The following is a 57671-nucleotide window of genomic DNA, read 5'->3' as shown; positions in this document are numbered from 1 at the left end:
AAGATGGGAAATTCACGAAGCGTACTGAATTAAAGAAAATCCCACGTTTAGGTGCAAAAACATATGAACAATGTATCGGGTTTTTACGTATATTAGAAGGAGCGAATCCGTTAGATCGCACAGGGATTCATCCAGAACAATATAAAAATGTTGAATTGCTATTGAAGAGCTTAGGGTTATCAAAGAATGATGTGGGGAAACCAAACTTGCAAAAGAGTTTCGAAGGAGTAGATATTTCTAAATTATCTCAAGAGACGGAGATTGGTGAGCCGACATTAGTTGATATTATGGATGCTTTAATTAGCCCGGAGCGAGATATGAGGGATGAGTTGCCAAAGCCACTTTTGAAAAAGGGGATTTTAAAATTAGAAGATTTAAAGCGTGGTATGGAATTAGAGGGAACGATCCGCAATGTTGTTGATTTCGGTGCCTTTGTTGATATTGGTGTGAAGCAAGATGGTTTAGTACATATTTCTAAACTAAGCAAACAATTTGTAAAGCATCCATTAGATATTGTATCCGTGGGACAAATTGTAAAGATATGGGTAGATGATATTGATACGAAAAAAGGTCGTGTTGCATTATCAATGTTACCGATTGAATAGTAAGAAAAGAGAGCAGATGAAACTGCTCTCTTTTTATGAACTGGAAAGTTTAATTGATTATGAGCTTTGATGTATTTTACTATAATAAAACCAGCATTCATTTAGTAACTTGATTTGATACCGGTTTTTCTCGAAATATGCACGTTGCATTTGTTTCTTTAGCCACGTGGGCATAGGAATCCCTCCTTGTTTAATCCTGCTCTCAAAAAAAGTAGCTCCTTTTAGTTAAAGTAACTTTGATGAGAGGTTGGTGAGTGGATTTCTAGCAATGCTGCATTTTTAGAAATCACGCTTCTTGAATGAGGATGGGTATATGTACTATTTACTATATGTATAAGAAGGGAGAAAAGTGTGGAAATATTTTTTAGTTTAGGAGGAATGAGAATGGATGAGCAAGAAATTCAGCGGTTAGTGGAAGAGGTATCGTTACAATGCTTTGGAATGCCGTTTTTACATAAAGCGATGTTTAATAGTAGGTTACGTACAACTGGTGGGCGCTATCTATTGAAGAATCATAATATAGAATTGAATTATCGATATTACGAAGTATATGGAAAAGAAGAGTTAGTCGGGATTGTTAAACATGAACTTTGTCATTATCACTTACATATCACAGGAAAAGGGTATAAGCATCGAGATAGAGATTTTCGGGAGTTATTAAAGAAAGTAGGTGCACCACGTTTTTGTAAACGAATGATTAGTGAGGAGGAAACAAGAGTTTCTATGTATGAATGTATGGGGTGTTCTTTTCAATATGTAAGAAGACGTCAAATAAATACACAAAGATATGTATGTGGAAAGTGTAAAGGACAACTAAAACTGGTAGTGAAAACATCTTGACAGTGAAAACGCAATCCAGTATATTATAAACATGTCACGTTTGCGCAAGATGTTGTGAAAAAACTTCTTGACTTACGATGAGAAGTTTTATAAGATACAAATTGTCTTCATTATTCCGCAGTAGCTCAGTGGTAGAGCTATCGGCTGTTAACCGATCGGTCGTAGGTTCGAGTCCTACCTGCGGAGCCATACAGAGAAGTACCCAAGTGGCTCAAGGGGCTCCCCTGCTAAGGGAGTAGATCGCTAACGCGGTGCGAGGGTTCGAATCCCTTCTTCTCTGCCATACATATTGGCCCGTTGGTCAAGTGGTTAAGACACCGCCCTTTCACGGCGGTAACACGGGTTCGAATCCCGTACGGGTCACCACTTCGGAGGATTAGCTCAGCTGGGAGAGCACCTGCCTTACAAGCAGGGGGTCGGCGGTTCGATCCCGTCATCCTCCACCATATAAATTATATAAATAATATTATCGCGGGGTGGAGCAGTACGGTAGCTCGTCGGGCTCATAACCCGAAGGTCGCAGGTTCAAATCCTGTCCCCGCAACCAAATGGTCCCGTGGTGTAGTGGTTAACATGCCTGCCTGTCACGCAGGAGATCGCCGGTTCGACCCCGGTCGGGACCGCCATTTTAACTTCTGCTATATAGCAGTTGTTTTTTATTGGACATTATGGTAAAATAACATTTGTCTTTGAAAAGAAGATAACTATTTCGGTGGGCTATAGCCAAGCGGTAAGGCAACGGACTTTGACTCCGTCATGCGCTGGTTCGAATCCAGCTAGCCCAGCCATTTACGAGCCATTAGCTCAGTTGGTAGAGCATCTGACTTTTAATCAGAGGGTCGAAGGTTCGAATCCTTCATGGCTCACTTTTGTTTTTTCCGCGCGGTCGTGGCGGAACGGCAGACGCGCTAGGTTGAGGGCCTAGTGGGGGAAACCCCGTGGAGGTTCAAGTCCTCTCGGCCGCATCAAAAAATCTTTTAAAAAGTACTTGCATTTGAAAATGTAGTATGGTAAGATAATTGAGTCGCCAAAATACAACGACGAAAAAACATCATGAATAAGCGCCCGTAGCTCAATTGGATAGAGCGTTTGACTACGGATCAAGAGGTTAGGGGTTCGACTCCTCTCGGGCGCGCCATAACGGGAAGTGGCTCAGCTTGGTAGAGCACCTGGTTTGGGACCAGGGGGTCGCAGGTTCAAATCCTGTCTTCCCGACCACGCGGGTGTAGTTTAGTGGTAAAACAAGAGCCTTCCAAGCTCTGGTCGAGAGTTCGATTCTCTTCACCCGCTTTTAGTTCTTTGAAAACTGAACGAAACAAACAACGTGAACGTCAATTTTTATTTTTAGATGCTAGACAAACTAACTTTATTGGAGAGTTTGATCCTGGCTCAGGATGAACGCTGGCGGCGTGCCTAATACATGCAAGTCGAGCGAATGGATTAAGAGCTTGCTCTTATGAAGTTAGCGGCGGACGGGTGAGTAACACGTGGGTAACCTACCCATAAGACTGGGATAACTCCGGGAAACCGGGGCTAATACCGGATAATATTTTGAACTGCATAGTTCAAAATTGAAAGGCGGCTTCGGCTGTCACTTATGGATGGACCCGCGTCGCATTAGCTAGTTGGTGAGGTAACGGCTCACCAAGGCGACGATGCGTAGCCGACCTGAGAGGGTGATCGGCCACACTGGGACTGAGACACGGCCCAGACTCCTACGGGAGGCAGCAGTAGGGAATCTTCCGCAATGGACGAAAGTCTGACGGAGCAACGCCGCGTGAGTGATGAAGGCTTTCGGGTCGTAAAACTCTGTTGTTAGGGAAGAACAAGTGCTAGTTGAATAAGCTGGCACCTTGACGGTACCTAACCAGAAAGCCACGGCTAACTACGTGCCAGCAGCCGCGGTAATACGTAGGTGGCAAGCGTTATCCGGAATTATTGGGCGTAAAGCGCGCGCAGGTGGTTTCTTAAGTCTGATGTGAAAGCCCACGGCTCAACCGTGGAGGGTCATTGGAAACTGGGAGACTTGAGTGCAGAAGAGGAAAGTGGAATTCCATGTGTAGCGGTGAAATGCGTAGAGATATGGAGGAACACCAGTGGCGAAGGCGACTTTCTGGTCTGTAACTGACACTGAGGCGCGAAAGCGTGGGGAGCAAACAGGATTAGATACCCTGGTAGTCCACGCCGTAAACGATGAGTGCTAAGTGTTAGAGGGTTTCCGCCCTTTAGTGCTGAAGTTAACGCATTAAGCACTCCGCCTGGGGAGTACGGCCGCAAGGCTGAAACTCAAAGGAATTGACGGGGGCCCGCACAAGCGGTGGAGCATGTGGTTTAATTCGAAGCAACGCGAAGAACCTTACCAGGTCTTGACATCCTCTGAAAACTCTAGAGATAGAGCTTCTCCTTCGGGAGCAGAGTGACAGGTGGTGCATGGTTGTCGTCAGCTCGTGTCGTGAGATGTTGGGTTAAGTCCCGCAACGAGCGCAACCCTTGATCTTAGTTGCCATCATTAAGTTGGGCACTCTAAGGTGACTGCCGGTGACAAACCGGAGGAAGGTGGGGATGACGTCAAATCATCATGCCCCTTATGACCTGGGCTACACACGTGCTACAATGGACGGTACAAAGAGCTGCAAGACCGCGAGGTGGAGCTAATCTCATAAAACCGTTCTCAGTTCGGATTGTAGGCTGCAACTCGCCTACATGAAGTCGGAATCGCTAGTAATCGCGGATCAGCATGCCGCGGTGAATACGTTCCCGGGCCTTGTACACACCGCCCGTCACACCACGAGAGTTTGTAACACCCGAAGTCGGTGGGGTAACCTTTATGGAGCCGACCGCCTAAGGTGGGACAGATGATTGGGGTGAAGTCGTAACAAGGTAGCCGTATCGGAAGGTGCGGTCGGATCACCTCCTTTCTATGGAGAATTGATGAACGCAGTTCATCAATAAACGTTGACTTGTTTTGTTTCGTTCAGTTTTGAGAGAACTATCTCTCAAGTTTAAATGTATGTTCTTTGAAAACTAGATAACAGTGTAGCTCATATTTTTTTAATTTTAGTTTGGTTAAGTTAGAAAGGGCGCACGGTGGATGCCTTGACACTAGGAGTCGATGAAGGACGGGACTAACGCCGATATGCTTCGGGGAGCTGTAAGTAAGCTTTGATCCGAAGATTTCCGAATGGGGAAACCCACTATACGTAATGGTATGGTATCCTTACCTGAATACATAGGGTATGGAAGACAGACCCAGGGAACTGAAACATCTAAGTACCTGGAGGAAGAGAAAGCAAATGCGATTTCCTGAGTAGCGGCGAGCGAAACGGAATCTAGCCCAAACCAAGAGGCTTGCCTCTTGGGGTTGTAGGACATTCTATACGGAGTTACAAAGGAACGAGGTAGACGAAGCGACCTGGAAAGGTCCGTCACAGAGGGTAATAACCCCGTAGTCGAAACTTCGTTCTCTCTTGAATGTATCCTGAGTACGGCGGAACACGTGAAATTCCGTCGGAATCTGGGAGGACCATCTCCCAAGGCTAAATACTCCCTAGTGATCGATAGTGAACCAGTACCGTGAGGGAAAGGTGAAAAGCACCCCGGAAGGGGAGTGAAAGAGATCCTGAAACCGTGTGCCTACAAATAGTCAGAGCCCGTTAATGGGTGATGGCGTGCCTTTTGTAGAATGAACCGGCGAGTTACGATCCCGTGCAAGGTTAAGCTGAAGAGGCGGAGCCGCAGCGAAAGCGAGTCTGAATAGGGCGTTTAGTACGTGGTCGTAGACCCGAAACCAGGTGATCTACCCATGTCCAGGGTGAAGTTCAGGTAACACTGAATGGAGGCCCGAACCCACGCACGTTGAAAAGTGCGGGGATGAGGTGTGGGTAGCGGAGAAATTCCAATCGAACCTGGAGATAGTCGGTTCTCCCCGAAATAGCTTTAGGGCTAGCCTTAAGTGTAAGAGTCTTGGAGGTAGAGCACTGATTGAACTAGGGGTCCTCATCGGATTACCGAATTCAGTCAAACTCCGAATGCCAATGACTTATCCTTAGGAGTCAGACTGCGAGTGATAAGATCCGTAGTCAAGAGGGAAACAGCCCAGATCGCCAGCTAAGGTCCCAAAGTGTGTATTAAGTGGAAAAGGATGTGGAGTTGCTTAGACAACTAGGATGTTGGCTCAGAAGCAGCCACCATTTAAAGAGTGCGTAATAGCTCACTAGTCGAGTGACTCTGCGCCGAAAATGTACCGGGGCTAAATACACCACCGAAGCTGCGAATTGATACCAATGGTATCAGTGGTAGGGGAGCGTTCTAAGTGCAGTGAAGTCAGACCGGAAGGACTGGTGGAGCGCTTAGAAGTGAGAATGCCGGTATGAGTAGCGAAAGACGGGTGAGAATCCCGTCCACCGAATGCCTAAGGTTTCCTGAGGAAGGCTCGTCCGCTCAGGGTTAGTCAGGACCTAAGCCGAGGCCGACAGGCGTAGGCGATGGACAACAGGTTGATATTCCTGTACCACCTCTTTATCGTTTGAGCAATGGAGGGACGCAGAAGGATAGAAGAAGCGTGCGATTGGTTGTGCACGTCCAAGCAGTTAGGCTGATAAGTAGGCAAATCCGCTTATCGTGAAGGCTGAGCTGTGATGGGGAAGCTCCTTATGGAGCGAAGTCTTTGATTCCCCGCTGCCAAGAAAAGCTTCTAGCGAGATAAAAGGTGCCTGTACCGCAAACCGACACAGGTAGGCGAGGAGAGAATCCTAAGGTGTGCGAGAGAACTCTGGTTAAGGAACTCGGCAAAATGACCCCGTAACTTCGGGAGAAGGGGTGCTTTCTTAACGGAAAGCCGCAGTGAATAGGCCCAAGCGACTGTTTAGCAAAAACACAGGTCTCTGCGAAGCCGTAAGGCGAAGTATAGGGGCTGACACCTGCCCGGTGCTGGAAGGTTAAGGAGAGGGGTTAGCGTAAGCGAAGCTCTGAACTGAAGCCCCAGTAAACGGCGGCCGTAACTATAACGGTCCTAAGGTAGCGAAATTCCTTGTCGGGTAAGTTCCGACCCGCACGAAAGGTGTAACGATTTGGGCACTGTCTCAACCAGAGACTCGGTGAAATTATAGTACCTGTGAAGATGCAGGTTACCCGCGACAGGACGGAAAGACCCCGTGGAGCTTTACTGTAGCCTGATATTGAATTTTGGTACAGTTTGTACAGGATAGGCGGGAGCCATTGAAACCGGAGCGCTAGCTTCGGTGGAGGCGCTGGTGGGATACCGCCCTGACTGTATTGAAATTCTAACCTACGGGTCTTATCGACCCGGGAGACAGTGTCAGGTGGGCAGTTTGACTGGGGCGGTCGCCTCCTAAAGTGTAACGGAGGCGCCCAAAGGTTCCCTCAGAATGGTTGGAAATCATTCGTAGAGTGCAAAGGCATAAGGGAGCTTGACTGCGAGACCTACAAGTCGAGCAGGGACGAAAGTCGGGCTTAGTGATCCGGTGGTTCCGCATGGAAGGGCCATCGCTCAACGGATAAAAGCTACCCCGGGGATAACAGGCTTATCTCCCCCAAGAGTCCACATCGACGGGGAGGTTTGGCACCTCGATGTCGGCTCATCGCATCCTGGGGCTGTAGTCGGTCCCAAGGGTTGGGCTGTTCGCCCATTAAAGCGGTACGCGAGCTGGGTTCAGAACGTCGTGAGACAGTTCGGTCCCTATCCGTCGTGGGCGCAGGAAATTTGAGAGGAGCTGTCCTTAGTACGAGAGGACCGGGATGGACGCACCGCTGGTGTACCAGTTGTTCTGCCAAGGGCATAGCCGGGTAGCTATGTGCGGAAGGGATAAGTGCTGAAAGCATCTAAGCATGAAGCCCCCTCAAGATGAGATTTCCCATAGCGTAAGCTAGTAAGATCCCTGAAAGATGATCAGGTTGATAGGTTCGAGGTGGAAGCATGGTGACATGTGGAGCTGACGAATACTAATAGATCGAGGACTTAACCATATAATATGAAGCAATGTTATCTAGTTTTGAAAGAATATAAAAAACTTGTTGACTTTCAAAAGTTAATGAGTTATAATAATTCTTGTCTTAAATGAATATAGTCTGGTAATGATGGCAGAGAGGCCACACCCGTTCCCATACCGAACACGGAAGTTAAGCTCTCTAGCGCCGATGGTAGTTGGGACCTTGTCCCTGTGAGAGTAGGACGTTGCCAGGCTATTTATATCATCGCGGGGTGGAGCAGTACGGTAGCTCGTCGGGCTCATAACCCGAAGGTCGCAGGTTCAAATCCTGTCCCCGCAACCAAATGGTCCCGTGGTGTAGTGGTTAACATGCCTGCCTGTCACGCAGGAGATCGCCGGTTCGACCCCGGTCGGGACCGCCATTTTATATAAAGAAAAGAACGAAACAAGTTGTTTCGTATTTTTTTATTTGTTTTAACAAAAAACTAATAAAGACAGTCAAACTATCCTTAGGAAAACTCCTAAGGACTTTTTTATATATTTAAAACCTGTATAATAAAGAGCAGAGAACATTGTGAGTAAAGTAGGTGAAGTCTGTGAGTAAATATGAAATAACAACAAAATCTTCCGAAGAAACCCAGCGATTATCAGAAAAATTAGGGAGACTTGTAAAGGAAAAAGATGTAATTATTTTAGAGGGTGATCTTGGAGCTGGCAAGACGACTTTTACAAAAGGACTAGCAAAAGGTCTTGGAGTGAAAAGAGTCGTAAATAGTCCTACCTTCAATATTATTAAAGAATATAAAGGAAGATTACCGCTATATCATATGGATGTGTATCGTTTAGCGGAAAGTGAAGAAGATTTAGGATTTGATGAGTATTTCTATGGTGAAGGGATTACAGTAGTAGAATGGGCTCATTTAATAGAAGCATATTTACCGAATGAGAAGTTGCAAATTAGTTTATTCCATGCTGGAGATGATACAAGAAAAATTGTACTCGAGCCAATTGGAGATCGCTATATTAGATTATGTGAGGAGCTATTACAAGATGAAAGTACTAGCAATTGATACTTCAAATTACGTAATGGGTGTATCCCTTATTGAGGAAGGGAACGTGATTGGGGAAATCATTACAAATTTAACAAAAAACCATTCTGTACGTCTTATGCCAGCTGTAGAGAAACTGTTAAAAGAATGCGGTGTAAAACCGAAAGAATTGACTAAAATTGTTGTAGCAGCTGGACCGGGATCATATACAGGTGTTCGTATAGGTGTGACAGCGGCAAAAACATTAGCTTGGTCACTTCAAATACCAATTGTAGGTGTATCAAGTTTGGAAGTGGTGGCTGCAAATGGTACTAATTTTAATGGACTAATTTGTCCTTTATTTGATGGCCGACGTGGTCAAATTTACACGGGGTTATATACATATGAAGGAGAGCGTATAACTTCAATAGAAGAAGACCGAATTATTCTTATTGTTGACTGGTTGCAAATGTTAAAAGATAAAGAACAGCCTGTTTTATTTATTGGTAACGATGTTAAATTGCATAAAGAAACAATTGTAGAATATTTAGGTGATCAAGCTGTATTTGCTCCGTTCACTAAGAATAACCCGAGACCAAGTGAATTAGCATGTTTAGGATTACAAAAAGAAGAACAAGACGTGCATACGTTTGTTCCTAGCTATCTTCGTTTAGCTGAAGCTGAAACAAAATGGTTAGAAAGTCAAAAACAATAGGGGCCTACAGAAGATGGATATGATATTTAGAAAGATGGCACTCGATGATATTGCTCAAATTGTAGCTATTGAAGAAGCATCTTTTTCAACCCCATGGACTGCAGATGCCTTTCACCGTGAATTAGAGGTGAATGAACATGCACATTATGTCGTGCTAGAAAAAGATGGTCTCGTAATTGGATATTGTGGATTGTGGATAATTATTGATGAATCACATGTAACAAATATAGCTATCCTGCCGGAATACAGAGGTCAAAAGCTAGGGGATGCCTTATTAAAAGAAGTCATTTCCGAAGCGAAAGGTTTAGGAGTAAAAACAATGACACTTGAAGTACGCATGTCAAATGAAGTAGCAAAGCAGTTATACAGAAAATACGGATTTCAAAATGGTGGGATTCGTAAACGATACTATGCAGACAATCAGGAAGATGGTCTTGTAATGTGGGTGAATATATAATGGAAAAAAATACGATTATACTTGGTATTGAAACAAGCTGTGATGAAACAGCTGTAGCAGTTGTTAAAAATGGAACGGAAATCATTGCGAATGTCGTTGCATCGCAAATTGAAAGTCATAAGCGTTTTGGCGGAGTAGTACCAGAGATTGCATCCCGTCATCATGTAGAAGAAATCACAGTTGTGTTAGAAGAAGCTTTAAAAGAAGCGAATATCACTTTTGAGGATATTGATGCAATTGCTGTAACAGAAGGCCCAGGTTTAGTCGGAGCACTTTTAATAGGTGTAAATGCAGCGAAAGCTGTGGCTTTTGCTCATGATATCCCTCTAGTTGGTGTTCATCATATTGCTGGTCATATTTATGCGAATCGTTTAGTAAAAGAAGTACAATTCCCGTTACTATCGCTTGTTGTATCCGGTGGACATACGGAGCTTGTTTATATGAAAGAACATGGTTCATTTGAAGTGATTGGTGAAACGCGAGATGATGCGGCAGGAGAAGCTTACGATAAAGTAGCTCGTACATTATCAATGCCTTATCCAGGTGGTCCTCATATTGATCGCCTTGCGCATGAAGGAAAACCAACAATTGATTTGCCTCGTGCGTGGCTAGAACCTGATTCGTATGATTTCAGCTTTAGTGGATTGAAATCAGCAGTTATCAACACTGTGCATAACGCAAAACAGCGCGGTATAGAAATTGCACCAGAAGATTTAGCAGCAAGTTTCCAAGAAAGTGTAATAGATGTACTTGTAACGAAAGCGTCTCGTGCAGCAGATGCTTATAATGTAAAACAAGTGCTTCTTGCTGGTGGAGTAGCTGCTAATAAAGGGCTTCGTGCACGTTTAGCAGCAGAATTTGCACAAAAAGAAAATATAGAGCTAATTATTCCTCCTCTATCTTTATGCACAGATAATGCAGCGATGATTGCGGCTGCAGGTACAATTGCATACGAACAAGGAAAACGCGCTACATTAGCTTTAAATGCAAATCCAGGATTAGATATTGAAGCATAGTTATACACAAAATTAACCACAGCTTGTGGATAAAACCCAAATTATCTGTTGATAATTTGGGTTTTTTTGTGTACATAAAATGTGTATAACTTTTTATCTAGTTGTGGATAATGTGGAAAAGTTATTTGGAAGTTTATATTATAAAGGTGGATATGTGTATAACCTTGTGGATAACATAGAGGAAGTCTGACCTTTGAAGAAATTCTTTTTTGGGAAATAAAAAACAAAGAGATGTCCAAAAAACATTTTGAAACATCCTCCTCTTATTATATAAGGTGCTACTATTGTCAATCTTTGTCGAATGGTTTGTATAATTTCATTTATTAGGGTATTGATTCCAAAAAAGAAAATAAAAAGGAGGTCATCTCGTCAAAAAGCCCGACTTATGAGACATCCTCCTCTTTTAAATTCTCTTATATATGCAGTTCTTCCCATTCTGCCATACAAGCTTCAAGCTGTTCTTGCAGTGTTTGTTTTTTAGTTGTAATTTCACTAGCCTTTTCATAATCTGCATATATTTCTGGTAAGCAAAGTTGGTCTTCTAACGTAGCAATTTCTTCTTCTAAGCCTACGATATTTTGTTCCAGTTCTTCAATTTTTCGAGTACGTTGACGCTCTAACTGTTTACGTTCTTTTTCTTCGAGATAATTTAATTTTTCTTGTGCCACCACTTTTTGAACAGGTACTTCATCTTCTTGCTCTAGTTCCGCACGTTCAATCATTTCATTTTTCTTTTCAACGTAATAATCGTAATCACCTAAATATTCTTGTGCACCTTCTGTTGATAACTCAACAACGGTTGTCGTTACGCGATTAATAAAGTAGCGGTCATGAGAGACGAATAGAAGAGTACCTGGGTAATCAATTAAAGCATTCTCCAAAATCTCTTTACTATTTAAATCAAGATGGTTTGTTGGCTCATCGAGAATTAATAAATTGGATTTTTGCATCATAAGTTTTGCAAGAGCTAGTCGAGCCTTTTGTCCACCACTAAGAGAAGATACTGGTTTGAGTACATCATCCCCTGTGAATAAAAAGTTGCCTAGTATAGTGCGAATTTCTTTTTCAGGTTGCAGGGGATATTCATCCCATAATTCATTTAAAACTCGCTTCGAAGATGTTAAGTTGGCTTGTTCTTGATCATAATAACCAACAGATACACTTGAGCCGAAAGCAACGTTTCCATGTAATAGCTGTAACTTATTCACAATGGATTTTAATAATGTAGATTTTCCAATTCCGTTTGGCCCAACTAAGGCAACACTGTCACCGCGAGTTAAGCGCATATTTACATGTTCAATAATCGGTTCCTGATAATAGCCAATAGTTGCATCTTTCACTTGTAAAACATCATTTCCACTTTGTTTTTCAATATCGAAGTGGAAGGAAGCTGATTTAGAATCGCCTAATGGTCTAGTTAATACTTCCATTCTGTCTAATTGTTTACGGCGACTTTGAGCGCGTTTTGTCGTAGATGCACGAGCTATATTTTTTTGTACAAAGTCTTCCAGTTTAGAAATTTCATCTTGTTGTTTTTCATAACGCTTCATTTCTTGCTCGTATAGAGCTGATTTTGAGTCTAAATATTTACTGTAGTTACCAACAAATCGTCGGCTTTCCTTATTAGAAATTTCGTATACTTGTGTAACAAGTTTATCTAAGAAATAACGGTCATGGGAAACGATTAAAATCGCGCCAGGATAGCCTTGTAAATATTGTTCAAGCCATGTTAGTGTCTCAATATCCAAATGGTTTGTAGGTTCGTCTAAAATAAGTAAGTCTGGTCTAGTTAATAATAATTTCCCGAGAGCTAATCGAGTCTTTTGTCCACCACTTAATGTGGAAATTTTCGTCTGATGCGTTTCAACTGGGAAGCCAAGACCGCTTAAAATTGAGCGTATATCCGCTTCGTACTGATAGCCGCCTTGATCTTTATAATCTAATTGTAATTGGTCATAATCAGCTAATAATTTCTCATATATAGCCGCATTTGAAAAGTTTTCTTCTTTTCCCATCTCTTGCTCTAGTCTTCGAAGTTTTGTCTCCATCTGCTGCAAGTGTGTAAAGACGGTTAACATTTCATCCCAAATTGTTAAAGACGTTTCGAGTCCAGTATTTTGAGCTAAATACCCCATTGAGACATCTTTCGGTTTTATAATTTCACCACCATCATGAGATAACTCGCCAGCTATTATTTTTAATAATGTAGATTTTCCAGCTCCATTTCGTCCGACTAATGCGATACGATCTTTTGTTTGTACTTCCAATTTTATGTTTGCAAGAATCGTTTCTGCACCGTATAATTTCGAAAGCCCATTCACTTGTAATAATATCAATGTTTTCACCTCAAATAATTTCTTAACTTTGCCATGTTTATATTTCTCAATCATACTAAAAATAGTGTATAGTTTAAAATAAAGAGAGAATACTTCTTCTCTTTATTATACAAGGAAATTCATGAGTACTAAACTTCTGTATTTGATTCAAGTATAAGAATAAAGATAGGAAGAGAGGAGAGGTTATATGGATCAGCAAAAAATTCCACAGGCCACTGCCAAACGATTGCCTCTATACTATCGATTTATCCAAAACTTATCTCTTTCTGGTAAGCAACGTGTTTCATCAGCCGAATTGAGTGAAGCGGTAAAGGTTGATTCCGCAACTATTCGAAGAGATTTTTCATATTTTGGAGCGTTAGGGAAAAAAGGATATGGATATAACGTAAATTATTTATTATCATTTTTCCGTGAAACACTCGACCAAGATGATATAACACGCGTGGCACTTATTGGAGTAGGTAATTTAGGGACCGCTTTCTTACATTATAATTTCACGAAAAACAATAATACAAAAATTGAAATGGCGTTTGATGTTAGTGAAGAGAAAGTTGGAACAGAAATCGGAGGCATTCCTGTATATCATTTGGATGAATTAGAAGAACGTTTATCAACTGATATACAAGTGGCAATATTAACGGTACCCGCTACAGTAGCGCAATCTGTGGCAGATAGATTGGCAGAAACGAACGTGCATGGTATTTTAAATTTCACACCAGCACGCTTAAATGTGTCAGAGAATATAAGAATTCATCACATTGATTTAGCTGTAGAGTTACAAACGCTTGTTTACTTTTTGAAGAATTATCCACAATAAAACGCAGAGGAGATGACCTCTGCGTTTTATTATTGTTTTTTCTTTGTGAATTTAACTAAGATAAGGCGAAGTGCCAAATTAAAATCAATTGTTGCCATAACTGCAAATAGTATTGTCCACATATTCCAGATTGTATCTGTTACGTTCGTAATGGCGAAGCGTGTAAAGATACATCCAAGAAGAAAGTACAATGCAGCCATGAACAATGGTGAGTTTCTCATACTAAAAATCCTCCGATAAAGCCTTGCATTTTTTCAGCTTCTTTAATCATTTCTTGAATTTGCTCATTGCTTACTACAACTTGAGCAACTGCAACTAATGTATTCATTGCAACATGAGCTGCAATAGGAACTATAATTCGTTTCGTTTTTACGTATAAAAAGGCGAATACGAGCCCCATAGAAGTGTATACCAATAAGTGAGTAAAATCAAAATGAATCGCCGCGAATACAAGTGAACTAATAATAGCGGCAATAAAGAAGTTAAACTTCTTATAAAGTGTACCGAATAAAATTTTTCTAAATACGATTTCTTCCAAAATAGGTCCTATTATAGATATGACAATAAGGAACCAAGGTGTCGTTCTTGCGATGTCCATAAGTCTTGCTGTATTTTCAGATCCCGGTGTAATCCCTAATAAACGCATTTCGATCATACCGGCAATGCTTTGTGAGAACAGCGCTAAGAAGAAACCAATAAAAATCCACCCAATTGTAGCTGGAACAGTAGAGCGCATTTTATCTAAATGCCTGTCGCGAATGTCTGTTCTGAGTAACCAAAGTACAACGCATAATGCAATGAAAAAGCTAATGATAGCCCAATGACCAGTTATGAGCTGAAGTTTTTCATCTCTAGTAAATCCCCTATTATCGTATAGTCCAGTTTTCAGGAGAAGCGGTAACCCGGCAATGCCTGATAACTGCATTAAAATGTATGTAACGATAATCCACCAATATTGTTTCTTCAAATGGTTTAACCATCCTTTCTAACGCTAGTGTATGAGATAAGGTAGGATAACATGTAAATATGCTACCTACGATATAAACTTTCATTTGAATTATATTTTTTTTGTAAATAAGTATTTGAAAATAAAATAGGAGACAGGAAAAAGTTGTACGTTTAGCGAAAACAACTTAGGGTGTCTTTCATATTGTAACATACAAGAAGTGGGAACAACGATTCATATAGTAAAGGCAGTAGAAGAAGTAATGATATCTAGGAAAGTGCATAAAGTAATTTGCGAAAAAATTATGATTTTTTTACTTGCAAAAGAAATTGAGATTATTTATTATTATAAGTGTGTTAGCACTCGTGTGACTTGAGTGCTAATAAATAAAATTTACATAACAAAATGAGGAGGTTATTGTTCATGCTAAAGCCATTAGGTGATCGCGTTGTAATTGAACTTGTTCAAGCAGAAGAAAAAACAGCAAGTGGTATTGTATTACCAGAAACTGCAAAAGAAAAACCACAAGAGGGTAAAGTTATTGCAGTAGGTACAGGCCGAGTGCTTGAAAATGGTGAGCGTGTTGCTTTAGAGGTAGCAGCAGGTGATCTTATCATCTTCTCAAAATATGCAGGTACTGAAGTGAAATACGAAGGTACAGACTACTTGATTTTACGTGAAAGTGACATTTTAGCAATTATCGGTTAATTATATACATTTTAAAAATCCAAGGGGGTCAATTATTATGGCAAAAGATATTAAATTTAGTGAAGAAGCACGTCGTTCGATGCTTCGCGGTGTCGACACTCTTGCAAACGCAGTAAAAGTAACGCTTGGACCAAAAGGTCGTAACGTTGTACTTGAGAAAAAATTCGGTTCACCACTTATTACAAATGATGGTGTAACAATCGCAAAAGAAATCGAATTAGAAGATGCATTCGAAAACATGGGTGCGAAATTAGTAGCAGAAGTTGCTAGCAAAACAAACGATGTAGCTGGTGACGGAACGACAACTGCAACTGTATTAGCGCAAGCTATGATTCGTGAAGGTCTTAAAAACGTAACAGCTGGTGCAAACCCAATGGGTCTTCGTAAAGGTATCGAAAAAGCTGTTACTGCTGCAATTGAAGAATTAAAAGCAATTTCTAAACCAATCGAAGGTAAATCTTCTATCGCACAAGTAGCTGCTATTTCTTCGGCTGACGAAGAAGTAGGTCAATTAATCGCTGAAGCAATGGAGCGCGTTGGTAACGACGGCGTTATTACTTTAGAAGAATCTAAAGGATTCACAACAGAATTAGACGTAGTAGAAGGTATGCAATTTGATCGTGGATATGCATCTCCTTACATGATTACTGATTCTGACAAAATGGAAGCAGTTCTTGATAACCCATACATTTTAATTACTGACAAAAAGATTTCTAACATTCAAGAAATCTTACCAGTATTAGAGCAAGTGGTACAACAAGGTAAACCACTTCTTATCATTGCTGAAGATGTAGAAGGCGAAGCGTTAGCTACATTAGTAGTGAACAAACTTCGTGGTACATTCAATGTAGTTGCTGTTAAAGCTCCTGGATTTGGTGACCGTCGTAAAGCAATGCTAGAAGATATCGCAATCTTAACTGGTGGCGAAGTAATCACTGAAGAATTAGGACGTGACTTAAAATCTGCTACAGTTGAATCTTTAGGACGTGCTGGTAAAATTGTTGTAACGAAAGAAAACACAACTGTAGTTGAAGGTATTGGAAATTCACAACAAATCGAAGCTCGCATCGGTCAAATCCGCGCGCAATTAGAAGAAACTACTTCTGAATTCGATCGTGAAAAATTACAAGAGCGTCTTGCTAAACTTGCGGGCGGTGTAGCAGTAATTAAAGTAGGTGCAGCAACTGAAACTGAGTTAAAAGAGCGCAAACTTCGCATTGAAGATGCACTTAACTCAACTCGTGCAGCAGTAGAAGAAGGTATCGTTGCAGGTGGTGGTACTTCACTTATGAACGTATACACAAAAGTAGCTTCTATCGTAGCTGAAGGCGACGAAGCAACAGGTATCAACATCGTACTTCGTGCACTAGAAGAGCCAGTTCGTCAAATCGCAATCAACGCTGGTCTAGAAGGATCTGTAGTTGTAGAGCGTCTAAAAGGCGAAAAAGTAGGCGTTGGTTTCAACGCAGCTACTGGCGAATGGGTTAACATGCTTGAGTCTGGTATCGTAGATCCAGCTAAAGTAACTCGTTCTGCACTTCAAAACGCAGCATCTGTTGCAGCTATGTTCTTAACAACTGAAGCTGTAGTTGCTGACAAGCCAGAACCAAATGCACCAGCAATGCCTGACATGGGCGGCATGGGCATGGGTGGTATGGGCGGAATGATGTAATTCCGTTCTCCCGAAAAACATCCACTTCTATATAGAAGTGGATGTTTTTTTATGTTTTTGAGCGCAGGAAAATAATTTCTGTAGAATTTTGTCGCTTTCTCTCTTGACCATACCGATACTTCATTGTTAGAATCTAGGAAGATAATATAAAACAATCCTTCATATATCCTCGATGATATGGTTTGAGAGTCTCTACCGGGTTACCGTAAACAACCTGACTATGAAGGCAGTGCGTCTTATATTTATAAAGAGCGGAAGACTATCTTTCTTTATAAAGCCAGACCCCTGCCTTTTCTTTGTCATGAGACTAGAGGCGGAGGACTGGCTTTTTTTATTATATTAGTAATGCTTTTCGCCAAATTGGTGAAAATATTTATATACGAGAACTAACGTTGGGGTGATTATTTTGAAGAAGCAGCATGATACAATTATCGTTTTAGATTTTGGGAGTCAGTACAATCAGTTAATAGCACGTCGAATTCGTGAGTTCGGTGTATACAGTGAACTTCATCCACATACAATTACTGCAGAAGAAATTAAAGCAATGAATCCAAAAGGGATTATTTTCTCTGGTGGACCAAATAGTGTATACGGTGAAGGCGCATTACATTGTGATGAAAAAATCTTTGAACTAGGATTACCGATCTTCGGTATTTGTTACGGTATGCAGCTTATGACACAACACTTCGGTGGTAAAGTAGAACGTGCCAACCACCGTGAGTATGGAAAAGCTGTTCTTAAAGTAGAGAACGAATCAAAATTATATGCGAACCTTCCAGAAGAGCAAGTTGTATGGATGAGCCATGGTGACTTAGTAACTGGTTTACCTGAAGGATTCGTAGTAGATGCAACAAGTGAGTCTTGTCCAATTGCTGGTATGAGCAATGAAGCGGAAAACTTATACGGTGTACAATTCCACCCAGAAGTACGTCACTCTGAGCACGGTAACGATTTAATTAAAAACTTCGTATTCGGCGTATGTGGTTGTTCTGAAGGATGGAACATGGAGAACTTTATTGAAGTAGAATTAGAGAAGATCCGTGAAACTGTTGGAGACAAAAAAGTATTATGCGCACTTAGTGGCGGTGTAGACTCTTCTGTTGTAGCAGTATTAATTCATAAAGCGATTGGTGACCAATTAACATGTATTTTCGTGGACCACGGTTTACTTCGTAAAGATGAAGCAGAAGGTGTTATGAAAACATTTAGCGAAGGCTTCCATATGAACGTTATTAAAGTGGATGCACAAGAGCGCTTCATGAACAAGTTAAAAGGTGTAGAAGATCCAGAGCAAAAACGTAAAATCATCGGTAATGAATTCATTTACGTATTTGATGATGAAGCTTCTAAATTACAAGGAATGGACTTCCTAGCGCAAGGTACACTTTACACGGACATCGTTGAAAGTGGTACAGCAACTGCACAAACAATTAAATCTCACCATAACGTTGGTGGACTTCCAGAAGACATGCAGTTCAAATTAATTGAGCCTTTAAACACTTTATTTAAAGACGAAGTACGTGTATTAGGATCAGAACTAGGAATTCCTGATGAAATCGTATGGCGTCAACCGTTCCCAGGTCCAGGACTTGGTATTCGTGTATTAGGTGAAATTACAGAAGAGAAATTAGAAATCGTTCGTGAATCTGATGCGATTTTACGTGAAGAAATTATTAAAGCAGGCTTAGACCGCGAAGTTTGGCAATACTTCACTGCGCTTCCTGGTATGCGTAGTGTAGGTGTTATGGGTGACGAGCGTACTTACGATTACACAGTAGGTATCCGCGCAGTAACATCTATCGACGGTATGACAGCTGACTGGGCACGTATCCCTTGGGACGTATTAGAGAAAATCTCTGTACGTATCGTAAACGAAGTAAAACACGTTAACCGTATCGTGTATGATATAACGAGTAAGCCACCAGCAACTATTGAGTGGGAATAGTATTGTAATAAAAAAGATCCATCTATCGTTCATGTATAGATGGATCTTTTTGTTTTTACCCTTAATACGAACGAAAATATAAAAGTTTATAAAAATGTTCGTTTTTAAATTGACAAAACCACCTCATCGAGTTAATATGAGTATGTAATTCAAACGAAAAGTGAATATTATGCCGTCGTATAATATCGGGGATATGGCCCGAAAGTTTCTACCTAGCTACCGTAAATGGCTTGACTACGAGGCGTTTTGATAAAGATGAGGGGAAACTTGTCTTTATTCATAGAACGCTTCCATGTATATGCAATGGAAGCCTTTTTTATTTTTATAAATAAAAGAGGGCTAGGGGAAATACGGCGAGTAATCATATAACGGGGGAAACGTAAGATGAAACGCTATTTTCAGTTTGATGAACTCGGCACAAATTATAAAACAGAGTTCATAGCAGGTTTAACGACATTTCTATCTATGGCTTACGTACTATTTGTCAATCCTGCTACGCTGTCGCTTGGAAATGTTAAAGGATTACCGGTAGGTACAGGAATGGATCCAGGTGCAGTGTTCGTTGCTACAGCATTAGCAGCGGCGATTGGTTCGTTAATTATGGGGATATTTGCGAAGTATCCGATTGCTTTAGCGCCAGGTATGGGAATAAACGCGTTCTTTGCTTATACAGCGGTGTTAACGATGGGAATTCCGTGGCAAACGGCGATTGCTGGAACATTAATGTCAGGTATTATCTTTATTATTCTTACTGCTTCAGGTATTCGTGAAAAAATTATTAATGCAATTCCAGTAGAGTTAAAGTTTGCAGTAGCGGCGGGTATTGGATTATTCATTGCCTTCCTTGGATTCCAAAACGCTGGAATTATCGTAAAGAATGATGCTGTTCTTGTTGGGTTGGGGGACTTAACAAAGGGCACAACGTTACTAGCAATCTTCGGAGTTGTTACTACAATCATTTTCATGATTAAAAAAATAAATGGTGCAGTTTTCTACGGTATGATCCTTACGGCGATCTTAGGAGTAGCGACTGGATTAATTGATACACCAAAAGCTGTAGTGGGAGCAATACCGAGTCTAGAACCAACGTTCGGGGTAGCATTAACTCACTTTGGAGACATTTTCACTGTTGAAATGGCGATTGTTATTATAACGTTCTTCTTTATCGATTTCTTTGATACAGCAGGTACGCTTGTAGCGGTTGCGAATCAAGCGGGATTAATGAAGAACAATAAATTACCACGTGCAGGTAAAGCGTTATTTGCAGATGCGATTGCAACTGTAATTGGTGCAATTCTAGGTACATCAACAACAACGTCTTATATTGAATCTTCTGCAGGGGTAGCAGCGGGTGGACGTTCTGGATTTACAGCAGTTGTAACAGCAGGGTTCTTCTTGCTAGCGCTATTCTTCTCACCACTATTAAGTGTTGTGACACCAGCTGTAACAGCGCCAGCATTAATTATTGTAGGGATCTTGATGGTTTCATCTTTAGGCGAAATTGATTGGAAGAAATTCGAGATTGCAGTACCAGCATTCTTTACTATCATTTCAATGCCACTTACGTATAGTATCGCAACAGGAATTGCAATCGGGTTTATCTTCTATCCAATTACAATGGTTGTGAGTGGTCGTCGTAAAGAGATTCATCCAATTATGTATGTTATGGGAGTTTTATTCGTACTATATTTCATCTACGTTCGTAAATAAAAGGGGTTTTTTGAAAGGTCTAGACTTGAGGGGAGTCTAGACCTTTTTTGCGTCTTCAGAAAATCTTAAGGATTTCCGAGCGTTTTTCTTCAGAAGTTTTCTTATAATAGAAGTTAGGGATTAAAAAAGTGATGGGGGAGATAGTATGGCCGGGGAAACAATACTTGTAGTAGATGATGAAAAAGAAATTAGGAACCTTATTACAATTTATTTAAAGAACGAAGGATATAAAGTACTGCAAGCAGGGGACGGAGAAGAAGGGTTACGTATATTAGAAGAAAATGAAGTGCACTTAGTCGTATTAGATATTATGATGCCGAAAGTAGATGGTATTCATATGTGTATGAAAGTAAGGGAAGCGAAGGAAATGCCGATTATTATGCTTTCGGCAAAAACGCAAGATATGGATAAAATTTTAGGATTAACAACAGGTGCAGATGATTATGTAGCAAAACCGTTTAATCCGTTAGAGTTAATCGCAAGAATTAAATCGCAGCTACGTCGTTATATGAAAATGAATGGCTTTGCTATTCAAAATGAGGACGAGTTAGAAATTGGAGAGATGAAAATAAACATCTCCACTCATACAGTCATTGTGGATGGAGAAGAAGTGAAACTCACCCCAAGGGAATTTTCAATTTTAGAATTACTAGTCCGTAATCCGGGGATGGTCTTTAGTGCGGAACAAATTTATGAAAAGGTTTGGAACGAAAGATCTTTCCAGTCGGATAACACGGTAATGGTTCATATTCGGAAAGTGCGTGAAAAGATTGAGGAGAATCCAAGGAAGCCAATATATATAAAAACAGTATGGGGAGTGGGGTATAAGATTGAAAAAGATATTTAATCCATTTACTTATGTTAGGAAAATTCGAGAATTAATTGGAAAGATAGTGAAGAGTGTGAAACGGAGTATACGAATTCAACTTATTACTGCGTTTACTGCTTGTGCGTTGTTAGGGATTTTGTCAGCGAAGGCAGCAGCACCGTTTTTTGAGAATGCGAATCGAGAGGCGACGATCGATTATCGGGTTGGTATGGAACAAATTAATCAACACGCTCAAAGCGTCGCAAATAGTTCAGTTCATGAAAATAAATTAGAAGCTATATCAACTATGATTGAAATAGAGAATCAAAATTTAGAACAAAACTCTAGAGCTTTAAAAGTATTGGTCACTGACGAGAGCGGTAAAGTTTTATATAAAACGAAGCAGGCGCAAGAAGAGCAAATTGATTTGCATAATACAATTCGTAATGCAGCATCATTTGCAATCAATTATTCAAACGGGCAAGATGCATTTGAAAATACAAGAAAAGAATTTATAGCTTTTGCACCTATTACAATAGAAGATAAGAATTTATACATGTTTGTTAGTGGGATTCCGGGAGGTGAAGTGAGATATGATACGCAAGAAGGGCCGTTTCCATTTTTCATAGGTGTACTCGTATTCATTTTCTCTTTCTTCTATATAACAAAGAGAAAGATGAAGCAAATTGAAGCGATGGCACAAGGTGTAAAGGAAATAGAAAAAGGCAACTTAGCGTATCGTATTGAGAAGAAAGGTGAGGACGAGATTGCGTCTTTAACTGAGAATATTAATAATATGGCAGAAGAGCTGATGAATAATATAGAAAAGGAACGTAAATTAGAGAAGCAAAAGAACGAGCTTATTACGAATGTATCTCACGATTTGCGTACACCACTGACTTCTATTATGGGTTACTTGCGATTACTTCGAGATTCTAAATATGAAAGTAAAGAACAACATGATGAGTATACGAGAATTGCTTTTGCGAAGTCGGAGCAGTTAAAGAATTTAATAGAAGATTTATTTGAGTATACGAAGTTAACAAATGAGCAAGTTATATTGGAAAAACAAGAGGTTTGTATAAATGAGTTATTGGAGCAATTAATAGAAGAGTTAGTACCGCAAGCAGAAGAGCATGGCCTTATGTTTGTTAAGAAGTTTCCTGAGGAACGTGCATATGCGATGATTGATTCGGAAAAGATGGTCCGTGTATTCGACAACTTACTAATGAATGCAATTAAGTATAGTAAAGATGACGGAGAGATAAAAGTTTCTCTTCAAAGGCAGCGCAGGAATATACAAATTGTTATTGCGAATCATAGTGAAGAGTTTACGAGAGAAGAGTTAGGGAACTTGTTTGAACGGTTTTATAAGAAAGATCAATCTAGAAGTAGAGTAACAGAAGGTTCGGGGCTCGGATTAGCTATTGCGAAAAGTATTGTTGAGTTGCAAGGTGGTAGTATTCAAGCTGAGTATGAGGACGGGATCGTTCAGTTCATCGTTTCATTACCAATTATAGAAAAATAATAAATGAATAGAATGTTATAGGATAAAAAGGCTTATTTTAAAAGGAATAAGCCTTTTTATATTTTTTTAGAAAAACATATTGACGATTAGAGTTTAGAGGTGTAATATAAAACAAGTCGCCGATAGCAACAACGCAGAAAGCGACAAAAGAAATAAAAAAACTTGGTTGACATTGAAATATGAAAATGTTAACATAAGGGAGTCGCAAATGAGCGGCAAACAAGTTCTTTGAAAACTGAACGAAACAAACAACGTGAACGTCAATTTTTATTTTTAGATGCTAGACAAACTAACTTTATTGGAGAGTTTGATCCTGGCTCAGGATGAACGCTGGCGGCGTGCCTAATACATGCAAGTCGAGCGAATGGATTAAGAGCTTGCTCTTATGAAGTTAGCGGCGGACGGGTGAGTAACACGTGGGTAACCTACCCATAAGACTGGGATAACTCCGGGAAACCGGGGCTAATACCGGATAATATTTTGAACTGCATAGTTCAAAATTGAAAGGCGGCTTCGGCTGTCACTTATGGATGGACCCGCGTCGCATTAGCTAGTTGGTGAGGTAACGGCTCACCAAGGCGACGATGCGTAGCCGACCTGAGAGGGTGATCGGCCACACTGGGACTGAGACACGGCCCAGACTCCTACGGGAGGCAGCAGTAGGGAATCTTCCGCAATGGACGAAAGTCTGACGGAGCAACGCCGCGTGAGTGATGAAGGCTTTCGGGTCGTAAAACTCTGTTGTTAGGGAAGAACAAGTGCTAGTTGAATAAGTCGGCACCTTGACGGTACCTAACCAGAAAGCCACGGCTAACTACGTGCCGACAGCCGCGGTAATACGTAGGTGGCAAGCGTTATCCGGAATTATTGGGCGTAAAGCGCGCGCAGGTGGTTTCTTAAGTCTGATGTGAAAGCCCACGGCTCAACCGTGGAGGGTCATTGGAAACTGGGAGACTTGAGTGCAGAAGAGGAAAGTGGAATTCCATGTGTAGCGGTGAAATGCGTAGAGATATGGAGGAACACCAGTGGCGAAGGCGACTTTCTGGTCTGTAACTGACACTGAGGCGCGAAAGCGTGGGGAGCAAACAGGATTAGATACCCTGGTAGTCCACGCCGTAAACGATGAGTGCTAAGTGTTAGAGGGTTTCCGCCCTTTAGTGCTGAAGTTAACGCATTAAGCACTCCGCCTGGGGAGTACGGCCGCAAGGCTGAAACTCAAAGGAATTGACGGGGGCCCGCACAAGCGGTGGAGCATGTGGTTTAATTCGAAGCAACGCGAAGAACCTTACCAGGTCTTGACATCCTCTGAAAACTCTAGAGATAGAGCTTCTCCTTCGGGAGCAGAGTGACAGGTGGTGCATGGTTGTCGTCAGCTCGTGTCGTGAGATGTTGGGTTAAGTCCCGCAACGAGCGCAACCCTTGATCTTAGTTGCCATCATTAAGTTGGGCACTCTAAGGTGACTGCCGGTGACAAACCGGAGGAAGGTGGGGATGACGTCAAATCATCATGCCCCTTATGACCTGGGCTACACACGTGCTACAATGGACGGTACAAAGAGCTGCAAGACCGCGAGGTGGAGCTAATCTCATAAAACCGTTCTCAGTTCGGATTGTAGGCTGCAACTCGCCTACATGAAGCTGGAATCGCTAGTAATCGCGGATCAGCATGCCGCGGTGAATACGTTCCCGGGCCTTGTACACACCGCCCGTCACACCACGAGAGTTTGTAACACCCGAAGTCGGTGGGGTAACCTTTATGGAGCCAGCCGCCTAAGGTGGGACAGATGATTGGGGTGAAGTCGTAACAAGGTAGCCGTATCGGAAGGTGCGGCTGGATCACCTCCTTTCTATGGAGAATTGATGAACGCAGTTCATCAATAAACGTTGACTTGTTTTGTTTCGTTCAGTTTTGAGAGAACTATCTCTCAAGTTTAAATGTATGTTCTTTGAAAACTAGATAACAGTGTAGCTCATATTTTTTTAATTTTAGTTTGGTTAAGTTAGAAAGGGCGCACGGTGGATGCCTTGACACTAGGAGTCGATGAAGGACGGGACTAACGCCGATATGCTTCGGGGAGCTGTAAGTAAGCTTTGATCCGAAGATTTCCGAATGGGGAAACCCACTATACGTAATGGTATGGTATCCTTACCTGAATACATAGGGTATGGAAGACAGACCCAGGGAACTGAAACATCTAAGTACCTGGAGGAAGAGAAAGCAAATGCGATTTCCTGAGTAGCGGCGAGCGAAACGGAATCTAGCCCAAACCAAGAGGCTTGCCTCTTGGGGTTGTAGGACATTCTATACGGAGTTACAAAGGAACGAGGTAGACGAAGCGACCTGGAAAGGTCCGTCACAGAGGGTAATAACCCCGTAGTCGAAACTTCGTTCTCTCTTGAATGTATCCTGAGTACGGCGGAACACGTGAAATTCCGTCGGAATCTGGGAGGACCATCTCCCAAGGCTAAATACTCCCTAGTGATCGATAGTGAACCAGTACCGTGAGGGAAAGGTGAAAAGCACCCCGGAAGGGGAGTGAAAGAGATCCTGAAACCGTGTGCCTACAAATAGTCAGAGCCCGTTAATGGGTGATGGCGTGCCTTTTGTAGAATGAACCGGCGAGTTACGATCCCGTGCAAGGTTAAGCTGAAGAGGCGGAGCCGCAGCGAAAGCGAGTCTGAATAGGGCGTTTAGTACGTGGTCGTAGACCCGAAACCAGGTGATCTACCCATGTCCAGGGTGAAGTTCAGGTAACACTGAATGGAGGCCCGAACCCACGCACGTTGAAAAGTGCGGGGATGAGGTGTGGGTAGCGGAGAAATTCCAATCGAACCTGGAGATAGTCTGGTTCTCCCCGAAATAGCTTTAGGGCTAGCCTTAAGTGTAAGAGTCTTGGAGGTAGAGCACTGATTGAACTAGGGGTCCTCATCGGATTACCGAATTCAGTCAAACTCCGAATGCCAATGACTTATCCTTAGGAGTCAGACTGCGAGTGATAAGATCCGTAGTCAAGAGGGAAACAGCCCAGATCGCCAGCTAAGGTCCCAAAGTGTGTATTAAGTGGAAAAGGATGTGGAGTTGCTTAGACAACTAGGATGTTGGCTCAGAAGCAGCCACCATTTAAAGAGTGCGTAATAGCTCACTAGTCGAGTGACTCTGCGCCGAAAATGTACCGGGGCTAAATACACCACCGAAGCTGCGAATTGATACCAATGGTATCAGTGGTAGGGGAGCGTTCTAAGTGCAGTGAAGTCAGACCGGAAGGACTGGTGGAGCGCTTAGAAGTGAGAATGCCGGTATGAGTAGCGAAAGACGGGTGAGAATCCCGTCCACCGAATGCCTAAGGTTTCCTGAGGAAGGCTCGTCCGCTCAGGGTTAGTCAGGACCTAAGCCGAGGCCGACAGGCGTAGGCGATGGACAACAGGTTGATATTCCTGTACCACCTCTTTATCGTTTGAGCAATGGAGGGACGCAGAAGGATAGAAGAAGCGTGCGATTGGTTGTGCACGTCCAAGCAGTTAGGCTGATAAGTAGGCAAATCCGCTTATCGTGAAGGCTGAGCTGTGATGGGGAAGCTCCTTATGGAGCGAAGTCTTTGATTCCCCGCTGCCAAGAAAAGCTTCTAGCGAGATAAAAGGTGCCTGTACCGCAAACCGACACAGGTAGGCGAGGAGAGAATCCTAAGGTGTGCGAGAGAACTCTGGTTAAGGAACTCGGCAAAATGACCCCGTAACTTCGGGAGAAGGGGTGCTTTCTTAACGGAAAGCCGCAGTGAATAGGCCCAAGCGACTGTTTAGCAAAAACACAGGTCTCTGCGAAGCCGTAAGGCGAAGTATAGGGGCTGACACCTGCCCGGTGCTGGAAGGTTAAGGAGAGGGGTTAGCGTAAGCGAAGCTCTGAACTGAAGCCCCAGTAAACGGCGGCCGTAACTATAACGGTCCTAAGGTAGCGAAATTCCTTGTCGGGTAAGTTCCGACCCGCACGAAAGGTGTAACGATTTGGGCACTGTCTCAACCAGAGACTCGGTGAAATTATAGTACCTGTGAAGATGCAGGTTACCCGCGACAGGACGGAAAGACCCCGTGGAGCTTTACTGTAGCCTGATATTGAATTTTGGTACAGTTTGTACAGGATAGGCGGGAGCCATTGAAACCGGAGCGCTAGCTTCGGTGGAGGCGCTGGTGGGATACCGCCCTGACTGTATTGAAATTCTAACCTACGGGTCTCATCGACCCGGGAGACAGTGTCAGGTGGGCAGTTTGACTGGGGCGGTCGCCTCCTAAAGTGTAACGGAGGCGCCCAAAGGTTCCCTCAGAATGGTTGGAAATCATTCGTAGAGTGCAAAGGCATAAGGGAGCTTGACTGCGAGACCTACAAGTCGAGCAGGGACGAAAGTCGGGCTTAGTGATCCGGTGGTTCCGCATGGAAGGGCCATCGCTCAACGGATAAAAGCTACCCCGGGGATAACAGGCTTATCTCCCCCAAGAGTCCACATCGACGGGGAGGTTTGGCACCTCGATGTCGGCTCATCGCATCCTGGGGCTGTAGTCGGTCCCAAGGGTTGGGCTGTTCGCCCATTAAAGCGGTACGCGAGTCGGGTTCAGAACGTCGTGAGACAGTTCGGTCCCTATCCGTCGTGGGCGCAGGAAATTTGAGAGGAGCTGTCCTTAGTACGAGAGGACCGGGATGGACGCACCGCTGGTGTACCAGTTGTTCTGCCAAGGGCATAGCTGGGTAGCTATGTGCGGAAGGGATAAGTGCTGAAAGCATCTAAGCATGAAGCCCCCCTCAAGATGAGATTTCCCATAGCGTAAGCTAGTAAGATCCCTGAAAGATGATCAGGTTGATAGGTTCGAGGTGGAAGCATGGTGACATGTGGAGCTGACGAATACTAATAGATCGAGGACTTAACCATATAATATGAAGCAAATGTTATCTAGTTTTGAAGGAATATACCTTCATAGTTTGGTGATGATGGCAGAGAGGTCACACCCGTTCCCATACCGAACACGGAAGTTAAGCTCTCTAGCGCCGATGGTAGTTGGGACCTTGTCCCTGTGAGAGTAGGACGTCGCCAAGCAAGATAAAAACACAAGTCTTTTGACTTGTGTTTTTTTGTATATTTGTTTCGTTAGAAACAAGGGTGGAAATATTGCTAAATCATACCAGATGGGAAATTATTTACGGAATCATGATAAAGGCGAAGTATTTTCGCTATTTTTATTAAGCGCTCATTAAACTATATGTATTTCGTAATAGGATCATTATTGGTCATATTTTCAATATAAGAGGGGAACCTCTCTTCTTTTATAATTAATTTCTAAAAAACTTGGCGCATAATTGAAGCTTCTATACTCTAAATGATTTAATGGTTTATGAATTATATAGCTATTTCCCCTTAAAATCCTGTATACAATATCCCTTAACTAATAAACATTAGAGGTGTTTCTGCCGGTAAATATTTCTTTTTCATGATTGGACATCTAAATCTTCTTCATTAATATACTTTTGAAAATAACTCCGTTCATAATTTCAATAATATAGATTTGTGTAATTGCTTCCTTTGAGTTTGCAGTTTGCTCAATCTATTAAACAAGCCCGTCTATATAATTGCATTTTATATAGACGGGCTTGTTTAATTTTTTATTCTTATAATAGTAGCGTTTTGAGGAATGTTTTTTGTTATTAAGTATAGGGAAGTAGTACATAATCTATGAAAATGATACAGGTGCTTTCAATTATTATGAGAACAGCTATATTATGGCTAAATATGTAGTGAGATATAGGCATGTTGAGCAAGGGGCTCATTTACAATTGAAGTGTATATATGGGTATGAAATCTTCTTTGATTGGTAGTCGTAACTTCTTGAGGCATAAATTTTTGAATTCCGTAACGTCAGTGCTACAATGATTGAAAAATAAATGTTAATGAGGTGTTCATATGAAAATTGAAGTTTGGTCTGATTTTGTATGCCCGTTTTGCTATATTGGGAAGCGTAGATTAGAAATGGCTTTAGAGCAATTTCCACATAAGAAAGATGTTGAAGTTGAGTTTAAAAGTTTTGAATTAGATCAAAATGCTCCGATCTACTCTGGAACGAGTATTAATGAAGTGCTTGCATCGAAGTATGGAATTAGTGTTGAAGAAGCTGATCGTAATAATATACAACTAGGCAATCATGCAGCTAGTATGGGTTTGAGTTTCAATTTTGAAGAGATGAAGCCAACAAATACTTTTGATGCACATCGTTTGGCGAAATTCGCAAAGGATCAGGGGAAGGAAAAGGAGATTACAGAAAATCTACTTTTTGCATATTTCACTGAATCGAGAAACTTAAGTGATGTGGAAACACTAGCTAATATTGCTGAAGCTTCCGGTCTAGATAGGGAAGAGGCTTTAAATGTTATTCATAATAAAAATGCTTATGCCAATGAGGTTAGGATTGATGAATCAATTGCTCAACAATATAAAATTACAGGGGTACCTTATTTTATTGTTAATCAAAAGTATGCTATTTCAGGTGCACAACCACTTGAAACCTTTGTTGGTGCACTTCAACAGGTGTGGGAAGAAGAGAACCCTAAGTCTGAACTTCAAGATCTTTCAATAAATAGTACAACAGATGATTATTGTGCAGATGGTAGCTGCTCGATACCTTCAAAGGAATAATATTTAATTCTTTCTTTCTTTCTATTATGGTGTGCATAATGTAATGAGGGGATAAATTTAAAATGTCATATGTATATTAATGACATCTAAATACGAATAACCTACAGTGACTTTTATAGGTTATTCGTATTTAGTTTATTTTGGGGAGTTACATTCAAGTGTATTATTATTGTGCTAACGGCTTGTTGGTATAGTTAATTCATATTTTTATAAAAAACTTATTTAAAACTATTGACGATTAATATACATGGGTGTAATATAGAACAAGTCGCCGATAGCAACAACGCAGAAAGCGACAAAAGAAATAAAAAAACTTGGTTGACATTGAAATATGAAAATGTTAACATAAGGGAGTCGCAAATGAGCGGCAAACAAGTTCTTTGAAAACTGAACGAAACAAACAACGTGAACGTCAATTTTTATTTTTAGATGCTAGACAAACTAACTTTATTGGAGAGTTTGATCCTGGCTCAGGATGAACGCTGGCGGCGTGCCTAATACATGCAAGTCGAGCGAATGGATTAAGAGCTTGCTCTTATGAAGTTAGCGGCGGACGGGTGAGTAACACGTGGGTAACCTACCCATAAGACTGGGATAACTCCGGGAAACCGGGGCTAATACCGGATAATATTTTGAACTGCATAGTTCAAAATTGAAAGGCGGCTTCGGCTGTCACTTATGGATGGACCCGCGTCGCATTAGCTAGTTGGTGAGGTAACGGCTCACCAAGGCGACGATGCGTAGCCGACCTGAGAGGGTGATCGGCCACACTGGGACTGAGACACGGCCCAGACTCCTACGGGAGGCAGCAGTAGGGAATCTTCCGCAATGGACGAAAGTCTGACGGAGCAACGCCGCGTGAGTGATGAAGGCTTTCGGGTCGTAAAACTCTGTTGTTAGGGAAGAACAAGTGCTAGTTGAATAAGTCGGCACCTTGACGGTACCTAACCAGAAAGCCACGGCTAACTACGTGCCGACAGCCGCGGTAATACGTAGGTGGCAAGCGTTATCCGGAATTATTGGGCGTAAAGCGCGCGCAGGTGGTTTCTTAAGTCTGATGTGAAAGCCCACGGCTCAACCGTGGAGGGTCATTGGAAACTGGGAGACTTGAGTGCAGAAGAGGAAAGTGGAATTCCATGTGTAGCGGTGAAATGCGTAGAGATATGGAGGAACACCAGTGGCGAAGGCGACTTTCTGGTCTGTAACTGACACTGAGGCGCGAAAGCGTGGGGAGCAAACAGGATTAGATACCCTGGTAGTCCACGCCGTAAACGATGAGTGCTAAGTGTTAGAGGGTTTCCGCCCTTTAGTGCTGAAGTTAACGCATTAAGCACTCCGCCTGGGGAGTACGGCCGCAAGGCTGAAACTCAAAGGAATTGACGGGGGCCCGCACAAGCGGTGGAGCATGTGGTTTAATTCGAAGCAACGCGAAGAACCTTACCAGGTCTTGACATCCTCTGAAAACTCTAGAGATAGAGCTTCTCCTTCGGGAGCAGAGTGACAGGTGGTGCATGGTTGTCGTCAGCTCGTGTCGTGAGATGTTGGGTTAAGTCCCGCAACGAGCGCAACCCTTGATCTTAGTTGCCATCATTAAGTTGGGCACTCTAAGGTGACTGCCGGTGACAAACCGGAGGAAGGTGGGGATGACGTCAAATCATCATGCCCCTTATGACCTGGGCTACACACGTGCTACAATGGACGGTACAAAGAGCTGCAAGACCGCGAGGTGGAGCTAATCTCATAAAACCGTTCTCAGTTCGGATTGTAGGCTGCAACTCGCCTACATGAAGTCGGAATCGCTAGTAATCGCGGATCAGCATGCCGCGGTGAATACGTTCCCGGGCCTTGTACACACCGCCCGTCACACCACGAGAGTTTGTAACACCCGAAGTCGGTGGGGTAACCTTTATGGAGCCGACCGCCTAAGGTGGGACAGATGATTGGGGTGAAGTCGTAACAAGGTAGCCGTATCGGAAGGTGCGGCTGGATCACCTCCTTTCTATGGAGAATTGATGAACGCAGTTCATCAATAAACGTTGACTTGTTTTGTTTCGTTCAGTTTTGAGAGAACTATCTCTCAAGTTTAAATGTATGTTCTTTGAAAACTAGATAACAGTGTAGCTCATATTTTTTTAATTTTAGTTTGGTTAAGTTAGAAAGGGCGCACGGTGGATGCCTTGACACTAGGAGTCGATGAAGGACGGGACTAACGCCGATATGCTTCGGGGAGCTGTAAGTAAGCTTTGATCCGAAGATTTCCGAATGGGGAAACCCACTATACGTAATGGTATGGTATCCTTACCTGAATACATAGGGTATGGAAGACAGACCCAGGGAACTGAAACATCTAAGTACCTGGAGGAAGAGAAAGCAAATGCGATTTCCTGAGTAGCGGCGAGCGAAACGGAATCTAGCCCAAACCAAGAGGCTTGCCTCTTGGGGTTGTAGGACATTCTATACGGAGTTACAAAGGAACGAGGTAGACGAAGCGACCTGGAAAGGTCCGTCACAGAGGGTAATAACCCCGTAGTCGAAACTTCGTTCTCTCTTGAATGTATCCTGAGTACGGCGGAACACGTGAAATTCCGTCGGAATCTGGGAGGACCATCTCCCAAGGCTAAATACTCCCTAGTGATCGATAGTGAACCAGTACCGTGAGGGAAAGGTGAAAAGCACCCCGGAAGGGGAGTGAAAGAGATCCTGAAACCGTGTGCCTACAAATAGTCAGAGCCCGTTAATGGGTGATGGCGTGCCTTTTGTAGAATGAACCGGCGAGTTACGATCCCGTGCAAGGTTAAGCTGAAGAGGCGGAGCCGCAGCGAAAGCGAGTCTGAATAGGGCGTTTAGTACGTGGTCGTAGACCCGAAACCAGGTGATCTACCCATGTCCAGGGTGAAGTTCAGGTAACACTGAATGGAGGCCCGAACCCACGCACGTTGAAAAGTGCGGGGATGAGGTGTGGGTAGCGGAGAAATTCCAATCGAACCTGGAGATAGCTGGTTCTCCCCGAAATAGCTTTAGGGCTAGCCTTAAGTGTAAGAGTCTTGGAGGTAGAGCACTGATTGAACTAGGGGTCCTCATCGGATTACCGAATTCAGTCAAACTCCGAATGCCAATGACTTATCCTTAGGAGTCAGACTGCGAGTGATAAGATCCGTAGTCAAGAGGGAAACAGCCCAGATCGCCAGCTAAGGTCCCAAAGTGTGTATTAAGTGGAAAAGGATGTGGAGTTGCTTAGACAACTAGGATGTTGGCTCAGAAGCAGCCACCATTTAAAGAGTGCGTAATAGCTCACTAGTCGAGTGACTCTGCGCCGAAAATGTACCGGGGCTAAATACACCACCGAAGCTGCGAATTGATACCAATGGTATCAGTGGTAGGGGAGCGTTCTAAGTGCAGTGAAGTCAGACCGGAAGGACTGGTGGAGCGCTTAGAAGTGAGAATGCCGGTATGAGTAGCGAAAGACGGGTGAGAATCCCGTCCACCGAATGCCTAAGGTTTCCTGAGGAAGGCTCGTCCGCTCAGGGTTAGTCAGGACCTAAGCCGAGGCCGACAGGCGTAGGCGATGGACAACAGGTTGATATTCCTGTACCACCTCTTTATCGTTTGAGCAATGGAGGGACGCAGAAGGATAGAAGAAGCGTGCGATTGGTTGTGCACGTCCAAGCAGTTAGGCTGATAAGTAGGCAAATCCGCTTATCGTGAAGGCTGAGCTGTGATGGGGAAGCTCCTTATGGAGCGAAGTCTTTGATTCCCCGCTGCCAAGAAAAGCTTCTAGCGAGATAAAAGGTGCCTGTACCGCAAACCGACACAGGTAGGCGAGGAGAGAATCCTAAGGTGTGCGAGAGAACTCTGGTTAAGGAACTCGGCAAAATGACCCCGTAACTTCGGGAGAAGGGGTGCTTTCTTAACGGAAAGCCGCAGTGAATAGGCCCAAGCGACTGTTTAGCAAAAACACAGGTCTCTGCGAAGCCGTAAGGCGAAGTATAGGGGCTGACACCTGCCCGGTGCTCGGAAGGTTAAGGAGAGGGGTTAGCGTAAGCGAAGCTCTGAACTGAAGCCCCAGTAAACGGCGGCCGTAACTATAACGGTCCTAAGGTAGCGAAATTCCTTGTCGGGTAAGTTCCGACCCGCACGAAAGGTGTAACGATTTGGGCACTGTCTCAACCAGAGACTCGGTGAAATTATAGTACCTGTGAAGATGCAGGTTACCCGCGACAGGACGGAAAGACCCCGTGGAGCTTTACTGTAGCCTGATATTGAATTTTGGTACAGTTTGTACAGGATAGGCGGGAGCCATTGAAACCGGAGCGCTAGCTTCGGTGGAGGCAGCGGTGGGATACCGCCCTGACTGTATTGAAATTCTAACCTACGGGTCTTATCGACCCGGGAGACAGTGTCAGGTGGGCAGTTTGACTGGGGCGGTCGCCTCCTAAAGTGTAACGGAGGCGCCCAAAGGTTCCCTCAGAATGGTTGGAAATCATTCGTAGAGTGCAAAGGCATAAGGGAGCTTGACTGCGAGACCTACAAGTCGAGCAGGGACGAAAGTCGGGCTTAGTGATCCGGTGGTTCCGCATGGAAGGGCCATCGCTCAACGGATAAAAGCTACCCCGGGGATAACAGGCTTATCTCCCCCAAGAGTCCACATCGACGGGGAGGTTTGGCACCTCGATGTCGGCTCATCGCATCCTGGGGCTGTAGTCGGTCCCAAGGGTTGGGCTGTTCGCCCATTAAAGCGGTACGCGAGTCGGGTTCAGAACGTCGTGAGACAGTTCGGTCCCTATCCGTCGTGGGCGCAGGAAATTTGAGAGGAGCTGTCCTTAGTACGAGAGGACCGGGATGGACGCACCGCCGGTGTACCAGTTGTTCTGCCAAGGGCATAGGCGGGTAGCTATGTGCGGAAGGGATAAGTGCTGAAAGCATCTAAGCATGAAGCCCCCCTCAAGATGAGATTTCCCATAGCGTAAGCTAGTAAGATCCCTGAAAGATGATCAGGTTGATAGGTTCGAGGTGGAAGCATGGTGACATGTGGAGCTGACGAATACTAATAGATCGAGGACTTAACCATATAATATGAAGCAATGTTATCTAGTTTTGAAGGAATATACCTTCATCAGTTTGGTGATGATGGCAGAGAGGTCACACCCGTTCCCATACCGAACACGGAAGTTAAGCTCTCTAGCGCCGATGGTAGTTGGGACCTTGTCCCTGTGAGAGTAGGACGTCGCCAAGCAACTTTAAGACGAGTCAGAATGACTCGTCTTTTTTGTGTTTAATGAAATAAGCTTGTTATTAATGGCTTAAGAAATCCATTGATAACAAGCTTATTTGTTTAAAGGTAAGCGTATTTATATAAAATTGTTATTCATTATAGGCTTTAACAACGATAAGGAAATTCCAAATTAAAAAGCCCAACTTCTCCACAAATCAAAATAGAGAAATTGAGCTTTTCAGTTACTTCATTTATTTATTGAATTCATTAACTGGAAGAAGTATTCAGGTTTATGAGTCTTATTTAGGTTATACCATGAATGTAATGCATCTGGTGTAAATACATCTATTTTTTTCAGTACCTCCATTGCAAATTCCAGAGGAGCTATTCCTGATGCAGTAACTAAATTCGCATCAGATACCGCAGATCCCAACTCATAGAACTTTTCTCCTTTATAGTTAGGACATACCATTTTAGTATATTCTAAGTTATTACTTGTATGCTTTCTAGTATCTAAGTATCCCATATTCGCGAGGCCCTCAGTTGCACCACAAATTGCAGCAACAATAGTGCCAAGCTTTAAAGCTTGGCCAATTCTTTCCAAGATAGGTTGATGAATTTCTTCACTCCAAGTAGTCCCTCCTGGTAAAATTAAAAGATCTTTACTCTCAAGAGTACATTCATCAAGGGAAATATCTGGTTTTATGCTCAGTCCTCCCATAGTAGTAATCATTTCTTTATTAGCTCCTACTGTAATTATTTTTAAAGGTGCTAAATCTTTTTTGAAATATCTTCCTGAGTTTAGTTCAGCAATTAAATATCCATATTCCCAGTCCGACATTGTATTAAATACATATAGAAAAGCTTTTTTTGTTTGCATCCAATAACACTCCAATCACGATTGATATAGCTATTATAATATAACTTCCCTGACAGTTGATGTCAGGGAAGTTATCATATTTGATGAAATTTTATTAATTCCGACAGAACTTCAATAAGTCTTTTCTTAAGACTTATTGGCTCAATAACTTTAATAGATTTATTGTACGGTAAAAGTAAATAAGGTACATATGTATGTATCATATCTTTTTCAAGAAGAAAAACTGCTTGATTTGAAGTCCGTTCTTGTAAATAATGTCCTAAAAACCAATGTTGGCAAATATCAGCCAATACACTTTTATCCCCATTAATAACCAAAGAAATAATCCCTTCCTTATCTTCTATAGTTGGAAGAAGACTTTTTATAAAAAAGTCACGTGCTGAAAAATTTTCTGGCCGGTTAAACTTATTTTTGGTTAGCATTAGACTTTCAATTCGATCTACTCTAAAACTACGGATATCATTCCTAAGATGACAAAATCCAATCACATACCACTTATTATTCCAATAGATAATTCTGTACGGATCGACCAATCTATAATTTAATTGCTTTTCGCCACTTTTATGGTAAAGAATTTTTACTGAGTACCCGTCAGCTACGGCCTGTTCCAACTCCTTCAAAAAAGGTTCTATAGAGAGTGAACTTAATCGACTTATTACTTCAAGACTAGTTAAATGTTGGTTTATCTTTGTTTCCTGCTCTTGATTTGAGTATTTACTTAGTTTTGAAATGGCCCTATTTAGTGCTTCACCTCCATAATATCCGGCTTCTTCTGCAAAAACAGCAGCGTGAAATAGTGAAGTTTGCTCCTCAAAATCAAAAAAAAGAGGAGCCTCAATAAAATTGTTCAATAAAGTGTATCCACCGTTATGTCCTGGTTCTGAAATTATAGGTACGCCACTTGTTGAAATTGTATCAATATAACGATACACAGTCCTTATATTCATCTCTAACTTTTCTGAAATTTGTTTTGCAGTAATTTTTTCACCTGAACGAAGCATCCATAGAATTGCTAACATATTGTCAATTTTAGGCATATAATTCCACCTCTATATGAAATTTATTTTCTATTATATATTTCCGATTTTTGATATAACTCATCAACTGTTCCTTTCCGATAGCTTTCTATATAATGAGGCCCTAGACACATTTGTAATTTCACAAATTTGATTTACAGTCATATCTCCCTCTTTATAAAGCTTTACTGCATATTCATTCCTGCATGATTTTTATGGTACTTCTTTAACCGACCTTTAAACTTTCCTTCTTTCTTAGCCAGTTCAATTCCTTCACGCTGCCGCATACGGATAAGATCACGTTCTAATTGGTTTACACCCGCCATAACCGTAATTAAGAATTGGCTGTAGGGATTATCTTCTGATAAATCTAGCCATGTATCTTTTAAGGATTTTAAATTTGCCTTTTTATTCCGTGTGTTATCGATTAATTCAAATAAATCTTGTGTACTACGAGTAATCCGAGTTAAGTCCGTAACATAAATGATGTCACCTTCTTGTATATCCTCTAACATTTTTTGAAGTTGCTCACGATCTTTTGTTGCTCCGGAAACTTTTTCTTCAAAAATAATATCCATTCCGATTTCGTTCAGTTGCTGAAATTGCCTTGAAGGATTCTGGCTAGTTGAACTGACGCGTATATAACCGATTTTTCGCAAAATATCACTTCATTTTTGAGAAAAGTCTTATGAGACGCTCTTAACTATGATTTTATCAGTCTCCTAAACTCTATTGATATATAATTGAACTAATTAACTGAATAATTATAGAAATGAGATGATACTGTATGATAATGGCTTTAATTCGTGAATAGCAAAGAAGCTACCACATGTTAAATTGAAGTGAACCCGAATAGTGGTACATGAAAAAAGTTTGAAGAAAAAAATTCATTGTAACAGAATATTTGTTTCATTTATCCCGCTATTTGCGGGCAGTAAAACTCCCACCTCGAAATTCAGCTGGAGCAAAGAAGTTAGGTGGGAGCCCTGTTGCCTGTAAACGCCCGATTGGTGAAGGCTAATAATCAGTGGGGGATCAACAACCCCCACTGATTATTAGCCTTCACTTCATTTGTTTTAAGTAGTTATATGGTGAAAGTGGTGGAGTTAAAAAGATAATAGCGCGTGTTCTTTTTTTCTGAATCTGGCTTTTGAAGAGCGGCGATAATTTCAAAATATAGTTCTTGAAAATCTTATGTATTACTTTCGCATATAACATTTTGGATAAAGATGTGTGGATTAATGTTTAGACTCTATAATCTTTTTTATAGTTTGGATAGTTTGTTACACGAAATTCCAAAGAAAATTTTCGAGCGGGAAGATCAGTTATGAGTAGTAATATTGGAACTGCTCTTGTACATAGTGTTCAGCTTCTTTATAAGTTCTACTTGTTTCCTCTAGTAGCTGGATAAGAATCTTTTTTTGTAGCCTTATAAATAAGATAACTAAAATATAGTTGGCCACTGGTTGCTATTTGAACAGCATATTTGTCTTTATTATCACGTTGATATAAATAAGTTGGAGGAAGAATGGGTTCATCGGGAATAAATGTAGGTAGTTATATACTCTATTTGTAATTTGGTTGGAAATAATGAAACTATATGCTTTGTTAGCGATGCTATTTGCTCTTCTAACGGAAAACTTATAGATATAGGATACAACTCTTTAAATTTTATAATTTTGTAGCTTTTATATAGAAGATAAGTGTAAGTGAAAAATTATAGTGTGATTACTTAAATGCAAGGAAGTAGTGATGTATAACAAGAGAATAGAACGTTTATTCTTGAATGGTGTAATGGACATACTCAATCAATTGAGGCGCTTATTTTCTATTGGACATATGCGTTTAAAGAAGAGCTGCCATACTAGGTTCGGATTTTCAGTATAGCTTGTAACTTTACATGCTTTAGTGAAGTGGTTCTTCAGTAAAGTATATTTCAATTATTAATATTGGATTTATTGACACTCCCACTGCTAAAGGGGCAACCTGATTAACATCAGTGTGATTCTTGCTACCAAAGGCGAAGTCCATTTTTGGTATCGCTGACGTGCAAGATTGTATTGTGCCATCACGACTCTCACTATAGACCGTATAGGTTCGCGAGCTACGTTGCTATGACCGTTTTGCATGTTCATATGTTTTAGCGTCTTTTTCTAGTCTATAGTTGACGTGTATCAAAACAATAAGTGTTTTCTGTGAAAGTATCGTGAAATCTGTAAACGAACCAATTATTCTATCTCCAACTGGTTTTATGAAATAATCTACGAATGGTCCTTTACTCATCATAATTTTTAATATTAATTGAATCTAGTCTATAGTCGGTTCATTCTATTATGAATGGTTCAGGAGAGTGTGTGTACTGTTAGAAAGAGATATTGTAATTAAGATAAGGAAAGTAAATGAAAGTAAATGAAGTTGCTAGAAAAGAATTTCTTGTGGAACCCAGTAATGTACGGGGGATAATCCTCTTGAAATAGAGAGGTTTGTTAGGGGAGATTAGTAGATAGAGGTAGACAATGATTGCTATTTAGTAAAATCGTTGTGGATTCTTATGTAACCTTTACTAATCGGTAATTTATGATCGTCAGGCTCACTACTAACTTCTTTGCTTCAGCCGAACTTTGAGGTGGGAGTCTTACTGTCCGCAAATAGCGGGATAAAATGGTGTGAACATATTAAATTAAATATCTTTATAAAAAGGTGTTGACGATTAGAGTATTGAGGTGTAATATAGGACAAGTCGCCGATAGCAACAACGCAGAAAGCGACAAAAGAAATAAAAAAACTTGGTTGACATTGAAATATGAAAATGTTAACATAAGGGAGTCGCAAATGAGCGGCAAACAAGTTCTTTGAAAACTGAACGAAACAAACAACGTGAACGTCAATTTTTATTTTTAGATGCTAGACAAACTAACTTTATTGGAGAGTTTGATCCTGGCTCAGGATGAACGCTGGCGGCGTGCCTAATACATGCAAGTCGAGCGAATGGATTAAGAGCTTGCTCTTATGAAGTTAGCGGCGGACGGGTGAGTAACACGTGGGTAACCTACCCATAAGACTGGGATAACTCCGGGAAACCGGGGCTAATACCGGATAATATTTTGAACTGCATAGTTCAAAATTGAAAGGCGGCTTCGGCTGTCACTTATGGATGGACCCGCGTCGCATTAGCTAGTTGGTGAGGTAACGGCTCACCAAGGCGACGATGCGTAGCCGACCTGAGAGGGTGATCGGCCACACTGGGACTGAGACACGGCCCAGACTCCTACGGGAGGCAGCAGTAGGGAATCTTCCGCAATGGACGAAAGTCTGACGGAGCAACGCCGCGTGAGTGATGAAGGCTTTCGGGTCGTAAAACTCTGTTGTTAGGGAAGAACAAGTGCTAGTTGAATAAGCTGGCACCTTGACGGTACCTAACCAGAAAGCCACGGCTAACTACGTGCCGACAGCCGCGGTAATACGTAGGTGGCAAGCGTTATCCGGAATTATTGGGCGTAAAGCGCGCGCAGGTGGTTTCTTAAGTCTGATGTGAAAGCCCACGGCTCAACCGTGGAGGGTCATTGGAAACTGGGAGACTTGAGTGCAGAAGAGGAAAGTGGAATTCCATGTGTAGCGGTGAAATGCGTAGAGATATGGAGGAACACCAGTGGCGAAGGCGACTTTCTGGTCTGTAACTGACACTGAGGCGCGAAAGCGTGGGGAGCAAACAGGATTAGATACCCTGGTAGTCCACGCCGTAAACGATGAGTGCTAAGTGTTAGAGGGTTTCCGCCCTTTAGTGCTGAAGTTAACGCATTAAGCACTCCGCCTGGGGAGTACGGCCGCAAGGCTGAAACTCAAAGGAATTGACGGGGGCCCGCACAAGCGGTGGAGCATGTGGTTTAATTCGAAGCAACGCGAAGAACCTTACCAGGTCTTGACATCCTCTGAAAACTCTAGAGATAGAGCTTCTCCTTCGGGAGCAGAGTGACAGGTGGTGCATGGTTGTCGTCAGCTCGTGTCGTGAGATGTTGGGTTAAGTCCCGCAACGAGCGCAACCCTTGATCTTAGTTGCCATCATTAAGTTGGGCACTCTAAGGTGACTGCCGGTGACAAACCGGAGGAAGGTGGGGATGACGTCAAATCATCATGCCCCTTATGACCTGGGCTACACACGTGCTACAATGGACGGTACAAAGAGCTGCAAGACCGCGAGGTGGAGCTAATCTCATAAAACCGTTCTCAGTTCGGATTGTAGGCTGCAACTCGCCTACATGAAGTCGGAATCGCTAGTAATCGCGGATCAGCATGCCGCGGTGAATACGTTCCCGGGCCTTGTACACACCGCCCGTCACACCACGAGAGTTTGTAACACCCGAAGTCGGTGGGGTAACCTTTATGGAGCCAGCCGCCTAAGGTGGGACAGATGATTGGGGTGAAGTCGTAACAAGGTAGCCGTATCGGAAGGTGCGGCTGGATCACCTCCTTTCTATGGAGAATTGATGAACGCAGTTCGTCAATAAACGTTGACTTGTTTTGTTTCGTTCAGTTTTGAGAGAACTATCTCTCAAGTTTAAATGTATGTTCTTTGAAAACTAGATAACAGTGTAGCTCATATTTTTTTAATTTTAGTTTGGTTAAGTTAGAAAGGGCGCACGGTGGATGCCTTGACACTAGGAGTCGATGAAGGACGGGACTAACGCCGATATGCTTCGGGGAGCTGTAAGTAAGCTTTGATCCGAAGATTTCCGAATGGGGAAACCCACTATACGTAATGGTATGGTATCCTTACCTGAATACATAGGGTATGGAAGACAGACCCAGGGAACTGAAACATCTAAGTACCTGGAGGAAGAGAAAGCAAATGCGATTTCCTGAGTAGCGGCGAGCGAAACGGAATCTAGCCCAAACCAAGAGGCTTGCCTCTTGGGGTTGTAGGACATTCTATACGGAGTTACAAAGGAACGAGGTAGACGAAGCGACCTGGAAAGGTCCGTCACAGAGGGTAATAACCCCGTAGTCGAAACTTCGTTCTCTCTTGAATGTATCCTGAGTACGGCGGAACACGTGAAATTCCGTCGGAATCTGGGAGGACCATCTCCCAAGGCTAAATACTCCCTAGTGATCGATAGTGAACCAGTACCGTGAGGGAAAGGTGAAAAGCACCCCGGAAGGGGAGTGAAAGAGATCCTGAAACCGTGTGCCTACAAATAGTCAGAGCCCGTTAATGGGTGATGGCGTGCCTTTTGTAGAATGAACCGGCGAGTTACGATCCCGTGCGAGGTTAAGCTGAAGAGGCGGAGCCGCAGCGAAAGCGAGTCTGAATAGGGCGTTTAGTACGTGGTCGTAGACCCGAAACCAGGTGATCTACCCATGTCCAGGGTGAAGTTCAGGTAACACTGAATGGAGGCCCGAACCCACGCACGTTGAAAAGTGCGGGGATGAGGTGTGGGTAGCGGAGAAATTCCAATCGAACCTGGAGATAGTCGGTTCTCCCCGAAATAGCTTTAGGGCTAGCCTTAAGTGTAAGAGTCTTGGAGGTAGAGCACTGATTGAACTAGGGGTCCTCATCGGATTACCGAATTCAGTCAAACTCCGAATGCCAATGACTTATCCTTAGGAGTCAGACTGCGAGTGATAAGATCCGTAGTCAAGAGGGAAACAGCCCAGATCGCCAGCTAAGGTCCCAAAGTGTGTATTAAGTGGAAAAGGATGTGGAGTTGCTTAGACAACTAGGATGTTGGCTCAGAAGCAGCCACCATTTAAAGAGTGCGTAATAGCTCACTAGTCGAGTGACTCTGCGCCGAAAATGTACCGGGGCTAAATACACCACCGAAGCTGCGAATTGATACCAATGGTATCAGTGGTAGGGGAGCGTTCTAAGTGCAGTGAAGTCAGACCGGAAGGACTGGTGGAGCGCTTAGAAGTGAGAATGCCGGTATGAGTAGCGAAAGACGGGTGAGAATCCCGTCCACCGAATGCCTAAGGTTTCCTGAGGAAGGCTCGTCCGCTCAGGGTTAGTCAGGACCTAAGCCGAGGCCGACAGGCGTAGGCGATGGACAACAGGTTGATATTCCTGTACCACCTCTTTATCGTTTGAGCAATGGAGGGACGCAGAAGGATAGAAGAAGCGTGCGATTGGTTGTGCACGTCCAAGCAGTTAGGCTGATAAGTAGGCAAATCCGCTTATCGTGAAGGCTGAGCTGTGATGGGGAAGCTCCTTATGGAGCGAAGTCTTTGATTCCCCGCTGCCAAGAAAAGCTTCTAGCGAGATAAAAGGTGCCTGTACCGCAAACCGACACAGGTAGGCGAGGAGAGAATCCTAAGGTGTGCGAGAGAACTCTGGTTAAGGAACTCGGCAAAATGACCCCGTAACTTCGGGAGAAGGGGTGCTTTCTTAACGGAAAGCCGCAGTGAATAGGCCCAAGCGACTGTTTAGCAAAAACACAGGTCTCTGCGAAGCCGTAAGGCGAAGTATAGGGGCTGACACCTGCCCGGTGCTGGAAGGTTAAGGAGAGGGGTTAGCGTAAGCGAAGCTCTGAACTGAAGCCCCAGTAAACGGCGGCCGTAACTATAACGGTCCTAAGGTAGCGAAATTCCTTGTCGGGTAAGTTCCGACCCGCACGAAAGGTGTAACGATTTGGGCACTGTCTCAACCAGAGACTCGGTGAAATTATAGTACCTGTGAAGATGCAGGTTACCCGCGACAGGACGGAAAGACCCCGTGGAGCTTTACTGTAGCCTGATATTGAATTTTGGTACAGTTTGTACAGGATAGGCGGGAGCCATTGAAACCGGAGCGCTAGCTTCGGTGGAGGCGCTGGTGGGATACCGCCCTGACTGTATTGAAATTCTAACCTACGGGTCTCATCGACCCGGGAGACAGTGTCAGGTGGGCAGTTTGACTGGGGCGGTCGCCTCCTAAAGTGTAACGGAGGCGCCCAAAGGTTCCCTCAGAATGGTTGGAAATCATTCGTAGAGTGCAAAGGCATAAGGGAGCTTGACTGCGAGACCTACAAGTCGAGCAGGGACGAAAGTCGGGCTTAGTGATCCGGTGGTTCCGCATGGAAGGGCCATCGCTCAACGGATAAAAGCTACCCCGGGGATAACAGGCTTATCTCCCCCAAGAGTCCACATCGACGGGGAGGTTTGGCACCTCGATGTCGGCTCATCGCATCCTGGGGCTGTAGTCGGTCCCAAGGGTTGGGCTGTTCGCCCATTAAAGCGGTACGCGAGCTGGGTTCAGAACGTCGTGAGACAGTTCGGTCCCTATCCGTCGTGGGCGCAGGAAATTTGAGAGGAGCTGTCCTTAGTACGAGAGGACCGGGATGGACGCACCGCTGGTGTACCAGTTGTTCTGCCAAGGGCATAGCTGGGTAGCTATGTGCGGAAGGGATAAGTGCTGAAAGCATCTAAGCATGAAGCCCCCCTCAAGATGAGATTTCCCATAGCGTAAGCTAGTAAGATCCCTGAAAGATGATCAGGTTGATAGGTTCGAGGTGGAAGCATGGTGACATGTGGAGCTGACGAATACTAATAGATCGAGGACTTAACCATATAATATGAAGCTAATGTTATCTAGTTTTGAAGGAATATACCTTCATAGTTTGGTGATGATGGCAGAGAGGTCACACCCGTTCCCATACCGAACACGGAAGTTAAGCTCTCTAGCGCCGATGGTAGTTGGGACCTTGTCCCTGTGAGAGTAGGACGTCGCCAAGCAACTTTAAGACGAGTCAGAATGACTCGTCTTTTTTGTGTTTAATGAAATAAGCTTGTTATTAATGGCTCAAGAAATCCATTGATAACAAGCTTATTTGTTTAAAGATAAATGTATTTATCTAGTATGGATTTCCGGTAAAATCGTTATTTATCATAGCTTCACTTTGTTTTTTACATCGATAAGCTTAAAACGTTCGCAAACGAGCAGCATATCTTCAGAAAAACTAAGACCAAGTTCGCTTAGTTCCTTTGTAAAAAACTGAATATGGGTATCTCTCCAGTAACTATAGGTACGATCGCCTTCACCCTCAGCTATAGCAAATTCTTCAGTCACTTCATTCATTGGCATTATAGTTACTTCTATTGTCTTAATAATAGCTACAGGTTCATCCTGACTATTGAGTACAATACTATAATCGTTAGTTGTTGGTAGTAGTTCATTTTCTAATTCATAAAAAATATGGCCGGAGCATGTTGCGGTTTTCACACCATCAATGACTAATTGAGCGAGATAATCAGGAGAATCACCAAATTGCCAAGCTGTAACAGATTCTGGTTTTTCATTGTTTCCCCAATAAGTATCCCAGTATGATTGTGCTAATGGATTCATTTGTATATTTACCTCACTTTAGTTAAAATTCATTTTTTTATAAGCCTTGAGCAACTTGCTTATTTGTAATAGTTTTGTAGTCATATAAAATCTGGGTTGTTGTATTACGGATTAATACAAGTAATACGCTGAAGGAATATGGTTTATAAACTCGTTCTGTCCATTTATGACCATTTTCTACGTAGACGCCCATATTAATAGGCAGGATGTTTGATTTTCGAATTGTTTCGTATGGCAATGGATATAGTTGTTATGTAGTCTATTTGTGATTTGGGCTGCAATAAAATTAGGATCAATGCCAGACAATGTATCACCTACATGTACTTCTCTTCCATAAATATAGAAACAAGGAAGAAGTGATGTATAGCAAAGAGGTGGGAACGTTAGTTCTATCGTGGTGTAATGGGTAGACTCAATCAATTGAGGTGCTTATTTTTACTTTAGTATATGTGTATAAAGAAGAAATGCTATTACTAGGTTCGGATTTCAAATATAGCTTTTAACGTTACATATTTTAATGAAGTGTTGATTAGAAGTAAAGAATATTCTAATTATTAATATTGATCTATTATCCACTATGCCATATCGAAGTGAGTAATACTAGAGGTGGAATAGATAAAAACCGATATTCCTTGAATATCGGTTTAATAATATGTGACTTATATGAAGCTATAGCAATACGAAAAGTGTAAATACAATAGCTAACAAAATACGATAATATGCAAAAGGTTTTAAACCTATCTTTTCTAAAAGCTTCAGGAAGGTTACTACCGCTAGCATTGCTACTATAAAAGAGGTAATGAATCCTATAGCAAACATAGGAATATCATCCGCACTTAAATACTTCCAACTTTTTAATAAGTCTAAGCCTGTAGCTCCAACCATTACAGGAAGAGCAATGAGAAAAGAGAACTCAGATGCAGCCTTATAATTTACTTTCGCTAATAGACCTCCAGAAATAGTAGAGCCCGCTCTAGAGAAGCCAGGATATACTGCTAAGCATTGAAATAATCCAATTGTTAATGCTTGACGGTATGTTAAATCATCTAGTGAAAAGGCGGTTGCCTCTGCTTTTTTTGCTTCTGCAAAAAGCATAAGAATTGCTCCTGCTACAAGTCCGATTACGACAGTATACGGCTGAAATAAGTATGTTTTAATAACATCATGTAATAATAAGCCAACAACTACTGCTGGGAATACGCCGAGAAAAACATGTAATGCATTGAATTTTTTCTCTTTCCGTAGAAGGGGTTTAATATTACATAAAGAAACAAGGCGTTTATGATATAAAATCGCGATAGCTAAAATTGCCCCTAACTGTATGACAATTTCAAACGTTTTTGCCCTTTCTCCTTCAAAACCTAATAAATGTCCGACTAATATAAGATGGCCAGTAGAAGAGATGGGTAAAAATTCAGCTAACCCTTCTACAATGCCAAGTATGAAGGCAATGATAAGATCGCTCATAGTTTCACTCCTATAGATTAATGAATATCTACTCTTTTAAAATAGAATAGTGTTGTAATAAATCCGAAAATAGCTGTTACTGCAATGATGATATAAGAATACTCTGGTGGATAAGTCGGTTGTAATTCGTTATTTGCTATATCTAGAGTAGCGGTCCATGGGAATAGGTCTTTATGTTTTGAATTTACGATCATAAGGTTAGTCATTGTAATAATGATTGTTAATATAATAGGCGGTACATAGGTCTTCATTACAAGAGTTAGTAGTACAATAGGTGAAGACAAAAGAAAGAGAAGTCCACCACATATTAAAAATTTTACGAGAGAGCCTAAAAGTAAGGTGATACTAAACCCAGGGAAGCTACCTATTAGTCCTAATAATAAAGTTAGCGTCCAAGCAACTAAAGTTAGCATCATGATCCAAAGGAATAGAAGGATAAACTTACTTATAATAAAGTTAATACGTGATACTGGGATAGTTAGCAAGTTTTTTAATGTATCTTCCGTGTATTCACGGGTAAATAGATAAGCGATTACAACTCCATATAAGGGGAATCCTATAATTAAAGTAGTGTATAGGTTAACTTCAGTGAACAGTTGACCAAATAAAATAGTTGGAGTAGGCTGCTTTGTCTTCAGGTGTATATAAGAAGCTACAACCACTAAAAATGGCGCGACACCTGCTCCGATAATACTAATCAAAAACATATTGGATCGTTTCAATTTTAATAGTTCTGTATAAAGAAGATTAACCAATTGCGCCACCCCCAACTAGTTTTGTGAAATAATCTTCTAGTCTATCTTCGCTCATCACAATTTTTAATACTTCAATATCGTTGCGAACTAACGTTCTGTTAATGTGTCCTTGCTGTCCAAAGTGAGAATAAACGCGAATATTTCCTTCATCATGTACCTCATAATCAAAAATTTGAAAATGCTTTTCTAATAGCATCGCAGCTTTATTGTCATTATTTACCTGGAATTCTATGTACTTACGATTGGCTTTACGCAGTGTATCAAGAGAAACTTCTTCTAATAACCTTCCTTCATGAATAATTCCCATACGATCGACTAGTTGTTCCACCTCAGCTAATATATGACTAGAAATGAGTATCGTTATATTTCTGTCTTGAGCTAAAGATTTAATGAGTTTTCGCATTTCTTTAATACCGATTGGATCTAGTCCGTTAGTTGGTTCATCTAGTATGAGTAGTTCAGGATAATGGAGAAGAGCACGGGCGATTCCTAAGCGTTGCTTCATTCCTAAAGAGTATTTTCCTACTAATTTTTTTGTTTCGTGCTGCAAGCCTACAATTTCTAATGCTTCTTCAATTGCATTCCTTTTGTGAACTCCAATTATCTTTGCATTAATTAATAAGTTCTCTCTTGCAGTTAAGTTTTCATAAAATCCTGGGACTTCAACGATAGAACCGATTCTTCTTAAAATGTCTTTTGGATTCCGAAGTAAATCCTCACCGAATATTTCTATATTTCCACTTGTAGGTTTTATAAGACTAAGCAGCATACGGATTGTAGTTGTTTTACCAGCACCGTTACGCCCTATGAATCCATAAATCTCTCCTTGCTGTACATTTATATTTAGATTATCTACTGACTTTTGGTTCCCATAAACTTTAGTAAGGTTTGTCGTTTTTATAATTGTATTTATAGGGGGCACCTACTTTCTATAAGTTCTTAATTACATAATAAAAAGGAAGGTTTAACTGCGTATTAATCATTTCTTAACTATTTCTTAAAAGTAGTGTGTTTTGGGACGGAAAAACCAAAAGTAGTTCGTTCCCAAGGAATACTGTCAACCCATATACGCCCACCATTTTTTTCAACGAGGGCTTTAGAAATAGAAAGTCCGAGGCCACTACCACCGTAAGAAGGATTTCTTGATTGTTCGCTGCGGTACATCCGCTTAAATACGTTTTGTAAATCATGTTTTGGAATACCGGGTCCCTTGTCCCAAATAAGAATCTCATATTCTGTATTGGTTTCTAGTAGTTCGACTCCTACTATTTTCCCAGCTTTTCCGTGATGGATAGCGTTTTTTATTAGATTACCTATAATTCGTATAAGGCTAAGGTGATCTGCAATAATAGGGGAAGTAGATTCTGGTATGAGAACTTGTAGTTCAATGTTATGTTTTGATAGCTCGGGTAAAAATTCGATTAATACTTCTCTAGTAACCTCAGAAAAATCGAGTTCTTCTTCTTTTAATGGAAATTCATCAGCATCTAGCTTGGCCATATTAAAGATTTCATCGACCAGATGTTTTAAGTCATTCGATTTCTTATAAAGTATTTCAAGATATTCTTGCTTTTCTACTTCAGAAGCAGCGACATCATCTTTTAAAGCATCAATATATCCAATAATAGAAGTAAGTGGTGTCCGGATATCATGTGAGATATTAGATAAAAGTTGTTTTCTAGCTTCTTGGGATTTCCTTGCTTCGATCTGACCCTTTTCTAATGCAGTTATTAAGTCGTTTATTGAAAACACGATACTATTTAGTGAACGGTCGTTATTTGTGAATAGCCTCGTTTGTAAATTCCCTTTAAGTGCACGGCTTAATTTAGTAACCATCGATTCGTTGCTTTGAATAAAGTGAACTCTTGAAAAGAAAAGATATATTGTGATTATGATAAGAGCACTAAATAAAGATATTTTTACATGGTATCCCATATCTATATTTAAAAGTCCGCAAATGATAAGTTGTAATGAAATAAGAAAGAGGACCTTATCATTTTTCAACCTTTTCACCTACAAACTTATAACCGATTCCCCATACAGTCTGAATGAATTTTGGATTGGAAGAATCAATTTCTATTTTCTTTCTAAGCTTTCTAATATGCACCATAACTGTATTATCATCTTCTATATAATTATCGTCCCATACATTCCGAAAGAGTTGTGTTTTCGTAAATACTTGCTCTGGGTTTGAAGCGAAGAATTTTAATAGTTCAAGTTCTTTTCCAGTTAAGTTGATTTCTTTTCCGTTCGTATGGACTGTGTATTTTTTAAAATCGATAGTTAGTCCTTTAAATGTTAAAGTTGTTTTCTCTTGTACGTTAGTGTTACTTCCAAGAACTAAAAAACGTCGCATAAGAGCTTTTACTCTTGCAACCACTTCGTGAATACTGAAAGGTTTCGTAATATAATCATCAGCACCTATGCTTAAGCCCAAAATTTTATCAACTTCGTGATCTTTAGCAGTTAGCATTAATATAGGAATGTTGGTTGTATCTCTAAGTTTTCTACACACTTCGATACCATCTACTTTCGGCATCATAAGATCTAATATAACGAGGTTGTAGTTATTTTGGTTAAATAAGCACAACGCTTCTTCGCCATTAATTGCAGTATCTACCATATATAATTCTCGTTCTAAATATCTTTTTAATAAGTCTCGAATTTCTTTATCGTCATCTGCTATAAGAATACGTATATCTTTCATATCGTCACCTGTTTCTAATAGAATGTTATTGATATTACAACTTGATAAACAAAGGGGGATAGGGAGCGGTAATAAAAAATAAAGCAACTTTCTAATTATATACTATTAATTGTTAAAATAAGGTTGCTAGTTTAGCTGAAAAGAATCAATTGTATGAGTTCGGTAAGATGGGGGAAGCGAGTCCTTTGAAATAGAGAAGTGCCTAAATTGAATAGTATTTAGAAGAATAGATTGGTAAAGAAAAGTAGACGATGGTTTCTATTTTAATGAGATCTTTGTAGGTCCTTATCTAGAGTTAAAAGAGTGCAAAGGTACTAAATTAAATTTCTTTATAAAAAGGTGTTGACGATTAGAGTATTGAGGTGTAATATAGGACAAGTCGCCGATAGCAACAACGCAGAAAGCGACAAAAGAAATAAAAAAACTTGGTTGACATTGAAATATGAAAATGTTAACATAAGGGAGTCGCAAATGAGCGGCAAACAAGTTCTTTGAAAACTGAACGAAACAAACAACGTGAACGTCAATTTTTATTTTTAGATGCTAGACAAACTAACTTTATTGGAGAGTTTGATCCTGGCTCAGGATGAACGCTGGCGGCGTGCCTAATACATGCAAGTCGAGCGAATGGATTAAGAGCTTGCTCTTATGAAGTTAGCGGCGGACGGGTGAGTAACACGTGGGTAACCTACCCATAAGACTGGGATAACTCCGGGAAACCGGGGCTAATACCGGATAATATTTTGAACTGCATAGTTCAAAATTGAAAGGCGGCTTCGGCTGTCACTTATGGATGGACCCGCGTCGCATTAGCTAGTTGGTGAGGTAACGGCTCACCAAGGCGACGATGCGTAGCCGACCTGAGAGGGTGATCGGCCACACTGGGACTGAGACACGGCCCAGACTCCTACGGGAGGCAGCAGTAGGGAATCTTCCGCAATGGACGAAAGTCTGACGGAGCAACGCCGCGTGAGTGATGAAGGCTTTCGGGTCGTAAAACTCTGTTGTTAGGGAAGAACAAGTGCTAGTTGAATAAGTCGGCACCTTGACGGTACCTAACCAGAAAGCCACGGCTAACTACGTGCCGACAGCCGCGGTAATACGTAGGTGGCAAGCGTTATCCGGAATTATTGGGCGTAAAGCGCGCGCAGGTGGTTTCTTAAGTCTGATGTGAAAGCCCACGGCTCAACCGTGGAGGGTCATTGGAAACTGGGAGACTTGAGTGCAGAAGAGGAAAGTGGAATTCCATGTGTAGCGGTGAAATGCGTAGAGATATGGAGGAACACCAGTGGCGAAGGCGACTTTCTGGTCTGTAACTGACACTGAGGCGCGAAAGCGTGGGGAGCAAACAGGATTAGATACCCTGGTAGTCCACGCCGTAAACGATGAGTGCTAAGTGTTAGAGGGTTTCCGCCCTTTAGTGCTGAAGTTAACGCATTAAGCACTCCGCCTGGGGAGTACGGCCGCAAGGCTGAAACTCAAAGGAATTGACGGGGGCCCGCACAAGCGGTGGAGCATGTGGTTTAATTCGAAGCAACGCGAAGAACCTTACCAGGTCTTGACATCCTCTGAAAACTCTAGAGATAGAGCTTCTCCTTCGGGAGCAGAGTGACAGGTGGTGCATGGTTGTCGTCAGCTCGTGTCGTGAGATGTTGGGTTAAGTCCCGCAACGAGCGCAACCCTTGATCTTAGTTGCCATCATTAAGTTGGGCACTCTAAGGTGACTGCCGGTGACAAACCGGAGGAAGGTGGGGATGACGTCAAATCATCATGCCCCTTATGACCTGGGCTACACACGTGCTACAATGGACGGTACAAAGAGCTGCAAGACCGCGAGGTGGAGCTAATCTCATAAAACCGTTCTCAGTTCGGATTGTAGGCTGCAACTCGCCTACATGAAGTCGGAATCGCTAGTAATCGCGGATCAGCATGCCGCGGTGAATACGTTCCCGGGCCTTGTACACACCGCCCGTCACACCACGAGAGTTTGTAACACCCGAAGTCGGTGGGGTAACCTTTATGGAGCCAGCCGCCTAAGGTGGGACAGATGATTGGGGTGAAGTCGTAACAAGGTAGCCGTATCGGAAGGTGCGGCTGGATCACCTCCTTTCTATGGAGAATTGATGAACGCAGTTCGTCAATAAACGTTGACTTGTTTTGTTTCGTTCAGTTTTGAGAGAACTATCTCTCAAGTTTAAATGTATGTTCTTTGAAAACTAGATAACAGTGTAGCTCATATTTTTTTAATTTTAGTTTGGTTAAGTTAGAAAGGGCGCACGGTGGATGCCTTGACACTAGGAGTCGATGAAGGACGGGACTAACGCCGATATGCTTCGGGGAGCTGTAAGTAAGCTTTGATCCGAAGATTTCCGAATGGGGAAACCCACTATACGTAATGGTATGGTATCCTTACCTGAATACATAGGGTATGGAAGACAGACCCAGGGAACTGAAACATCTAAGTACCTGGAGGAAGAGAAAGCAAATGCGATTTCCTGAGTAGCGGCGAGCGAAACGGAATCTAGCCCAAACCAAGAGGCTTGCCTCTTGGGGTTGTAGGACATTCTATACGGAGTTACAAAGGAACGAGGTAGACGAAGCGACCTGGAAAGGTCCGTCACAGAGGGTAATAACCCCGTAGTCGAAACTTCGTTCTCTCTTGAATGTATCCTGAGTACGGCGGAACACGTGAAATTCCGTCGGAATCTGGGAGGACCATCTCCCAAGGCTAAATACTCCCTAGTGATCGATAGTGAACCAGTACCGTGAGGGAAAGGTGAAAAGCACCCCGGAAGGGGAGTGAAAGAGATCCTGAAACCGTGTGCCTACAAATAGTCAGAGCCCGTTAATGGGTGATGGCGTGCCTTTTGTAGAATGAACCGGCGAGTTACGATCCCGTGCGAGGTTAAGCTGAAGAGGCGGAGCCGCAGCGAAAGCGAGTCTGAATAGGGCGTTTAGTACGTGGTCGTAGACCCGAAACCAGGTGATCTACCCATGTCCAGGGTGAAGTTCAGGTAACACTGAATGGAGGCCCGAACCCACGCACGTTGAAAAGTGCGGGGATGAGGTGTGGGTAGCGGAGAAATTCCAATCGAACCTGGAGATAGCTGGTTCTCCCCGAAATAGCTTTAGGGCTAGCCTTAAGTGTAAGAGTCTTGGAGGTAGAGCACTGATTGAACTAGGGGTCCTCATCGGATTACCGAATTCAGTCAAACTCCGAATGCCAATGACTTATCCTTAGGAGTCAGACTGCGAGTGATAAGATCCGTAGTCAAGAGGGAAACAGCCCAGATCGCCAGCTAAGGTCCCAAAGTGTGTATTAAGTGGAAAAGGATGTGGAGTTGCTTAGACAACTAGGATGTTGGCTCAGAAGCAGCCACCATTTAAAGAGTGCGTAATAGCTCACTAGTCGAGTGACTCTGCGCCGAAAATGTACCGGGGCTAAATACACCACCGAAGCTGCGAATTGATACCAATGGTATCAGTGGTAGGGGAGCGTTCTAAGTGCAGTGAAGTCAGACCGGAAGGACTGGTGGAGCGCTTAGAAGTGAGAATGCCGGTATGAGTAGCGAAAGACGGGTGAGAATCCCGTCCACCGAATGCCTAAGGTTTCCTGAGGAAGGCTCGTCCGCTCAGGGTTAGTCAGGACCTAAGCCGAGGCCGACAGGCGTAGGCGATGGACAACAGGTTGATATTCCTGTACCACCTCTTTATCGTTTGAGCAATGGAGGGACGCAGAAGGATAGAAGAAGCGTGCGATTGGTTGTGCACGTCCAAGCAGTTAGGCTGATAAGTAGGCAAATCCGCTTATCGTGAAGGCTGAGCTGTGATGGGGAAGCTCCTTATGGAGCGAAGTCTTTGATTCCCCGCTGCCAAGAAAAGCTTCTAGCGAGATAAAAGGTGCCTGTACCGCAAACCGACACAGGTAGGCGAGGAGAGAATCCTAAGGTGTGCGAGAGAACTCTGGTTAAGGAACTCGGCAAAATGACCCCGTAACTTCGGGAGAAGGGGTGCTTTCTTAACGGAAAGCCGCAGTGAATAGGCCCAAGCGACTGTTTAGCAAAAACACAGGTCTCTGCGAAGCCGTAAGGCGAAGTATAGGGGCTGACACCTGCCCGGTGCTGGAAGGTTAAGGAGAGGGGTTAGCGTAAGCGAAGCTCTGAACTGAAGCCCCAGTAAACGGCGGCCGTAACTATAACGGTCCTAAGGTAGCGAAATTCCTTGTCGGGTAAGTTCCGACCCGCACGAAAGGTGTAACGATTTGGGCACTGTCTCAACCAGAGACTCGGTGAAATTATAGTACCTGTGAAGATGCAGGTTACCCGCGACAGGACGGAAAGACCCCGTGGAGCTTTACTGTAGCCTGATATTGAATTTTGGTACAGTTTGTACAGGATAGGCGGGAGCCATTGAAACCGGAGCGCTAGCTTCGGTGGAGGCGTCGGTGGGATACCGCCCTGACTGTATTGAAATTCTAACCTACGGGTCTTATCGACCCGGGAGACAGTGTCAGGTGGGCAGTTTGACTGGGGCGGTCGCCTCCTAAAGTGTAACGGAGGCGCCCAAAGGTTCCCTCAGAATGGTTGGAAATCATTCGTAGAGTGCAAAGGCATAAGGGAGCTTGACTGCGAGACCTACAAGTCGAGCAGGGACGAAAGTCGGGCTTAGTGATCCGGTGGTTCCGCATGGAAGGGCCATCGCTCAACGGATAAAAGCTACCCCGGGGATAACAGGCTTATCTCCCCCAAGAGTCCACATCGACGGGGAGGTTTGGCACCTCGATGTCGGCTCATCGCATCCTGGGGCTGTAGTCGGTCCCAAGGGTTGGGCTGTTCGCCCATTAAAGCGGTACGCGAGCTGGGTTCAGAACGTCGTGAGACAGTTCGGTCCCTATCCGTCGTGGGCGCAGGAAATTTGAGAGGAGCTGTCCTTAGTACGAGAGGACCGGGATGGACGCACCGCTGGTGTACCAGTTGTTCTGCCAAGGGCATAGCTGGGTAGCTATGTGCGGAAGGGATAAGTGCTGAAAGCATCTAAGCATGAAGCCCCCCTCAAGATGAGATTTCCCATAGCGTAAGCTAGTAAGATCCCTGAAAGATGATCAGGTTGATAGGTTCGAGGTGGAAGCATGGTGACATGTGGAGCTGACGAATACTAATAGATCGAGGACTTAACCATATAATATGAAGCTAATGTTATCTAGTTTTGAAGGAATATACCTTCATAGTTTGGTGATGATGGCAGAGAGGTCACACCCGTTCCCATACCGAACACGGAAGTTAAGCTCTCTAGCGCCGATGGTAGTTGGGACCTTGTCCCTGTGAGAGTAGGACGTCGCCAAGCAAAAACCTAAGTCGTTTCGACTTAGGTTTTTTTGTGTTTATTTTTATTTACCGAAGGTTAAAATCCGTAAATTTAATAACCCTAAAGATGAAAAAATAATGAAATAGAAATGGTATAAAATAAAATTCGGATGATAAAGTAATACGTTTAAATATAAATTGAAGGTAAGGATTACCTTTTTATGTTAATTTAGTTGTCGAATGAATAATAATGTTTTTGATCTTATATGAAAAGGTTATGTGAAAAATAGCTATCCAGTTCTTTTTCACATAACCTTTTTGTATTTTTAAGGGATTTTACATAAGAAAAAATCTATAATTAAGGTAGCTAACATATATTTTTTGATGGGTGTGGGGGATTATGAAAGAAATATGCATGTTATTAGTGGCTGTTATATTATGGGGGACAGCCATTGCACCAACGAAATGGGCATTAGAATCCATTCAACCGTTTACTTTGTTATTTATTCGTCTTTTCTTTGCGGGTGGAATTTGTATGTTTTTCTCATTTAACGAACTACAAAAAGCAGTTATACATAAACATATTCCGTGGAAAAGAATGAGTTTACTGTCTTTTACTGGTGTAGCTGGGTACTTTATGTTCACATCCTATGGTATTTCTTTAACAAGTGGATTACATGTTAGTATTATTGATGCTGCATTGCCATTAGTTACAATTCTTTTTTCAGCGTTCTTTCTGAAAGAGAAAATTCAGATGGATTATTGGATCGGGATTATGTTGGGCGCTATAGGAGTGCTCTTTATTACAATTCCATCTAGCGATACTAATCAAGAGGTGTCTTTAATAGGAGATATACTTATTTTATTAAGTACCTTTTTATTTGCGTTCTACACAGTTTTGTTAAAACGGCCAAAACAAGAACGACGTTTATCTAATAAAGTTTTCACTACAGTAACACTAATGATAGGTGCAGCTATTGTGTTGCCATTTGCAATGATAGAAATTTTTTACTACGGTTTCCCAAAAATCGAAACAGGGAAGATTGGATTTAGTGTAGTATACCTTGTTATTGGGGCAACAATTTTAGCATATTGGTTCTGGAATAAAGCGCTAGAGACGGTCTCAGCATCAATAAGTGGACTGTACTTAAATGGATTGCCGTTAATAAGTATCATTACTTCAATTATCCTATTAAATGAATCTCTGACATGGAAGATAATAATGGGAGGGAGTCTAGTTTTAATTGGAGTAGGATGGGCGGATAAGCAAAAGTTACGTAATCTATTAAAGGGTAATAAAATGGATAGTAGGGACTGTTAAATTGTATGTTTTATATAGTTTAAATGTTAAAAAGATACCTCATATATATGTATAAGGTATCTTTTTATATTTAGCGAAGATAATGGACTTAAATTAGTAGGGATATTCTTTGTTATATCTATATGTATCGAAATCTTTTTGAAATATTGTTTTGACGAGCTGTATACATTCATCATCATAAAAGCTTTCAAAAGTCGGGTGACGAGGGAATAAAGGATCAGTAATATCGGCATCGCTGAAATTCCCTTTATAAATCATGGCAGGGGTTTGATGATGCCATGATGTTGAAAACTCATTTATCGGTGCAGGTTTTAATTCGAAACGTTTTTCTAATTCTTTCATTTCCTGATCGAAATTTTCTAAGTATATATAATTGGTTACATACTCTTCTTCACCTGCTATATATTGTTGTGTAAAGTGAGCGTTAATATCATTTGCATGAGCACCTTTAGTAAATAGGTAGTATAAAAATTGTTTGAATGAGATTCCTTTAGGAGAATTTTCATTTTGATATAAAAACTTTCGAATGGGTTTCCATTCTTCATTTTCTACATAAGGAGGTGCAATTAAGGACACGAAAGAACTGACTGCTCTTCTAAACGGATTGCGAACCAGTTTGAAAGTTTCCTTTTGTTTATCTCGTAGTGCTACACTCAGCCGTATATTATAGGCCGGTGTACTTTTGTATATTTCATATTCGAAATTATGGATGAAGGGGTGATAGTTTAAAGCTGTTTGTAATAAATCAATCTGGTAAAAAAACCACTTAGCAAGGGAAGTACAACCACTTTTTTGACTCCAAAATAGAATGAGAGGAAAGTTTCTATGATAGTGTGGGCTTCTTGCATTAGTACTAATGATGTGTAATAAGGAAGGATCCAACAATTGATGCACTCCTTTCATGTATCTTGATTATATATACATATGTAAAATAAAGATGAGGTAT

Annotated in this window: 28 protein-coding genes, 14 tRNA genes, 15 rRNA genes, 2 pseudogenes and 2 riboswitches (1 of these 61 only partly in view); of the genes and pseudogenes, 44 read left to right on the top strand and 15 right to left on the bottom strand. The window is 42.1% G+C overall.

Going from position 1 to position 57671, the window contains the following annotated elements; all coding sequences use genetic code 11:
• On the top strand, window positions 1-605 hold the end of the coding sequence (locus JFU18_RS14230; protein WP_201033587.1) for a Tex family protein. Its footprint begins 1564 nt before the window's first position; only the last 605 of its 2169 coding nucleotides appear in the window; the start codon falls outside the window, past its left edge; the stop codon is at window positions 603-605.
• 57 nt (window positions 606-662) lie between these two features.
• On the opposite strand, the gene cmpA is transcribed toward JFU18_RS14230, so the two are convergent.
• The gene (gene cmpA / locus JFU18_RS14225; protein ID WP_001143642.1) at window positions 663-779 is read right to left on the bottom strand and encodes a cortex morphogenetic protein CmpA; all 117 of its coding nucleotides are present in this window, start codon (window positions 777-779) and stop codon (window positions 663-665) included.
• 210 nt (window positions 780-989) lie between these two features.
• Between cmpA and JFU18_RS14220 the strand changes: the two genes are divergently transcribed.
• The 22 genes from JFU18_RS14220 (at window position 990) to tsaD (ending at window position 10609) form a co-directional block, all read left to right on the top strand.
• The gene (locus tag JFU18_RS14220; RefSeq protein ID WP_016095131.1) at window positions 990-1445 is read left to right on the top strand and encodes a SprT family protein; all 456 of its coding nucleotides are present in this window, start codon (window positions 990-992) and stop codon (window positions 1443-1445) included.
• Between the two features lie 114 nt (window positions 1446-1559).
• A tRNA-Asn gene (locus JFU18_RS14215) sits at window positions 1560-1634 on the top strand.
• A gap of 3 nt (window positions 1635-1637) precedes the next feature.
• A tRNA-Ser gene (locus tag JFU18_RS14210) sits at window positions 1638-1728 on the top strand.
• Between the two features lie 8 nt (window positions 1729-1736).
• Window positions 1737-1811 (top strand) — tRNA-Glu (locus tag JFU18_RS14205).
• A gap of 4 nt (window positions 1812-1815) precedes the next feature.
• A tRNA-Val gene (locus JFU18_RS14200) sits at window positions 1816-1891 on the top strand.
• 24 nt (window positions 1892-1915) lie between these two features.
• Window positions 1916-1992: transfer RNA gene (locus JFU18_RS14195), tRNA-Met, on the top strand.
• 3 nt (window positions 1993-1995) lie between these two features.
• Window positions 1996-2071 (top strand) — tRNA-Asp (locus JFU18_RS14190).
• 87 nt (window positions 2072-2158) lie between these two features.
• Window positions 2159-2233: transfer RNA gene (locus JFU18_RS14185), tRNA-Gln, on the top strand.
• Between the two features lie 5 nt (window positions 2234-2238).
• Window positions 2239-2311: transfer RNA gene (locus tag JFU18_RS14180), tRNA-Lys, on the top strand.
• A gap of 16 nt (window positions 2312-2327) precedes the next feature.
• Window positions 2328-2410 (top strand) — tRNA-Leu (locus JFU18_RS14175).
• Window positions 2411-2506: 96 nt separating this feature from the next.
• Window positions 2507-2583 (top strand) — tRNA-Arg (locus tag JFU18_RS14170).
• Between the two features lie 3 nt (window positions 2584-2586).
• A tRNA-Pro gene (locus JFU18_RS14165) sits at window positions 2587-2663 on the top strand.
• Window position 2664: 1 nt separating this feature from the next.
• Window positions 2665-2735: transfer RNA gene (locus tag JFU18_RS14160), tRNA-Gly, on the top strand.
• A gap of 76 nt (window positions 2736-2811) precedes the next feature.
• A 16S ribosomal RNA gene (locus JFU18_RS14155) occupies window positions 2812-4363 on the top strand.
• Between the two features lie 146 nt (window positions 4364-4509).
• Window positions 4510-7430, top strand: a 23S ribosomal RNA gene (locus JFU18_RS14150).
• 101 nt (window positions 7431-7531) lie between these two features.
• Window positions 7532-7647: ribosomal RNA gene (gene rrf, locus JFU18_RS14145) — 5S ribosomal RNA — on the top strand.
• The 16S, 23S and 5S rRNA genes sit together here with 14 tRNA genes alongside, the layout of an rRNA operon.
• A gap of 12 nt (window positions 7648-7659) precedes the next feature.
• Window positions 7660-7736, top strand: a tRNA-Met gene (locus JFU18_RS14140).
• A gap of 3 nt (window positions 7737-7739) precedes the next feature.
• Window positions 7740-7815 (top strand) — tRNA-Asp (locus tag JFU18_RS14135).
• 174 nt (window positions 7816-7989) lie between these two features.
• On the top strand, window positions 7990-8463 hold the full coding sequence (gene tsaE / locus JFU18_RS14130) for a tRNA (adenosine(37)-N6)-threonylcarbamoyltransferase complex ATPase subunit type 1 TsaE (protein ID WP_002009995.1): 474 nt from the start codon (window positions 7990-7992) through the stop codon (window positions 8461-8463).
• Window positions 8444-9136 (top strand): tRNA (adenosine(37)-N6)-threonylcarbamoyltransferase complex dimerization subunit type 1 TsaB, encoded by a 693-nt coding sequence (tsaB, locus tag JFU18_RS14125; protein WP_002091610.1) that lies wholly within the window; start codon window positions 8444-8446, stop codon window positions 9134-9136. The genes tsaE and tsaB overlap by 20 nt, the downstream gene beginning before the upstream one ends.
• A 13-nt stretch (window positions 9137-9149) precedes the next feature.
• Window positions 9150-9593: a ribosomal protein S18-alanine N-acetyltransferase gene (rimI, locus tag JFU18_RS14120; RefSeq protein ID WP_002063534.1), complete on the top strand. Its 444-nt coding sequence runs from the start codon at window positions 9150-9152 to the stop codon at window positions 9591-9593.
• Complete coding sequence (gene tsaD, locus JFU18_RS14115; protein ID WP_002009991.1) at window positions 9593-10609, top strand: tRNA (adenosine(37)-N6)-threonylcarbamoyltransferase complex transferase subunit TsaD; 1017 nt, start codon at window positions 9593-9595, stop codon at window positions 10607-10609. The genes rimI and tsaD overlap by 1 nt, the downstream gene beginning before the upstream one ends.
• A 413-nt stretch (window positions 10610-11022) precedes the next feature.
• Here the strand turns inward: tsaD and JFU18_RS14110 are convergent, their stop codons facing one another.
• Window positions 11023-12945 (bottom strand): ABC-F family ATP-binding cassette domain-containing protein, encoded by a 1923-nt coding sequence (locus JFU18_RS14110; protein WP_098169066.1) that lies wholly within the window; start codon window positions 12943-12945, stop codon window positions 11023-11025.
• Between the two features lie 187 nt (window positions 12946-13132).
• Here JFU18_RS14110 and JFU18_RS14105 point away from each other — a divergent pair, with 187 nt between their 5' ends.
• Window positions 13133-13762, top strand: a complete 630-nt coding sequence (locus JFU18_RS14105) for a redox-sensing transcriptional repressor Rex (RefSeq protein ID WP_000372704.1) — start codon at window positions 13133-13135, stop codon at window positions 13760-13762.
• A 29-nt stretch (window positions 13763-13791) separates the two neighbouring features.
• Here JFU18_RS14105 and JFU18_RS14100 read toward each other — a convergent pair whose 3' ends face one another.
• Both JFU18_RS14100 and JFU18_RS14095 read right to left on the bottom strand, forming a co-directional pair.
• Window positions 13792-13983, bottom strand: coding sequence for a YdiK family protein (locus tag JFU18_RS14100; protein WP_001246201.1), 192 nt, complete (start codon window positions 13981-13983; stop codon window positions 13792-13794).
• Window positions 13980-14729, bottom strand: coding sequence for a CPBP family intramembrane glutamic endopeptidase (locus tag JFU18_RS14095; RefSeq protein ID WP_044440795.1), 750 nt, complete (start codon window positions 14727-14729; stop codon window positions 13980-13982). Before JFU18_RS14095 ends, JFU18_RS14100 begins: the two co-directional genes overlap by 4 nt.
• Window positions 14730-15131: 402 nt before the next feature.
• Here JFU18_RS14095 and groES point away from each other — a divergent pair, with 402 nt between their 5' ends.
• The 13 genes from groES (at window position 15132) to rrf (JFU18_RS14030) (ending at window position 34983) form a co-directional block, all read left to right on the top strand.
• Window positions 15132-15416: a co-chaperone GroES gene (gene groES / locus JFU18_RS14090; RefSeq protein WP_002009985.1), complete on the top strand. Its 285-nt coding sequence runs from the start codon at window positions 15132-15134 to the stop codon at window positions 15414-15416.
• A gap of 37 nt (window positions 15417-15453) precedes the next feature.
• Window positions 15454-17088 (top strand): chaperonin GroEL, encoded by a 1635-nt coding sequence (gene groL / locus JFU18_RS14085; protein ID WP_002029451.1) that lies wholly within the window; start codon window positions 15454-15456, stop codon window positions 17086-17088.
• Window positions 17089-17227: 139 nt separating this feature from the next.
• A riboswitch (purine riboswitch) is annotated at window positions 17228-17329 on the top strand.
• A gap of 165 nt (window positions 17330-17494) precedes the next feature.
• Complete coding sequence (gene guaA, locus JFU18_RS14080) at window positions 17495-19033, top strand: glutamine-hydrolyzing GMP synthase (RefSeq protein WP_122974556.1); 1539 nt, start codon at window positions 17495-17497, stop codon at window positions 19031-19033.
• 155 nt (window positions 19034-19188) lie between these two features.
• A riboswitch (purine riboswitch) is annotated at window positions 19189-19290 on the top strand.
• A 127-nt stretch (window positions 19291-19417) separates the two neighbouring features.
• On the top strand, window positions 19418-20743 hold the full coding sequence (locus JFU18_RS14075) for an NCS2 family permease (RefSeq protein ID WP_201033584.1): 1326 nt from the start codon (window positions 19418-19420) through the stop codon (window positions 20741-20743).
• 145 nt (window positions 20744-20888) lie between these two features.
• Window positions 20889-21590, top strand: a complete 702-nt coding sequence (locus tag JFU18_RS14070; protein ID WP_002029454.1) for a response regulator transcription factor — start codon at window positions 20889-20891, stop codon at window positions 21588-21590.
• The gene (locus JFU18_RS14065) at window positions 21574-23079 is read left to right on the top strand and encodes a sensor histidine kinase (RefSeq protein WP_201033585.1); all 1506 of its coding nucleotides are present in this window, start codon (window positions 21574-21576) and stop codon (window positions 23077-23079) included. The genes JFU18_RS14070 and JFU18_RS14065 overlap by 17 nt, the downstream gene beginning before the upstream one ends.
• A 295-nt stretch (window positions 23080-23374) precedes the next feature.
• Window positions 23375-24926: ribosomal RNA gene (locus JFU18_RS14060) — 16S ribosomal RNA — on the top strand.
• Window positions 24927-25072: 146 nt separating this feature from the next.
• Window positions 25073-27995 (top strand): 23S ribosomal RNA (locus JFU18_RS14055).
• Between the two features lie 49 nt (window positions 27996-28044).
• Window positions 28045-28160, top strand: a 5S ribosomal RNA gene (gene rrf, locus JFU18_RS14050).
• 861 nt (window positions 28161-29021) lie between these two features.
• Window positions 29022-29750, top strand: a complete 729-nt coding sequence (locus JFU18_RS14045; protein WP_002016772.1) for a DsbA family oxidoreductase — start codon at window positions 29022-29024, stop codon at window positions 29748-29750.
• Window positions 29751-30197: 447 nt separating this feature from the next.
• Window positions 30198-31749 (top strand): 16S ribosomal RNA (locus tag JFU18_RS14040).
• A 146-nt stretch (window positions 31750-31895) separates the two neighbouring features.
• Window positions 31896-34818: ribosomal RNA gene (locus JFU18_RS14035) — 23S ribosomal RNA — on the top strand.
• Window positions 34819-34867: 49 nt separating this feature from the next.
• Window positions 34868-34983: ribosomal RNA gene (gene rrf, locus JFU18_RS14030) — 5S ribosomal RNA — on the top strand.
• A gap of 226 nt (window positions 34984-35209) precedes the next feature.
• On the opposite strand, the gene JFU18_RS14025 is transcribed toward rrf (JFU18_RS14030), so the two are convergent.
• The 3 genes and pseudogenes from JFU18_RS14025 to JFU18_RS14015 form a co-directional block, all read right to left on the bottom strand.
• Window positions 35210-35842 carry a type 1 glutamine amidotransferase family protein gene (locus JFU18_RS14025; RefSeq protein ID WP_201033588.1) on the bottom strand — a complete coding sequence of 211 codons (633 nt, stop codon included), beginning with the start codon at window positions 35840-35842 and terminating at the stop codon, window positions 35210-35212.
• A 74-nt stretch (window positions 35843-35916) separates the two neighbouring features.
• Window positions 35917-36879, bottom strand: a complete 963-nt coding sequence (locus JFU18_RS14020) for a helix-turn-helix transcriptional regulator (RefSeq protein ID WP_201033589.1) — start codon at window positions 36877-36879, stop codon at window positions 35917-35919.
• A 63-nt stretch (window positions 36880-36942) separates the two neighbouring features.
• Window positions 36943-37517: pseudogene (locus JFU18_RS14015) on the bottom strand (recombinase family protein).
• 2260 nt (window positions 37518-39777) lie between these two features.
• On the opposite strand from JFU18_RS14015, the gene JFU18_RS14010 reads away from it, so the two are divergent.
• From JFU18_RS14010 to rrf (JFU18_RS14000), 3 genes are all read left to right on the top strand, one after another.
• Window positions 39778-41329, top strand: a 16S ribosomal RNA gene (locus JFU18_RS14010).
• A gap of 146 nt (window positions 41330-41475) precedes the next feature.
• Window positions 41476-44397, top strand: a 23S ribosomal RNA gene (locus JFU18_RS14005).
• Window positions 44398-44446: 49 nt separating this feature from the next.
• A 5S ribosomal RNA gene (rrf, locus tag JFU18_RS14000) occupies window positions 44447-44562 on the top strand.
• A 151-nt stretch (window positions 44563-44713) separates the two neighbouring features.
• Here rrf (JFU18_RS14000) and JFU18_RS13995 read toward each other — a convergent pair.
• The 7 genes and pseudogenes from JFU18_RS13995 to JFU18_RS13970 all read right to left on the bottom strand — a co-directional run bounded on the left by JFU18_RS13995 (window position 44714) and on the right by JFU18_RS13970 (window position 50101).
• The gene (locus JFU18_RS13995; RefSeq protein ID WP_201034630.1) at window positions 44714-45172 is read right to left on the bottom strand and encodes an ASCH domain-containing protein; all 459 of its coding nucleotides are present in this window, start codon (window positions 45170-45172) and stop codon (window positions 44714-44716) included.
• A 225-nt stretch (window positions 45173-45397) separates the two neighbouring features.
• Window positions 45398-45529 (bottom strand): annotated as a pseudogene (locus JFU18_RS30510) (hypothetical protein); the annotation flags it as partial.
• A 312-nt stretch (window positions 45530-45841) separates the two neighbouring features.
• Entirely contained in the window at window positions 45842-46639 is a 798-nt protein-coding gene (bacA, locus tag JFU18_RS13990) for an undecaprenyl-diphosphate phosphatase (protein WP_201032356.1), read from the bottom strand.
• A gap of 17 nt (window positions 46640-46656) precedes the next feature.
• Window positions 46657-47394: an ABC transporter permease gene (locus tag JFU18_RS13985; protein ID WP_201032357.1), complete on the bottom strand. Its 738-nt coding sequence runs from the start codon at window positions 47392-47394 to the stop codon at window positions 46657-46659.
• Entirely contained in the window at window positions 47387-48316 is a 930-nt protein-coding gene (locus tag JFU18_RS13980; protein ID WP_201034631.1) for an ABC transporter ATP-binding protein, read from the bottom strand. Before JFU18_RS13980 ends, JFU18_RS13985 begins: the two co-directional genes overlap by 8 nt.
• A gap of 68 nt (window positions 48317-48384) precedes the next feature.
• Window positions 48385-49398: a sensor histidine kinase gene (locus JFU18_RS13975; protein WP_137056860.1), complete on the bottom strand. Its 1014-nt coding sequence runs from the start codon at window positions 49396-49398 to the stop codon at window positions 48385-48387.
• Window positions 49388-50101: a response regulator transcription factor gene (locus JFU18_RS13970; RefSeq protein WP_000651971.1), complete on the bottom strand. Its 714-nt coding sequence runs from the start codon at window positions 50099-50101 to the stop codon at window positions 49388-49390. The genes JFU18_RS13975 and JFU18_RS13970 overlap by 11 nt, the downstream gene beginning before the upstream one ends.
• A 558-nt stretch (window positions 50102-50659) precedes the next feature.
• Between JFU18_RS13970 and JFU18_RS13965 the strand changes: the two genes are divergently transcribed.
• The 4 genes from JFU18_RS13965 (at window position 50660) to JFU18_RS13950 (ending at window position 56725) form a co-directional block, all read left to right on the top strand.
• A 16S ribosomal RNA gene (locus JFU18_RS13965) occupies window positions 50660-52211 on the top strand.
• A gap of 146 nt (window positions 52212-52357) precedes the next feature.
• Window positions 52358-55279 (top strand): 23S ribosomal RNA (locus JFU18_RS13960).
• 49 nt (window positions 55280-55328) lie between these two features.
• Window positions 55329-55444: ribosomal RNA gene (gene rrf, locus JFU18_RS13955) — 5S ribosomal RNA — on the top strand.
• Between the two features lie 360 nt (window positions 55445-55804).
• On the top strand, window positions 55805-56725 hold the full coding sequence (locus JFU18_RS13950; RefSeq protein ID WP_201034632.1) for a DMT family transporter: 921 nt from the start codon (window positions 55805-55807) through the stop codon (window positions 56723-56725).
• A 93-nt stretch (window positions 56726-56818) separates the two neighbouring features.
• Here the strand turns inward: JFU18_RS13950 and JFU18_RS13945 are convergent, their stop codons facing one another.
• Entirely contained in the window at window positions 56819-57610 is a 792-nt protein-coding gene (locus JFU18_RS13945; protein WP_002139383.1) for a sulfotransferase family 2 domain-containing protein, read from the bottom strand.
• Window positions 57611-57671: the final 61 nt, after the last annotated feature.

This window comes from Bacillus sp. TH22, from assembly GCF_016651015.1.
Classification (GTDB): Bacteria; Bacillota; Bacilli; order Bacillales; family Bacillaceae_G; genus Bacillus_A; species Bacillus_A mycoides.
Note: the sequence above shows the minus strand (reverse complement) of the source record. Positions and strands in the feature narration are given on the sequence as shown.

Coding starts and splice junctions, on each gene's coding strand:
- cmpA (WP_001143642.1), bottom strand. CDS start 779: ATGCCCACGTGGCTAAAGAAACAAATGCAACGTGCATATTTCGAGAAA.
- JFU18_RS14220 (WP_016095131.1), top strand. CDS start 990: ATGGATGAGCAAGAAATTCAGCGGTTAGTGGAAGAGGTATCGTTACAA.
- tsaB (WP_002091610.1), top strand. CDS start 8,444: ATGAAAGTACTAGCAATTGATACTTCAAATTACGTAATGGGTGTATCC.
- rimI (WP_002063534.1), top strand. CDS start 9,150: ATGGATATGATATTTAGAAAGATGGCACTCGATGATATTGCTCAAATT.
- tsaD (WP_002009991.1), top strand. CDS start 9,593: ATGGAAAAAAATACGATTATACTTGGTATTGAAACAAGCTGTGATGAA.
- JFU18_RS14105 (WP_000372704.1), top strand. CDS start 13,133: ATGGATCAGCAAAAAATTCCACAGGCCACTGCCAAACGATTGCCTCTA.
- JFU18_RS14100 (WP_001246201.1), bottom strand. CDS start 13,983: ATGAGAAACTCACCATTGTTCATGGCTGCATTGTACTTTCTTCTTGGA.
- groES (WP_002009985.1), top strand. CDS start 15,132: ATGCTAAAGCCATTAGGTGATCGCGTTGTAATTGAACTTGTTCAAGCA.
- groL (WP_002029451.1), top strand. CDS start 15,454: ATGGCAAAAGATATTAAATTTAGTGAAGAAGCACGTCGTTCGATGCTT.
- JFU18_RS14075 (WP_201033584.1), top strand. CDS start 19,418: ATGAAACGCTATTTTCAGTTTGATGAACTCGGCACAAATTATAAAACA.
- JFU18_RS14070 (WP_002029454.1), top strand. CDS start 20,889: ATGGCCGGGGAAACAATACTTGTAGTAGATGATGAAAAAGAAATTAGG.
- JFU18_RS14045 (WP_002016772.1), top strand. CDS start 29,022: ATGAAAATTGAAGTTTGGTCTGATTTTGTATGCCCGTTTTGCTATATT.
- JFU18_RS14025 (WP_201033588.1), bottom strand. CDS start 35,842: ATGCAAACAAAAAAAGCTTTTCTATATGTATTTAATACAATGTCGGAC.
- JFU18_RS14020 (WP_201033589.1), bottom strand. CDS start 36,879: ATGCCTAAAATTGACAATATGTTAGCAATTCTATGGATGCTTCGTTCA.
- JFU18_RS13995 (WP_201034630.1), bottom strand. CDS start 45,172: ATGAATCCATTAGCACAATCATACTGGGATACTTATTGGGGAAACAAT.
- bacA (WP_201032356.1), bottom strand. CDS start 46,639: ATGAGCGATCTTATCATTGCCTTCATACTTGGCATTGTAGAAGGGTTA.
- JFU18_RS13970 (WP_000651971.1), bottom strand. CDS start 50,101: ATGAAAGATATACGTATTCTTATAGCAGATGACGATAAAGAAATTCGA.
- JFU18_RS13950 (WP_201034632.1), top strand. CDS start 55,805: ATGAAAGAAATATGCATGTTATTAGTGGCTGTTATATTATGGGGGACA.